40 protein-coding genes and 1 pseudogene (1 of these 41 running past the window's edge) are annotated in these 57,671 nt (G+C 72.2%); 15 read left to right on the forward strand and 26 right to left on the reverse strand.

What is annotated here, in order from left to right:
• The coding region (hemE, locus tag IE245_RS21900; protein ID WP_373305370.1) for a uroporphyrinogen decarboxylase at positions 1-995 on the reverse strand (995 nt) is incomplete at its 3' end.
• A 90-nt stretch (positions 996-1,085) separates the two neighbouring features.
• On the opposite strand from hemE, the gene IE245_RS21905 reads away from it, so the two are divergent.
• The 6 genes from IE245_RS21905 to IE245_RS21930 all read left to right on the forward strand — a co-directional run bounded on the left by IE245_RS21905 (position 1,086) and on the right by IE245_RS21930 (position 9,531).
• Positions 1,086-1,811 carry a DUF3000 domain-containing protein gene (locus tag IE245_RS21905; protein WP_189950165.1) on the forward strand — a complete coding sequence of 242 codons (726 nt, stop codon included), beginning with the start codon at positions 1,086-1,088 and terminating at the stop codon, positions 1,809-1,811.
• Between the two features lie 307 nt (positions 1,812-2,118).
• A complete protein-coding gene (locus IE245_RS21910) occupies positions 2,119-2,784 on the forward strand; it encodes a response regulator transcription factor (protein WP_015037008.1) in 666 nt (221 codons plus the stop codon).
• A gap of 81 nt (positions 2,785-2,865) precedes the next feature.
• Positions 2,866-4,149, forward strand: coding sequence for an HRDC domain-containing protein (locus IE245_RS21915; protein ID WP_189950167.1), 1,284 nt, complete (start codon positions 2,866-2,868; stop codon positions 4,147-4,149).
• A 200-nt stretch (positions 4,150-4,349) separates the two neighbouring features.
• Entirely contained in the window at positions 4,350-5,564 is a 1,215-nt protein-coding gene (locus IE245_RS21920; RefSeq protein WP_189950169.1) for a thiolase family protein, read from the forward strand.
• Positions 5,561-7,699, forward strand: a complete 2,139-nt coding sequence (locus tag IE245_RS21925; RefSeq protein ID WP_189950171.1) for a 3-hydroxyacyl-CoA dehydrogenase NAD-binding domain-containing protein — start codon at positions 5,561-5,563, stop codon at positions 7,697-7,699. The genes IE245_RS21920 and IE245_RS21925 overlap by 4 nt, the downstream gene beginning before the upstream one ends.
• A 146-nt stretch (positions 7,700-7,845) precedes the next feature.
• Complete coding sequence (locus IE245_RS21930; protein ID WP_189950173.1) at positions 7,846-9,531, forward strand: accessory Sec system protein Asp2; 1,686 nt, start codon at positions 7,846-7,848, stop codon at positions 9,529-9,531.
• Between the two features lie 45 nt (positions 9,532-9,576).
• Here IE245_RS21930 and IE245_RS21935 read toward each other — a convergent pair whose 3' ends face one another.
• From IE245_RS21935 to IE245_RS21955, 5 genes are all read right to left on the reverse strand, one after another.
• Complete coding sequence (locus IE245_RS21935; RefSeq protein ID WP_189950175.1) at positions 9,577-10,839, reverse strand: phosphodiester glycosidase family protein; 1,263 nt, start codon at positions 10,837-10,839, stop codon at positions 9,577-9,579.
• Positions 10,832-11,545 (reverse strand): Ig-like domain-containing protein, encoded by a 714-nt coding sequence (locus tag IE245_RS21940; RefSeq protein WP_189950177.1) that lies wholly within the window; start codon positions 11,543-11,545, stop codon positions 10,832-10,834. Before IE245_RS21940 ends, IE245_RS21935 begins: the two co-directional genes overlap by 8 nt.
• On the reverse strand, positions 11,542-12,309 hold the full coding sequence (locus IE245_RS21945; protein ID WP_189950179.1) for a rhamnogalacturonan acetylesterase: 768 nt from the start codon (positions 12,307-12,309) through the stop codon (positions 11,542-11,544). Before IE245_RS21945 ends, IE245_RS21940 begins: the two co-directional genes overlap by 4 nt.
• On the reverse strand, positions 12,306-16,772 hold the full coding sequence (locus IE245_RS21950; RefSeq protein ID WP_189950181.1) for a bifunctional glycosyltransferase/CDP-glycerol:glycerophosphate glycerophosphotransferase: 4,467 nt from the start codon (positions 16,770-16,772) through the stop codon (positions 12,306-12,308). Before IE245_RS21950 ends, IE245_RS21945 begins: the two co-directional genes overlap by 4 nt.
• Positions 16,773-17,196: 424 nt before the next feature.
• Positions 17,197-18,774: a hypothetical protein gene (locus IE245_RS21955; protein ID WP_189950183.1), complete on the reverse strand. Its 1,578-nt coding sequence runs from the start codon at positions 18,772-18,774 to the stop codon at positions 17,197-17,199.
• Between the two features lie 237 nt (positions 18,775-19,011).
• Here IE245_RS21955 and IE245_RS21960 point away from each other — a divergent pair, with 237 nt between their 5' ends.
• Entirely contained in the window at positions 19,012-20,088 is a 1,077-nt protein-coding gene (locus IE245_RS21960) for an LCP family protein (protein ID WP_189950185.1), read from the forward strand.
• Positions 20,089-20,160: 72 nt separating this feature from the next.
• Here the strand turns inward: IE245_RS21960 and IE245_RS21965 are convergent, their stop codons facing one another.
• The 10 genes from IE245_RS21965 to ngcE form a co-directional block, all read right to left on the reverse strand.
• The gene (locus tag IE245_RS21965) at positions 20,161-21,246 is read right to left on the reverse strand and encodes a PLL family lectin (protein WP_189950186.1); all 1,086 of its coding nucleotides are present in this window, start codon (positions 21,244-21,246) and stop codon (positions 20,161-20,163) included.
• Between the two features lie 93 nt (positions 21,247-21,339).
• A complete protein-coding gene (locus IE245_RS21970; RefSeq protein ID WP_189950188.1) occupies positions 21,340-22,818 on the reverse strand; it encodes an amino acid permease in 1,479 nt (492 codons plus the stop codon).
• A 213-nt stretch (positions 22,819-23,031) separates the two neighbouring features.
• The gene (dxs, locus tag IE245_RS21975; protein WP_189950189.1) at positions 23,032-24,951 is read right to left on the reverse strand and encodes a 1-deoxy-D-xylulose-5-phosphate synthase; all 1,920 of its coding nucleotides are present in this window, start codon (positions 24,949-24,951) and stop codon (positions 23,032-23,034) included.
• A 214-nt stretch (positions 24,952-25,165) separates the two neighbouring features.
• Positions 25,166-26,476 carry a sugar ABC transporter permease gene (locus IE245_RS21980; protein ID WP_189950190.1) on the reverse strand — a complete coding sequence of 437 codons (1,311 nt, stop codon included), beginning with the start codon at positions 26,474-26,476 and terminating at the stop codon, positions 25,166-25,168.
• A complete protein-coding gene (locus IE245_RS21985) occupies positions 26,473-27,252 on the reverse strand; it encodes an ATP-binding cassette domain-containing protein (RefSeq protein WP_189950191.1) in 780 nt (259 codons plus the stop codon). The genes IE245_RS21980 and IE245_RS21985 overlap by 4 nt, the downstream gene beginning before the upstream one ends.
• A gap of 254 nt (positions 27,253-27,506) precedes the next feature.
• Positions 27,507-28,571: a sugar ABC transporter substrate-binding protein gene (locus tag IE245_RS21990; protein WP_189950193.1), complete on the reverse strand. Its 1,065-nt coding sequence runs from the start codon at positions 28,569-28,571 to the stop codon at positions 27,507-27,509.
• Positions 28,572-28,693: 122 nt separating this feature from the next.
• A complete protein-coding gene (locus IE245_RS21995; RefSeq protein WP_189950195.1) occupies positions 28,694-29,914 on the reverse strand; it encodes an ROK family transcriptional regulator in 1,221 nt (406 codons plus the stop codon).
• Between the two features lie 155 nt (positions 29,915-30,069).
• Entirely contained in the window at positions 30,070-31,002 is a 933-nt protein-coding gene (locus tag IE245_RS22000; RefSeq protein ID WP_189950198.1) for a carbohydrate ABC transporter permease, read from the reverse strand.
• A complete protein-coding gene (locus IE245_RS22005; RefSeq protein WP_189950199.1) occupies positions 31,002-31,931 on the reverse strand; it encodes a carbohydrate ABC transporter permease in 930 nt (309 codons plus the stop codon). Before IE245_RS22005 ends, IE245_RS22000 begins: the two co-directional genes overlap by 1 nt.
• Positions 31,932-32,033: 102 nt before the next feature.
• The gene (ngcE, locus tag IE245_RS22010; protein WP_189950201.1) at positions 32,034-33,482 is read right to left on the reverse strand and encodes an N-acetylglucosamine/diacetylchitobiose ABC transporter substrate-binding protein; all 1,449 of its coding nucleotides are present in this window, start codon (positions 33,480-33,482) and stop codon (positions 32,034-32,036) included.
• A gap of 518 nt (positions 33,483-34,000) precedes the next feature.
• Between ngcE and IE245_RS22015 the strand changes: the two genes are divergently transcribed.
• Positions 34,001-34,945, forward strand: coding sequence for an FG-GAP repeat domain-containing protein (locus IE245_RS22015; RefSeq protein ID WP_189950203.1), 945 nt, complete (start codon positions 34,001-34,003; stop codon positions 34,943-34,945).
• A 72-nt stretch (positions 34,946-35,017) separates the two neighbouring features.
• Here IE245_RS22015 and acnA read toward each other — a convergent pair whose 3' ends face one another.
• Positions 35,018-37,732, reverse strand: coding sequence for an aconitate hydratase AcnA (gene acnA, locus IE245_RS22020; protein WP_308436624.1), 2,715 nt, complete (start codon positions 37,730-37,732; stop codon positions 35,018-35,020).
• 515 nt (positions 37,733-38,247) lie between these two features.
• On the opposite strand from acnA, the gene IE245_RS22025 reads away from it, so the two are divergent.
• The 3 genes from IE245_RS22025 to IE245_RS22035 all read left to right on the forward strand — a co-directional run bounded on the left by IE245_RS22025 (position 38,248) and on the right by IE245_RS22035 (position 41,598).
• Complete coding sequence (locus IE245_RS22025; RefSeq protein ID WP_189950207.1) at positions 38,248-39,429, forward strand: hypothetical protein; 1,182 nt, start codon at positions 38,248-38,250, stop codon at positions 39,427-39,429.
• 183 nt (positions 39,430-39,612) lie between these two features.
• Positions 39,613-39,972 carry a VOC family protein gene (locus IE245_RS22030; protein ID WP_189950209.1) on the forward strand — a complete coding sequence of 120 codons (360 nt, stop codon included), beginning with the start codon at positions 39,613-39,615 and terminating at the stop codon, positions 39,970-39,972.
• A gap of 96 nt (positions 39,973-40,068) precedes the next feature.
• Positions 40,069-41,598 (forward strand): helix-turn-helix domain-containing protein, encoded by a 1,530-nt coding sequence (locus IE245_RS22035; protein ID WP_189950211.1) that lies wholly within the window; start codon positions 40,069-40,071, stop codon positions 41,596-41,598.
• Between the two features lie 161 nt (positions 41,599-41,759).
• On the opposite strand, the gene IE245_RS22040 is transcribed toward IE245_RS22035, so the two are convergent.
• Positions 41,760-43,313, reverse strand: coding sequence for an MFS transporter (locus IE245_RS22040; protein WP_189950213.1), 1,554 nt, complete (start codon positions 43,311-43,313; stop codon positions 41,760-41,762).
• A gap of 278 nt (positions 43,314-43,591) precedes the next feature.
• Here IE245_RS22040 and IE245_RS22045 point away from each other — a divergent pair, with 278 nt between their 5' ends.
• From IE245_RS22045 to IE245_RS22055, 3 genes are all read left to right on the forward strand, one after another.
• Positions 43,592-45,268, forward strand: coding sequence for an AMP-binding protein (locus tag IE245_RS22045; protein ID WP_189950215.1), 1,677 nt, complete (start codon positions 43,592-43,594; stop codon positions 45,266-45,268).
• 9 nt (positions 45,269-45,277) lie between these two features.
• A complete protein-coding gene (locus tag IE245_RS22050) occupies positions 45,278-46,099 on the forward strand; it encodes a PaaX family transcriptional regulator (RefSeq protein ID WP_189950218.1) in 822 nt (273 codons plus the stop codon).
• 288 nt (positions 46,100-46,387) lie between these two features.
• Entirely contained in the window at positions 46,388-46,855 is a 468-nt protein-coding gene (locus IE245_RS22055) for an ATP-binding protein (RefSeq protein ID WP_189950219.1), read from the forward strand.
• Here IE245_RS22055 and IE245_RS22060 read toward each other — a convergent pair.
• The 7 genes from IE245_RS22060 to IE245_RS22090 form a co-directional block, all read right to left on the reverse strand.
• Positions 46,809-48,242 carry an amino acid permease gene (locus IE245_RS22060; protein WP_189950221.1) on the reverse strand — a complete coding sequence of 478 codons (1,434 nt, stop codon included), beginning with the start codon at positions 48,240-48,242 and terminating at the stop codon, positions 46,809-46,811. The two genes, IE245_RS22055 and IE245_RS22060, sit on opposite strands and share 47 nt — an antisense overlap.
• Positions 48,243-48,387: 145 nt before the next feature.
• Positions 48,388-49,401 carry an ornithine carbamoyltransferase gene (argF, locus tag IE245_RS22065; RefSeq protein WP_189950223.1) on the reverse strand — a complete coding sequence of 338 codons (1,014 nt, stop codon included), beginning with the start codon at positions 49,399-49,401 and terminating at the stop codon, positions 48,388-48,390.
• 142 nt (positions 49,402-49,543) lie between these two features.
• Entirely contained in the window at positions 49,544-50,776 is a 1,233-nt protein-coding gene (locus IE245_RS22070) for an arginine deiminase (protein ID WP_189950225.1), read from the reverse strand.
• 99 nt (positions 50,777-50,875) lie between these two features.
• Entirely contained in the window at positions 50,876-53,425 is a 2,550-nt protein-coding gene (locus IE245_RS22075) for a polynucleotide kinase-phosphatase (RefSeq protein WP_189950228.1), read from the reverse strand.
• Positions 53,422-54,912: a 3' terminal RNA ribose 2'-O-methyltransferase Hen1 gene (locus tag IE245_RS22080; protein WP_189950229.1), complete on the reverse strand. Its 1,491-nt coding sequence runs from the start codon at positions 54,910-54,912 to the stop codon at positions 53,422-53,424. The genes IE245_RS22075 and IE245_RS22080 overlap by 4 nt, the downstream gene beginning before the upstream one ends.
• 24 nt (positions 54,913-54,936) lie before the next feature.
• Positions 54,937-55,884, reverse strand: a complete 948-nt coding sequence (mmuM, locus tag IE245_RS22085; RefSeq protein ID WP_189950232.1) for a homocysteine S-methyltransferase — start codon at positions 55,882-55,884, stop codon at positions 54,937-54,939.
• Between the two features lie 5 nt (positions 55,885-55,889).
• A complete protein-coding gene (locus IE245_RS22090; RefSeq protein ID WP_189950234.1) occupies positions 55,890-56,813 on the reverse strand; it encodes an LLM class F420-dependent oxidoreductase in 924 nt (307 codons plus the stop codon).
• 250 nt (positions 56,814-57,063) lie between these two features.
• On the opposite strand from IE245_RS22090, the gene IE245_RS22095 reads away from it, so the two are divergent.
• Complete coding sequence (locus IE245_RS22095; protein WP_189950273.1) at positions 57,064-57,372, forward strand: hypothetical protein; 309 nt, start codon at positions 57,064-57,066, stop codon at positions 57,370-57,372.
• A 283-nt stretch (positions 57,373-57,655) separates the two neighbouring features.
• On the opposite strand, the pseudogene IE245_RS22100 reads toward IE245_RS22095, so the two are convergent.
• Positions 57,656-57,671, reverse strand: a pseudogene (locus IE245_RS22100) (DUF6099 family protein) (its annotated part continues 452 nt past the right edge of the window); the annotation flags it as partial.

The following is a 57,671-nucleotide window of genomic DNA, read 5'->3' on the forward strand; positions in this document are numbered from 1 at the left end:
AGGTTGAAGACGTGCCCCTCCAGGTCCTTCGCGGCGGCCAGGACCTCGTCGGTCTTCGCCTCGACGACCTCGGTGGGGGCGAAGAGGACGGCCGGGTCGAGGTTGCCCTGGAGGGCCTTGCCGGGGCCGACGCGGCGGGCGGCCTCGTCGAGCGGGACGCGCCAGTCGACGCCGACGACGTCCGCGCCGGCCTCGCCCATGAGTCCGAGGAGCTCGCCGGTGCCGACGCCGAAGTGGATGCGGGGGACGCCGTGGCCGGCGACCGCGTCGAAGACCTTCGAGGAGGCCGGGAGGATCGAGCGGCGGTAGTCGGCGGGGGCCAGGGCGCCGACCCAGGAGTCGAAGAGCTGGATCGCGGAGGCTCCGGCCTCGATCTGCACCGTGAGGAAGGCGGAGGTGATCTCGGCGAGGCGGTCGAGCAGGTCGGCCCAGAGCTGCGGGTCGCCGTACATGAGCGCCTTGGTGTGCTCGTGGTTGCGGGACGGGCCGCCCTCGACGAGGTAGCTCGCGAGGGTGAAGGGCGCGCCGGCGAAGCCGATCAGCGGGGTGTCGCCGAGCTCCTCGGTGAGCATGCCGATGGCCTCGGTGACGTAGCGCACGTCGTCGGGAGTGAGGTCGCGCAGCCGGTCGAGGTCGGCGCGGGTGCGGATCGGCTCGGCGACGACGGGGCCGACGCCGGGCTTGATGTCGAGGTCGACGCCGATGGCCTTGAGCGGGACGACGATGTCGCTGAAGAAGATCGCCGCGTCGACCTTGTGGCGGCGGACGGGCTGGAGGGTGATCTCCTTGACCAGCTCGGGCCGCATGCAGGACTCCAGCATGGGGATGCCCTCGCGGACCTTCAGGTACTCGGGGAGGGAGCGCCCGGCCTGCCGCATGAACCAGACGGGGGTGTGCGGCACGGGCTCGCGCCGGCACGCCTTGAGGAACGCGGAGTCGTACGTCCGCGACTGCTGCTTCGTCTGCTGGCCCGTCGGGCTGTTCATGGCGCTCACGCCCAAATCTTCGCATGTGGCCGGAAGCCGCTCGTGCCGGGCGGGTGTCCCTCCCCGCATGGCGGCCCCGTTCCGCCTACTCTTCCCCGCATGGCTGCGGCTCAGGGACATTTTTCCGATCATTCCGACGGCGTGCGAGGGACGGGCGACACAGCGGAGAGTACGGCGGGGACCCCGGTGCCGCCGGCGTTCCGGAGGGCGGTCGAGGCCCTGCGGACGGCGCGGCTGCGGTCCGAGATGGAGGTCGAGCCGACCCGGCCGCCGCAGCGGCTCGCGCCGTACGCGTACGCGGTGGAGGCGGCGGTCGTCGACGGCGAGGAGGACCTCGCGGACGGGCGGCTCGTGCTGTTGCACGACCCGGCGGGCCACGAGGCCTGGAAGGGCACCTTCCGGCTGGTGACGCTGGTGCGGGCGGAGCTGGAGCCGGAGATGGCGGCGGACCCGCTGCTGCCGGAGGTGTGCTGGTCGTGGCTGACCGGGGCGCTCGACGCGCGCGGGCTCGCGTACGGGGAGGCGAGCGGGACCGTGACGATGGCCGGCTCGCACTACTTCGGGGGGCTCGCGGAGCGGCGGCCGGCCACCCAGATCGAGATCCGGGCGTCCTGGACGCCCCGGGAGGGTCTGGGCGGGGTGCCGGACACGGCGGCGCACCTGGCGGCCTGGTCCGACCTCCTCTGCCAGATCGCGGGCCTGCCGCCGGCCCCGGCCGATCCGCCGGGCGCCCCGGGCCCCTCGGGGGCGCCGGGCCCGGCGGGGACGGTGTCGGGGGCGGGGGTCGTCTCGCTGCCCCAGCGGCGGGGACCGCAGGGAGCCTGAGCGGTTCGGACGGATGTGCGGCGGGACGGATGTCCAGGGGGCCCTTCGGGGCCCCTTCGGCGTTCGTACGGGGGGTCCCTCGCGGCTTCCCCGCGCGTCCCTCGTGGGGGTGAGGGAGCGGGGGCCGCTCGTAGGATGATCGATCGCGCGTCCGAATTGCCCTAATTGTTACTCACTAAATCGTGATCTTTCCCTAAAGGCGGGCGGCCCTGCTGCCGAAGGAGTCAATGACCCCTTCAGAGCACGGGTTCGCCCCCGGCTTCTTCCCCGAGCCGGCTCCGTCCCGCCCCTTCCCCCAGGAGGCCGAGTGTCCGTTCTGCTCGAGCAGCCCGCTAGCCTGGTCGCCTACCGCCCGAACAAGCCGACGGCCATGGTCGTCGTGGCCGACCCGCGCGTCCGCTCCACCGTCACCCGCCACCTGTGGGCGCTCGGCGTGCGGGACGTGATCGAGGCGTCGTCCATCGCGGAGGCCCGTCCCCGCGTCGGCAACCCGCGCGACATCTGCGTGGCCGACGTCCACCTTCCCGACGGCAGCGGCCTCACGCTGCTGTCCGAGACCCGCGCCGCCGGCTGGCCCAACGGCCTCGCCCTCTCGGCCGCCGACGACATCGGCGCGGTGCGCAACGCCCTCGCCGGCGGCGTCAAGGGCTACGTCGTCACCGGCACGAGGACCAATATCGGCCACCCGACGCGCCCCGGCGCCGCGCCCATCGGCGCCGCGGCCGCCCGGCTCGGCCACCGCCGCCCCCCGGGTGCCCCGAGCCACCCGGGCGGCTACCGCGAGCTCTCCGGCCGCGAGGTCGAGGTGCTCCGGCTCGTCGCGGAGGGCCAGTCCAACAAGGCCATCGGCGTCTCCATGGGGCTCTCGGCGCTCACCGTGAAGAGCCACCTCGCCCGGATCGCCCGCAAGCTGGGCACCGGCGACCGGGCCGGCATGGTCGCCGTCGCGCTGCGGACCGGGATCATCCACTGACCCGGTCCTGACGAAAACGCCGCGCCTGTCGACGGAACGTTCCGTCGACAGGCGCTTGCCGTCGGCGGATACCCTTGACAGGTGACCGACGCCCAAGAGACCGCGGCAGACACCGCACCGCGCACCACCGGGGGCGACCCCCCGGACGAAAACGTCCCTGCGAATGGGCTTCCGATCCCGTTGCTGGAACCCCGCGAGGGCATCCCGCCGGTCGTCGCGACCGACGACGCCCTCGCCGAGGTGATCGCCGCCTTCGCCGCCGGGCGCGGGCCGGTCGCCGTCGACGCCGAGCGGGCCTCCGGCTACCGCTACGGCCAGCGCGCCTATCTCGTCCAGCTCCGCCGCGAGGGCGCGGGCACCGCGCTGATCGACCCGGTCGGCTGCCCGGACCTCTCCGGACTCGGCGAGGCACTCGACGGCACCGAGTGGATCCTGCACGCCGCCACCCAGGACCTCCCCTGCCTGCGGGACATAGGCATGCGCCCCTCCTCGCTCTTCGACACCGAGCTGGCCGGCCGGCTCGCGGGCTTCCCGCGCGTCGGCCTCGGCGCCATGGTCGAGTCCGTCCTCGGCTACGCCCTGGAGAAGGGCCACTCGGCGGTCGACTGGTCCACCCGCCCGCTGCCCGAGCCCTGGCTGCGCTACGCGGCCCTCGACGTCGAGCTCCTGGTCGACCTGCGCGACGCGCTGGAGAAGGAGCTGGACCGGCAGGGGAAGCTGGAGTGGGCCCAGGAGGAGTTCGAGGCCATCGCCACCGCCCCGCCGGCCCCGCCGCGCAAGGACCCCTGGCGCCGCACGTCCGGCATGCACAAGGTCCGCCGGCGCCGCCAGATGGCGGTCGTACGGGAGCTGTGGACGGCCCGCGACCGGGTGGCCCAGCGGCGTGACGTCTCCCCCGGCAAGGTGCTGAGCGACGCGGCGATCGTCGAGGCGGCCCTCGCCGTCCCGGTGAACGTGGCCGCGCTGACCGCCCTGCCCGGCTTCGGGCACCGCATGGGCCGGCGCCAGCTGGAGCAGTGGCAGGCGGCGATCGACCGGGCCCGGGCCCTCCCCGAGAGCGAGCTCCCGCAGCCGGGCAAGGAGTCGGCCGGTCCTCCCCCGCCGCGCGCCTGGGCGGACAAGGACCCGGTGGCCGCCGCCCGGCTCGCCGCCGCCCGCGCCGGGGTCACGGCCCTCGCCGAGGAGCTGCACCTGCCGCAGGAGAACCTGATCACCCCGGACACCGTCCGCCGCGTCTGCTGGGAGCCCCCGGCGCGCGCGGACCGGGACGCCGTCGCGGCCGCCCTCACCGCCCTCGGCGCCCGCCGCTGGCAGGTCGGCCTGGTGACGCCCCTCCTGGTGGAGGCGCTCTCCGCGAAGGCGTGACCCGGTGTCCCGCCCGGCACGTCGAAGCCCTCGGCACCCGCCCGGTGCCGAGGGCTTCCCCGTACCCCGTGGTGTGACCTTCACCGCTTGGCCCCCAGGGGGTGGGCAGCCTGGTTACCCGCAAGTAGCATGGGGGGAAGCAAGCGCACGCTTAGTGGTGCGCCGCAGCAGTGCCGTCCCGCACCTGGAGGAGAGCCATCGTGCCTCGTACCGTCAGGGACGTCGTCTTCGTCGACGGCGTCCGCACCCCGTTCGGCAAGGCGGGCCCGAAGGGCATCTACCACGAGACCCGCGCCGACGACCTCGTCGTGAAGGCCATCCGGGAGCTGCTGCGCCGCAACCCGGCCCTCGACCCGGCGAAGATCGACGAGGTCGCGATCGCCGCGACGACCCAGATCGGCGACCAGGGCCTCACCCTCGGCCGCACCGCCGGCATCCTCGCGGGCCTCCCGCAGTCCGTGCCCGGCTACTCGATCGACCGCATGTGCGCCGGTGCCCTCACCGCCGTCACCTCGGTCGCCGGCTCCATCGCCTTCGGCGCCTACGACGCCGTCATCGCCGGCGGTGTCGAGCACATGGGCCGTCACCCCATGGGCGAGGGCGTGGACCCGAACCCGCGCTTCGTCAGCGAGAAGCTGGTCGACGAGTCCGCCCTCTTCATGGGCATGACCGCCGAGAACCTGCACGACCGCTACCCGAGCATCACCAAGCAGCGCGCCGACGAGTACGCCGTGCGTTCGCAGGAGAAGGCCGCCAAGGCCTACGCGGACAACAAGATCCAGCCCGACCTGGTGCCGATCTCCGTCCGTCGCACCAACGCCGAGGCCGGCGAGACCGGCTGGGGCCTGGTGACCGCCGACGAGCCGATGCGCCCGGGCACCACCCTGGAGTCGCTCGCCAACCTGAAGACGCCCTTCCGCGTCCACGGCAACGTCACCGCGGGCAACGCGGCCGGCCTGAACGACGGCGCCACCGCCTCGATCATCGCCTCCGAGGACTTCGCGCGGGAGAACGGCCTCCCCGTCAAGATGCGCCTCGTCTCGTACGCCTTCGCCGGCGTGGAGCCCGAGGTCATGGGCTACGGCCCGATCCCGGCGACCGAGAAGGCCCTCGCCCAGGCCGGCCTCTCGATCGACGACATCGGCCTCTTCGAGATCAACGAGGCCTTCGCCGTCCAGGTCCTCGCCTTCCTCGAGCACTACGGCATCGCCGACGACGACGCGCGCGTCAACCAGTACGGCGGCGCCATCGCCTACGGTCACCCGCTGGCCTCCTCCGGCGTCCGTCTGATGACGCAGCTGGCCCGCCAGTTCGAGGAGAACCCGCAGGTCCGTTACGGCCTCAACACCATGTGCGTCGGCTTCGGCATGGGCGCGACGGTCATCTGGGAAAACCCCCACTGGGAGGGCAAGTGAGCACCACCGCCGAGCTTCTGAAGGGCGCCGCCGCGCTCTTCCCGGACGAGGTCGTGACCTCGGCCCACGTGCGTCACTTCGAGCTGCCCTTCGGGGCCGGCCGGTTCGCGCTGATCACGCTGGACAACGGCTTCGACCACACCAAGCCGACCACCTTCGGCCCGCAGTCGCTGGCCAACCTGAACACGGCCCTCGACCAGGTCGAGGCCGAGGCCGCGAACGGCGAGATCGTCGCCGCCGGCATCACCGGCAAGCCGTTCATCTTCGCCGTCGGCGCCGACCTCAAGGGCGTCGAGCTGCTGAAGAACCACGACGAGGCGCTCGCCATCGGCAAGGGCGGCCACGACGTCTTCAAGCGGCTCTCCGCGCTCGCCGTGCCGACCTTCGCGTACTACAACGGCGCGGCCATGGGCGGCGGCGTCGAGGTCGGTCTGCACTGCACCTACCGCACCGTGTCGAAGGCCCTCCCGGCCTTCTCGCTCCCCGAGGTCTTCCTCGGCCTGGTGCCCGGCTGGGGCGGCTGCGCGATCCTCCCGAACCTGATCGGCGCCGAGAAGGCCGTCCAGGTCATCATCGAGAACTCGCTGAACCAGAACCGCCAGCTCAAGGGCGCGCAGGTCTTCGAGCTCGGCATCGCCGACGCGATCTTCGAGGGCGCCGACTTCCTGGAGCGGTCGCTCGTCTGGACCGCCGGCGTGCTGAACGGCACCGTCACCGTCGAGCGTCCGGAGATCGACCGGGGCGAGGGCTGGGACGCCGCCGTCGCCAAGGGCCGCGCGGTCGCCGACTCCAAGGTGCACGGCGCCGCCCCGGCCGCCTACCGCGCCCTCGACATCATCGAGGCCGCCAAGGACGGCGACCTGCAGAAGGGCTTCGACGCCGAGGACCAGGCCCTCGCGGACCTGATCATGGGCGGCGAGCTCCGCTCCGGCATCTACGCCTTCAACCTGGTGCAGAAGCGCGGCAAGCGCCCCGCCGGCGCCCCGGACAAGTCCCTGGCGCGCCCGGTCACCAAGGTCGGCGTCGTCGGCGCCGGTCTGATGGCCTCGCAGCTCGCCCTGCTCTTCCTGCGCCGCCTGGAGGTGCCGGTCGTCCTGACCGACATCGACCAGGAGCGCGTCGACAAGGGCGTGGGCTACGTCCACGGCGAGATCGACAAGCTGCTCGGCAAGGGCCGCATCAACCAGGACAAGGCCAACCGACTCAAGGGCCTGGTCTCCGGCGTCCTCGACAAGGCCGAGGGCTTCGCGGACGCGGACTTCATCATCGAGGCCGTGTTCGAGGAGATGTCCGTCAAGCAGAAGGTGTTCGCGGAGGTCGAGGCGGTCGCCCCGGCGCACGCGATCCTCGCCACCAACACCTCCTCGCTGTCGGTCTCCGAGATGGCGTCCAAGCTCCGCCACCCGGAGCGCGTGGTCGGCTTCCACTTCTTCAACCCGGTCGCCGTCCTGCCGCTCCTGGAGATCGTCAAGGGCGAGCGGACCGACGACGCCTCCCTCGCCACCGCCTTCGGCGTGGCGAAGAAGCTGAAGAAGACCGCGGTCCTCACCAAGGACGCCCCGGCGTTCGTCGTGAACCGCATCCTGACCCGCTTCATGGGCGAGATCCAGAACGTCATCGACGAGGGCACCCCGGTGGAGACGGCGGAGAAGGCGGTCGAGCCGCTGGGCCTGCCGATGTCCCCGCTGGTCCTCCTGGAGCTCGTGGGCCCGGCCATCGGCCTGCACGTCTCCGAGACCCTGAACCGCGCCTTCCCGGAGCGCTTCACCGTCTCCCCCAACCTGAAGGCGGTCGTCGAGGCCGGCAAGCGCGGCTTCTACGTCTACAAGCCGGAGAACGGCTTCAAGCCGGAGCTCGACCCCGAGGTCGCCGCGCTGCTCAAGCAGGGCGACACCGTCCTCACCGAGCAGCAGGTCCGCGACCGCGTCCTCGACGCGGTGGCGCAGGAGATCGGCCTCATGCTGGAGGAGGGTGTCGTCGCCGAGGCGCAGGACATCGACCTCTGCCTGATCACCGGCGCCGGCTGGCCCTTCCACCTGGGCGGCATCACGCCGTACCTGGACCGCGAGGGCGTCTCCGAGCGCGTCAACGGCAAGCGTTTCCTCGCGCAGGGCGTGGCGAGCGTCCCGGCGTAAGCACCGGCGCGCGCAGTACCGGCCGCCCCCGCGCCACGTGCGGGGGCGGCCCCCTTCCCCGGCCCCCGGACGGGCGACTGGATAGACTCCCTGGACGCCTGGGGGCCGCCCGGGCGGCAGGCTGGGGGGGCAGGGAAAGCACCACGATGAACGAATCCATACCGGTGACCGCGGAGAACTGGGCCGCGGTCGACCGCCGCGCCCTCCAGACCGGCACGGACACCTCCGGACCCGTACCGGTGGAGTACCGGTTCCGCCCCGGGGACGCCGACAACCGCCATCTGATCGTCGTCTTCTCCGGTTTCGCCGCTCCCGGCGGCTACCACTTCGCCGGCCGTTCCCTGAACGACCTGCGGGCGAACGTGCTCTGGATCCGGGACCACTTCGACGAGCACTACAGCTACTACATGTGCCGGGACATGACCTTCGACATCGAGGCGTCCGTCTCGGCCCTGATCGAGCGCACGGTCGCCGGCCTCGGCCTCACCCGCGACCAGGTCAGCCTGCTCGGCGTCTCCAAGGGCGGCAGCGCGGCCCTGTACTACGGCCTGAAGTACGGCTACCGGAACATCGTCAGCGTCGTGCCGCAGTTCCTCATCGGCGACTACGTGCGCGACCGGGCCAACACCGGCCGCTACATGCTGGGCCAGGACATGCACCAGGTCCACGTGGACACGCTGAACGCGGCGATCCCGGACATGCTCAAGGCCCGCGGCGGCGAGGGACACCACATCTACCTCTTCACCTCCGAGGCGGACGAGCAGTACCCGGTCGAGATCGAGCCCCATCTCCAGCTCTTCTGGAACTGCCCCGGCTTCAACCTGATCCGGACCCGGTCCGAGCTGGTCCGTGAGCACGGCGAGGTCTCCGGCTACAACCTCCCGCTGATCAGTTCCGTGCTCCACGCGCTGGGCGAGGGGGCGTCCCCGCACCTGGGCTTCGTCGAGAACGGCGCTCCCCCGGTCGACGAACTCACCCGCCGCGGCCACCACACGGCGCTGCGGCAGGCGGACACCATGGTGGCCGTCCTCAACCAGCAGGACCTGCGGGCCAACTACCTCCAGGTCAGCGGGCACGCGTTCCTGATGGGCGACGCCCCGTACGGCGAGCACGGCATCACCAAGAGCCTGATCGTGGAGGGCGGCGGCAGGAGCTGGGAGTACCCGCTGGCCACCGCGCAGGCCAAGCACACCCACAGCCTGTACTTCGACCGGTACGGCGCCGTCTACCCGCAGGGCGGCTTCGAGCCCACCGAGCCGAACGGGATCGCCCTGACGGGGGTCCCCGGCGGCGTCTACGACCTGTCGGTCCGGATCACCAGCCCCGCCGAGGGCATCGACCGGCGCACCCCGCTGGTGGCCCGCCGGCCGTTCGACCTGCGCCGGCCGTTCGGGAACCTGGAGATCTGCCTGATCGGCGACGCGAAGGGCGTCCGGCTCATCCGCAGGCCGGTCATCGGCCACGTTCCCGCCGACGCCGCCTTCTCCCTGGAGAAGCACTGGCAGAAGGACCGCGTCCTCCACGTGGAGGGCGTCTTCTTCGTCCACGGCCTGGAGGCGGCGGCACACGGTCACGCCACGTACTACCTGGTGCTGCGCGGGGCCCGGAGCACCCACTCGTACCGGCTCGGCATGTCGGGCAAGGCCGCCCAGGTGCGCCGGCACGTGCGGCGCGGCGACTTCAACGTGTACGACTTCGCCTACTTCGCCACCTCGGGCTACAAGGGCGTGGAGCTGAGGAACGTGCCCCCCGGCGACTACGAGGTGCACATCTCGATGAGCCGCGGCGGCTCGCTCTTCTCGATGCAGGCCGGCGAGATCAACCTCGTCTGACCACGGCCGGCGGGACGGCCCACGGGAGGGGCGTCCTGCCGCAGGTCACCGCGGGTACACGGCCAGGACGTCGGCGACCGGGCGCTCCACGCCCTCCGAGCCGTCCACCCCGCGGGGGGTGTTGCGCACGACGCCGCCGACGACCATCGTCGTCGACCCTCCCCCGTCGAGGTTGACGGCCGCCGTGGCGCCCAGGGAGGCCATCAGCCGGGCGGCCTCCTGGACCGTGGCCCCGGAGTCGACGCCCGGCTTGCGGCCGTCGACGGTGACGAGCAGCAGGGTGCCGTCCGCGGTGACCCCGGCGAGGGTGCGCGGGGCGCGGATGCCCCGGGCGGCCGTCGGGCCGACGGTCACCCGGCCGTCCCTCAGCAGCCGGTGGCTGCCGCCGACGGCCGTGTCCACCCGGCCCTCGACCGGCCGGCCTGCCTCGTCCCAGAGCCGGACCGACCGCAGCACGCCGGAGCCGCGCGGGGCGTGCTCGCGCAGCCAGCCGGCGGCCGAGCCGATGCCGTACAGGGTGGTGCCGTCCTCGGGGACGGGCCCGCCGGCGGGCCTGCGGACCTCGATGACCCGGCCGTCGCGGTCGAGCACGGCCTCGGCGCTGCCGGGCGGGCCCGCCGGGGTGCGCTCCCCCCACTCCGGGGTGAAGGAGACGATCTCCGAGGCGTCCGTGCACAGTCCGCCGTACGGTGCCTCCATGAACTCCTCGGTGTCCGCGACGCGGTCGCCGCCGACTCCTCCGCACCCGAGCACGCGGCCCGGCAGCCGGTTGACCCCGTCGAGCTCGCGGGTGGCGTTGTCGTCCGTACGCAACCGCCCGCGGACCGAGACCTCCTCGATCCGCGCCGACATGCGGCCGGCCTCGTGGCCCAGGAGCAGCGCGGCCCTTCCGTTGGTGGCCTCGCTGAGCAGCCGGCCGCCCTCGACGTACAGGCCGATCGCGTCGCCCTCGTAGCCGCCGTGGTGGCGGCCGGTGTGGACGTCGAAGAAGCCGCCGTTGACGGCGGCGACGGCTCCGCCGGCGACGGCGGTCTCCCGGACCGTCCGGGTCCGGGCGAGGGCGGGTCCGTGCGCGCCGGCCACCCGGGCACGGGCGTCGGGGCGGACGCTCACGACGCGGACGTGCGAGGTCTCCCCCGGCCCGAATCCGTGCTCGAACTCCCGGTAGCCGACGCCCTCGGGCAACGGCGTGCCGGCCGTCGCGGAGGGGTGGGGCGCGGGGGCCTTGCGGTCCGTGGGCGCCGCCGAGCAGCCCGGCAGCGCCAGGAGGAGGCAGAGGGCGAGAGAGGCGGGGGTGCGGCTACGCATGGGGGACGGACAGCGCTCCCGGGGAGATTCCGAGGTCTCCCGTGTGGACGGTGACGTCGGAGCGGACCGTGTTGCCGTCCGCGTCCTCGAAGCGCCGGGTGAAGCGGTCGTACCCGACGTGCGAGGGGTGGGCACGGTAGACGACCGTGCCGTCGGGGGCGCAGCTGAGCGAGCCGTGGCGGGCGGTGGAGACGCCCGTCACCCTCAGTTCTCCGTGGACGGGGGGCAGGGTGACCTCCTGCCCGGGGCGGAGGCGCAGGACCACGCCGGGCACCGTGTGGCGGCGCACGTGGTAGGTCCGGTCCTCGATGCCCGAGGAGTACACCAGCTTGGCACCCTGCTCGGCCATGATGCCGATGATCACGCGCGGGACGACGGGCGTGCCGTCGGGCACGTCCGCCCGCACCTTGACCAGCGCGGTGCCGGTGGTGGCCGCCGTCCCGGGGGCGAGGAGCGCGTAGCGGCCGTTGTCCAGGCGGCGGACGCCGTCGAGCTGATCGAGGACGACGGCGTCGCCGAGCCCCTCGTCCATGAGGTAGCCGTACGTGCGGAAGGCGCCGCCGCCGGGCGTCACGGTCAGGGCGATCCCGAACTCCTGCCCCGGGACCAGGGGGCGTGACGGGTCGGCGGTGGACAGCAGGTCCAGTACGCCGTCGTACTGCTCGTGCACGACCCAGGCGCGGGTCAGCGGGTACCAGTCGGTCATCGGCGCACCTCGGCCACGCGCTCCTTGGTCAGGCGGTCGAACTCCGCGTCGTCGAGGAACTCCACGGCGCGCTCGGGGTCGAAACGGCGGTCGAGGTCGCGGAAGAAGGCGGGTGGCAGCAGGCCGCGGCTCCGCAGTTCCTCCGCGATGAAGCGCGAGCACTCCACGGCGCCGTGGGCCCGCAGATGGGTGTTGTCTGCGATGCCCTTGGGGTAGTTGGGGTGCTCGCCTGGGTTCAGGTAGAGGAAGATCTCCTTGGTGCCCTCCGGTCCCGCCTGCCGCCACCAGGCGACGCTCCACTCGTTGAGGTCGATCAGCGGGACGCTCAGGTCGGCGGCGACCTCCCGCATCGCGGCGGGGTACAGGCCCAGCGGGCGGCGCATGTTGCCGAACTTGTCGAAGACCCGGCGCTCGTGGCTGGTGACCAGGACGGGGTGCGCCCCGTGGTCGCGGGCCTCGTGGACGTACCGGCGCAGGAAGCGCTGGTAGTCCACGAAGGGTTCGGTGAACCGGCCGTCGCCGGGCTTCATGTCGATCAGTCCGAAGGAGATCAGCAGCAGGTCGCCGGGGACGATGTTCTCCAGGATCCAGGCCAGCCGGCCGCGTTCCAGGAAGCTGCGGGTGCTGGAGCCGGCGCGGGCGCAGTTGACCACCTCCGCGCCGTGGACGAACAGCGGGAGGGTCTGGCCCCAGCCGACCATGGGGGCCATGCTCCGCTGCCTGCTGGTGACGCTGGAGTCCCCTGCCAGGTACACCGTGGTCATCGCGTGCGCTCCTCTCCTCGGAACTCGCCCGTGCCGCCGTCGAGGTGGAGCACCGCGCGCTGGTCGCCCACCACGGCGGCGTCCATGGTCTCGATGACCTGGTAGGCGCGCTCGCAGTTGGCCTCGTCGCGCAGCACGAAGAACTCGGCCGCACGTCGCTGGTACTGGGGTTCGACCTGGAAGCCGCGGGCGATGGAGGCGATGATCTCGTCCACCGCCTGCGCGACCGTGCGGCAGGCCGGGCCGAAGCCGTCGCGCGCGAGGTCGAAGTACCCGCGCTTGTAGTGCTTGCTGTAGAACTCCTCGTCGTCGAAGTTCGTGTAGACGATCGGCTTGCCCATGTAGGCCACGTCGAAGAACACGGACGAGTAGTCGGTCACCAGCATCGAGCATTCGCGCATCGCGAGCTGGACGTCCCGGCCGGTGGTGGACACGATGATCGACGGGTGGTCGATCGTGAAGTGCTTCAGGTAGGGCCGGATCTCGTAGTGCGGCATGAACTCCAGCTCCACGCCGTACGCCTCCAGGGCGCCCAGCAGCCGCTCGTCGCGCAGGAGCGAGGCGAAGAAGCGGTAGTACTGCGAGGCCGCGAAGGGGATCTCGGGCTTCGCCGCCCTGTTGTAGGAGGGGGCGACGATGTCGCGCCGCCAGGTCGGCATGACCAGGACCCGCCGGCGCGCTCCCTCCACCGGCTTGAGAGCGTCATAGCGGGGCAGGCCGGTGGCGGCGACGCGGTCGTAGCCGTAGCCGCAGTGCTCGGCGAAGTAGGCGCGCTCGCTGCGGCCGGTGGTGAGCACCATGTCGACGTTGGTGGCCTGGGCGTGGATGGACGCCACCACGTCGTTGTAGACGACGCCGTGCTGGAGGAAGACCCGCTTGTAGCGCAGGAGGTCCCCGTAACCCCGCAGGAAGGCGCGCTTCTGGAGCCCGGGGAAGCCGAGGTACGCCTCCAGGTCGTAGGCGTTGATGAGCCGCTCGGCGTGCAGCAGATAGGCGCGGTGCTTCCAGGAGAGCCGGTCGATGACCTGGCCGTGGGCGGCCAGCTTGTCCCAGTCGGCCGAGGTGCGGTTGATGGAGTAGTAGACCTTGCGCCGGGGGTGGTTCTGCCGGATCCACTTGAACAGGTGGTAGCTGTTGTCCTGCGCGGTGTCCTCGCGCTCGCCGATGACCCAGATGCCCCGCCCGTGCAGCGCGGGGTAGGTCAGCCAGTACATCAGGCGGGTGCGCCAGCCGGGACGGCCGGGCAGCGCGGCGCGCAGCTCCCACAGGAAGCGGCGGGCCTTGTGCCGCAGCCGGGCACGGAAGCCCCGGGTCCAGCGGACCGTCGGCTTCTCCTCGCTGTCGATGCTGAGCGTGAAGCGGTCCTTGCCCCGGGTGTGCACGCCCTTGAAGCGGTGCAGCATCTGGCGGGCGGCCACCGGCGTGTCATGGTGCCGACCGGACCCGTGGATCCGGATCGTCAGGGTCAGCTCGGCGTTGGCGAGGTAGGCGTTGAAGGCGCTCCGGCGGATGCGGGCGCGCCAGCCGGAGTACTTGTCCTGGTTCTTGCGCGTGCGCCAGCGGTCACGCCGGTAGAGCTGCTCGACCGGGACCGCGTACTCCCGACTGCCGTCGGAGAGGACCAGTTCGATGGTGTTGGTGTACGGCTGGTCGATGTCCGTGGCGGAGAGGACCAGCAGGCCCTGGAACTCGATCTGGTCGCCGGACCAGTCGAAGGTCTCCAGGACGGCGGTGGTCCGCGGGACGCGCAGCAGCCTGGTGTCCACCGTGTCGGTGGCGATCCTGCGGTAGAGGCCCTCGTCGTCGACGAAGAGGGTCGGCAGGTAGTCCGGCTGGACCCGGGGATCGGCGAAGAGCTCCAGGTCGTCGGTGACGATGGCGTGGTGCTGGCGCTGGGCCTGGGGCTGCTTGGTGTACTGGAGGATCAGCTCGCTGGGGATCTGCCGGTAGATGTTGTGCAGCCAGGGCAGCACGGCGGCGATCTCGGGCTTGCTCATGACCCGGTGGGTGTTCCGCACGTAGGACTGGAGCGAGCGCACGACGAAGCGGTGTGCGAGGCGCACCGTGCGTTCCGGCTTGCCCTGGACCACCGCCAGCACGTGGGCGCAGAGCCGGATCAGCTCCTGGATCTTCACCGCGTCGTTCCACGGCCGGTCGAACAGGGAGCCGCGCAGCTCCTCGTCGCGGGCGTAGAAGCGGGCTCCGCGGGCGATCGTGAGGCGGCGGGAGCGCAGCATGGCGGGGACGGCGAACCAGTCGTCCTCGAAGCCGGGGCCCGGGCCGCAGCGGAAGCCCCGCTCGCGCACGTAGGAGGTCTTGAAGAGCTTGGCGCCGAGGGAAGGGGAGAAGACCAGGTAGGGCGCGTCGTCGAGGCGCGCGACCCGCGGCTGCTCCTTCTTGAAGTACCGCTGCCAGGGCTCCGCGTCGTTCTGCGCCGGGCCGGGGAAGTTGTCGGCCTGGCCGACGACGACGTCGACACCGGTGTCGAAGCGCCGGGCGGCGGCCAGCAGGCGGGCGACGACCGCCTCGCCGAGGATGTCGCGGGCCCGGGCGAACATGACGTAGGGGGCGGTGACGGACTGGAGGCCGTGGTCGAAGGAGGACCGCAGCCCCAGGTCGTACTGGGTGATCACGCGGGCGTTGGGGTGGCGGGCGGCGAACTCGGCGAGCTGCCAGGGCGTCGAGTCGGTGGAACCGTCGTCGACGAAGACCACCTGGAGGTCGTGGAAGCGCTTCTGCGCGACGAGGGAGCCGAGGAACTCGTCGATGTTGTACTCGTCGTTGCGGCAGTGGACGACGAGCGCCGCGGCGTACCGGGTCGGCGGGATCTCGGGGGCGGGCTCCTCGATGCCCTGCCACCACAGCCACGGGGTGCCGCGCGGGCGGAGCTTGGAGCGGGACTCGATGGTCTGCGGGCGCAGGCCGAGGTTGCCACCGCCCGAGGAGTAGACCTCGTAGGTCCCCGACGCGCAGACGTACCGCAGTTCCTGGGTGTCGACGTTGCTGATGTTCAGGGCGGTCGAGGCCCGCTCGCCCTTGTGACGGAGCTGGACGAAGAAGTTCCAGCTGCCCGCGCGGTCGGCCTTGCCCAGGGTGGCGGCCAGGTCGATGGTGGCGTGGTAGCGGATCCACTGGTCGTCGACCTCCACGCCGGAGGTGGTGAAGTGGTGGTCCTTGTTGGAGCTGCGGCGGCGGAGCACCGCGATGAGTTCGATCTTGTCCTCGGGGTCGACGCGGCCCAGTTGGTTCCTGATCGCGCCGGCGATGTGCAACCGGTCGCCGTCGATCTCGACCCGGGACGCCTCGTTGTAGAGCCGCGCCTCGGACAGCTTGGTGCCGGTCAGTTCGAGGTCGGTGACGTCGAGGAACTTCTCCGCACCGGGCCGACCGAGCAGCGAGCCGGACCAGTAGACGCGCCCGTCGCGCTCGACGAGGTCGGAGCTGATGACACTGCGGCGCCGGGTGAAGTCCCGCGCCGAGACGGCGATGTCGGTCCGGCCGTGCAGGAGGCCGAAGGCGCGGACGCGCTCCATGGGCCCGCACAGTTCGTACGTCTGCGGATCCAGGCCCGCCAGGTAGGGCGCGACGGTCTTGACGAAACCGCGTCGGTAGGCCTCGTCGCCGGTGCGCAGCTCGGAGGTGTAGAGGCGCAGGTCGTGGGTGACGAACTTGGCGCCCTTGTGGGCGAGCAGGTCGGGGCGGCCGACGTCGATGAGGAACCGGTCGGTGTACTGGTGGACGAGCACCCGGTCGCGGATGCTGCGGAGCTCGTGGAGGCGGTGGGTGATCGCCGGCCGGTCGCTGTCGCGCTCCCACATCCACCGGTAGGCGGGGGTGGCGAGGAGCGTGAGGGACCGGGCGTGGAAGTTGGCGACGGTGGAGAAATACGTGTCCTCGAAGTAGACGCCTTCGGGGAAGCGGATGCCGAAGTCGTCCAGGAAGTCGTGGCGGTAGAGCTTGCCGGCCACGATCGGGTCGTTGAAGAGTTCCGGCAGCTCGCCGAGGCCCGCGACGGTCTGGTCGCCGGCGTAGAGCTGCGGCTGCCAGACGGCGATCTCGTCGTCGTTGAGGCTGACCCGCAGGGCGCGCCCGGCCGTCACGTCGGAGCCGGTGGTCAGGGCCGAGGCCAGCAGTTCCTCGACGGCCTTGAGCGGCAGCTCGTCGTCGGCGTCGAGGAACAGGACGTACTCGCCGGTGGCGGCCTCGATGCCGAGGTTGCGGGGCGCGCCGCAGCCTCCGCTGTTCGTCGGCCGCTCGATGATCCGCACCCGGTCGTCCTCGGTGAACTGGCGGGCGGCCATCAGGGTGCCGTCGGTCGAGCCGTCGTCGACGACCAGGACCTCGACGTTGCGGTGGGTCTGGAAGAGGGCCGACCGCAGGGCCCTGCCGAGGGTGGCACTCGCGTTGTGCGTGGGCACGACGATGCTGACGCAGTACTGCGATATGTCCGGCGGGAAACTCATGCCTGCTCAGTTCCGGGTCTGCGTGGTGGTGGCGAAGGACGTGCTGTACCGGGATCGCCGCGAGTCCCGGCGCGTCCTGTCGGCCGGGTACGGGTCGCCGGGGGAGACCGCGGCTCGGGACCGTGTGCCCGGGCACGGGCAGGCGGTGGCCTCCGCACGCGTCGTACGCCGGCCGGGCCGCCCGTTCGGTATCCGGGCAGCCCGGAGTGACGTCGTGTGCATGAGCCCCTCAGTCATCGACGCACGGACATGTGTGCATGGCAGGACGGCCATCGGCCTGCGCATGGAAATGCCCGCGAGTAGGGGCTGCCCAAAGAGTCGGCACGGGAAGTTCACCCATGCTTCACATAAAGACGGCGTGAGCTTAGCAAAACCGATCGTCGCTCAATAGTTCCCATCGAACCTTGATCAGGTGTCATCTGCGTCACAAGGTCTGCCACGGCCCGAACTCCAGGCCCGCCGGATCCGGGCGCCGCCGCGTCACCTTCGGGTGCCCTTCCGCGTCCAGCACGGCGACCACCACGCGGCCCGCCGCGTCCAGCGCCACCGCGGGCGCCACCAGCGAGCGGACCCCGCTCGGCACCCACCAGGTCCCGTCCTCCGGTCGGCCGTCCGCGTGCGCCCCGACTTCGACCGCCCCTCCCCGGCCCGACTGCACCAGGACGGTGCAGGGCCACCCCTGGAGCACCGCACCGGCGGCGCCGGTGGCGGCACCGCTCCCGGCGGTGCCGCCCAGCCCCACCGGCGCCGGCGCACCCGGGCGCCAGAAGCAGGGCTCGCCGGTCTCCGCGTACCGGAACCGCACGCCGCCGGCCTCGGGCGCGGCGGCGAGGCTCCCCGGGGCCACCCGCACGGGGACGGTCCGGTCCTCCGCCCAGGCTCCGGCCGCCCGGTCGTAGTACCAGTGCACGGCCTGGGCGTCGTCACGGCTCCTGGCCACGAGTCCGACACCGCCGTCCCAGCCCGGGAAGGCGGCCATCTCGTCGGCGACGCGCTGGCCGCGCAGGTGCTGCCAGGCGCTCCAGCGTCCGGCCCGGTCCTGGCGCCGGGTGCTGACGCTGTGCCCGACGTTGCGGACGAAGACGTGCAAGGACCCCTCGGCGTCGAGCGCGGCGGCGGGGAAGCCGACCTGCCGGGCCAGGTGCCACACCCGCGTGTGCGGGTTGTCGATCGACTGCCACAGACCCAGGGGGCGGCCGCTCTGGTACTGGGTCGCGGTGACGACCTCCAAGGCCTCCTCGCCCCTGTCGGTGGCCCGGCGCAGGCCGATGAGCCGGACGTAGCCGTCGGCACCCTGGAGCACGACGAGGCCCGGCATCAGCTCGGACGGCGTCTCCAGGAGTTCCGGGCCCTCCCAGCGGGGCCCTCCGGGCGCGGTCTCCGTCCAGCGCAGGACGCCGGCGGCCGACAGCAGGTGCAGGGACAGCCGCCCGTCGGTGCCCCGGGTGAGCCAACGGCTCTGCCGGGGGTACCGGGAAGCGGCCTCCATCGGGGCGCGGGGGTCGACGGCGGCACGTCGGCAGTCCACGTAGACGGGCCGGCCGGTCTGCTCCTGGTACGCCCGCGCCGCGCGCACCGCGGCCAGGGCGGCCCGGCCGCGCTCGGGGGGCTCGACCACCTCGAACCTCAGCTCCGGGCCCTCCACGGCCGTGCTCATCGGGTCGGGATCGAGGGTGCCGACGCGGGTCGGACCGAGGTCGAGGAAGACGTCGAGCAGCAGCTCCTCGGGGTCGCCCCCGGAGTCCGCCACGTACGGCTCGCCGGTGATCCGGTGGCCCAGGTCCCGCGCGGCGGACAGGGCGGCGTCGAGTGCCTCCCGTTCGCCCGCGCCACCACGGCCGAGACAGACCACGCCGACCGGAACGCCGGGCGGCTCGGCGCCGAGCAGGGCGATCGCGTCCGCGGGGGTGGCCACCACGAGGAGCAGCAGTCCCGCCGGCCCCGGCCGCGCTTCGCCGGTGCGGCGGCGTGGCCGCGCCCGACGGTCGAGTCCTCGCGTCATCCCGCCCCTGCCGTTCGCCTGTCGTTCCCCGTAACATCGGCCACTGTTTCGCATGTGGTCCGTCCGAACGATAAGCACCGACGGGCGAGCCGTGGAAATCCCGGCCCGACTCGTACATCTGTCTGAACGCTTGTCTATACTGCACGGCCACAGGAGCCTGCTGCTCCTCCGGCCCGGGGGGACACCGGGTCACCGGACGCCCGCCCCGGCCACCAGACACGAGGACTCGCCGCACACATGAGCCAGGACACCCGCACGCCCGAGGCCGTCGGCCGACGCCGTGGCGCCGCCACTCCCCGAAAGCGCCGCAGGACCGGCCGGATCGTCCTCCTGACGCTCCTGGTCCTGCTCCTCGGCGCGGGCGGCACGCTGTACTGGCTGTACAGCAGCATCGACGGCAACATCAAGGCCGTCGACATCAACAAGGCGCTCGGCGACGACCGGCCGGAGAAGCTCCCCACCAGCGGACAGAACCTGCTGGTCCTGGGCTCGGACTCGCGCGCCGGCGACAACGGCGACCTGGCCGGCGGCGCCGTCGGCGGCGGCCGCTCCGACACCACGCTCGTGGTGCACATACCCGAGGGCCGCACCGAGGCCGTCGCCGTCAGCATCCCGCGCGACACCCTGGTCACCCGCCCCGAGTGCGTCCGCCGCGACGGCACCACCGCCCCCTCCGCGAAGCGCGTGATGTTCAACTCCGTGTACGCGCAGTACGGCTCCGCCTGCGTCGCCAAGACCGTGGAGGCGATGTCCGGCGTCCGCCTCGACCACTTCATGGAGATCGACTTCGCCGGCTTCAAGGACCTCGTCGACACCCTCGGCGGCGTCACGGTCGACGTGAAGCAGCCCATCGACGACAAGCAGAGCGGCCTCCACCTCGAAGCCGGCCGGCAGAAGCTCGACGGCACCCAGTCGCTCGCCTTCGTCCGCACCCGCCACGGCGTCGGCGACGGCTCCGACCTGGGCCGCATCTCCCTCCAGCAGCAGTTCCTCACGGCGCTGCTCACCGAGGTGAAGAACCAGGACCTGCTGAGCAGCCCCGCCAAGTCCTACAAGATCGCCGACTCGGCGACCAAGGCGCTCACCACCGACTCCGAGCTCGCCTCGCTCACCGCGCTCGGCGACTTCGGCCGCAGCCTCAACGGCGTCGACCCGCAGAACATGGAGACCATCATGCTGCCGGTCGCCTACGACAAGATCGACCCCAACCGCGTGGTCGCCCACGAGCCCAACGCCTCCCAGCTGTGGAAGGCGATCCGCGAGGACGCCGAGATCCCGGCCTCCGCGAAGAAGTCCCCCGCGACCGGCGGCTGACCCGCGCGGCTCCGTCCCGGACGCACCGGTGCCCCGGTCCCCTCCCGAGAGGGGGCCGGGGCACCGTGCCGTCTACAGGCGCGTCCAGGGCGCCAGGGCGAGGCCCTGCTCCGGCTTCTGACGGGTGACCACCACGGCCCCGTCGGAGGTCAGCGCCGCGAGGGCCGCCGCGCCGTCGAGGTCCGCCGTCAGCGCCGGCGGGCCGAGGACCGGCGGGCCCGAGGGGGTCCAGTACAGGCCCGCGTCCTCGCGCTCGGCCACGAAGGCTCCGAGCGAGGTGGTGCCCGCGGGGTCGCACTGGGCGACGAGGACGCAGTCGTACCCGTCGATCACGCAGCGGGTGGACGTCAGCGGGCCCCCGCCGACGCCCTGCGCGAAGGGGGTCGGGGCCAGCCCGCGGCCCGGGGACCAGACGCAGACCCGGCCCTCGCCGTCCAGGTAGTAGAGCGTGACGTGCCCGGACGGACCGGTCACCGCGGTGAGCGTGCCCTGCACCACCGAGGCCGGCACCGGGTCCTCCGCGACCGGCTTCGCCCCCGGGTCGTGCTGGACGTAGCGCCGCAGCCCGCGGTCCGTGGAGGTGTAGAGCTCGACGAGCCCCTTCCCGGTGACCGCGGCCACCGGGTTCCGGTCGGTGTGGCCGCCCCGCAGGTCCCACCAGGGGTGCCAGCCGCCGGCGTCCTTCTGGACGCGGGCGCTGACGCCGCCGCCGCGGTTGCGGACGAAGACGTGCACCCGGCCCTGGGCGTCCACGGCCACGGCCGGGTTGCCGAACCACTCGGCGTGGTTGTTGGAGTGGCCGATGGACTTCCACTCCACGTTGGGCCGGCCGGTCTGGTACTGGATGCTGTGCACCAGCTCCACGTGCTGCTCCCCCGCCTCCTCGCCGGTGGCGGTGGGGCGGAGGGAGATCAGGTGGACGTACCGGTCCGGGCCCTGCGCAACCGCCAGGAAGGGCAGCAGCCCGCCGCCGCCGATGCCGACCGGACCGGTGAAGCGGTGTCCGGCGCCCTCGGTCCAGCGGACCACCTCGCCGTCCCGGGGGACGTACAGGCTGAAACGTCCCTCCGCGCCCCTGGCCAGCCAGTCGCCGTGCATTCTCGGGGCCTGCGGGGAGCCGTGGGCGGGGGCGGCGGGGGCCTGGGGTCGGTTCACCATGGAAGGAATCCAGCACTCCGGGTCGTGGGGACGGGTACGGACCCGACTGTATCCGTCCCGCCCCGGCGGCCACTCCCCGCCGTCCGGCTCCGCTCAGGCGCGCGGCCGCTCGCCCTCCCGGCCGAGCCTGCTGTGCCCGCGCCCGTAGGCGAAGTACACGACGATGCCGAGCGCCATCCAGACCGCGAAGCGGAACCAGGTCTCGCCCGGCAGGTTGAGCATCAGCCAGAGCGAGGCGGCGATGGAGACGATCGGCAGGACCGGCACCCACGGGGTGCGGAAGGCGCGGTGCAGGTCGGGGCGGGTGCGGCGGAGGATGATGACGCCGACGGCGACCATCACGAAGGCGAAGAGGGTGCCGATGTTCACCAGCGTCGCCAGCTCGTTGATGCTGGTGAAGCCGGCCACGACCGCGATGACCACGCCGAGCAGGATGGTCGGCCGGTACGGGGTCTTGAAGCGCGGGTGCGTGACCGAGAAGAACCGGGGCAGCAGGCCGTCGCGGCTCATGGCGAAGAAGACGCGGGTCTGGCCGAGCAGCAGGATCAGACAGACCGTGGTGAGGCCGACGGCGGCGCCGAAGCTGATCACGCCGGCGTAGAAGGGGTGGCCGGCGGCTTTGAACGCGTCGGCGAGCGGGGCGCTCACGGACAGTTCGGTGTAGTGCTGCATGCCGGTGACGACCAGGGCGACCGCCACGTACAGCACGGTGCAGATGAGCAGCGAGCCGAGGATGCCGCGGGGCATGTCGCGCTGCGGCAGCTTGGTCTCCTCGGCGGCGGTGGCGACCACGTCGAAGCCGATGAAGGCGAAGAAGACGATGGAGGCGGCCGTGAAGATGCCCATGACGCCGAAGTTGGTGGGCTCGTAGCCGAAGAGGAGCTGGACGAGCGGGGAGTCCCAGTTGGAGCCGCCGCCCTCCGGGGTCACGGCCGGCGGGATGAACGGCTTGTAGTTGTCGCCGACGATGAAGAAGAGGCCCGCGACGATCACGATCATGACGACCGTGACCTTGATGGCCACCACGACGGCGGTGATCCGGGCGGACAGCTTCATGCCGACGACCAGGATCGCGGTGAGGACCAGGACGAGCAGGAAGGCGAGGATGTCGAAGGTGCCGCCGGGCGCGTCCGGGCCTTCCAGCGAGGCCGGTAGGTGCCAGCCGATGTTGTCCATCAGCGAGCGGACGTAGCCGGACCAGCCGACCGCCACCACCGCCGTGCCGAGCGCGAACTCCAGGACCAGGTCCCAGCCGATGATCCAGGCCGGCAGCTCGCCGATGGAGGCGTACGCGAAGGTGTACGCCGATCCCGCCACGGGCACCGTGGAGGCGAACTCGGCGTAGCAGAGGGCCGCCAGGGCGCAGACGATGCCGGCGGCGACGAAGGCGAGGGCGGTGGCCGGGCCGGCGTTCTCCTTGGCGACCTTGCCGGTCAGCACGAAGATGCCGGTGCCGATGATGACGCCGACGCCGAAGACCGTGAGGTCCCAGGCGGAGAGGGACTTCCGGAGGCCGTGCTCCGGTTCCTCCGTGTCCCTGATGGACTGTTCGACCGATTTCGTCCGGAACATTCCGGCATTGGCCCGTGGGGGTCTCTGATCCGTGCTCACCGTCGTACCTCCGCGTCGTCCTTGACGTCGGGACCCGGGCCCCCGCGGGACGGGGGTCGAGGGGACGCTGCCCGCGCTCAGGCCAGGATGCACGCGAAAGAGCCGGTCGGCACCCGGGAGGGTGAGCCGACCGGCCCAATGGTGACGCGGAGTGACGCCCTCCGGAAGGAGGGGTCAGTCGCGGGCGGGCTCCACGGCCTCCCGGGGCGTCTCGTACCGGCCGTCCAGGCGCGAGACCAGGCCGGTGACCTGGCGCGCGATGTCCGGGGCGGTCAGGCCGATCTCGGCCAGGACCTCACCGCGGGAGGCGTGGTCGAGGAAGACCGGCGGGATGCCGAAGTCACGCAGCGGTACGTCGACGCCGGCGTCGCGCAGCGCCTGGGCGACGGCCGAGCCGACGCCGCCGACCCGGCTGTTGTCCTCGACGGTGACGACGACCCGGTGCTCGGCGGCGAGCGGCGCGAGGGCCTCGTCGACCGGCTTGACCCAGCGGGGGTCGACCACGGTGGTGGAGATGCCCTGCCGGTCGAGGAGGTCGGCGATCTCCAGGCACATGGGCGCCAGGGCGCCCACGGAGACCAGGAGGACGTCCGGCTTCTCGCTGCCGGGCTCGCGGAGCACGTCCATGCCACCGACGCGCCGGAGGGCGGGGACGGCGGGGCCGACCGCGCCCTTGGAGAAGCGGACCACGGTGGGCGCGTCGGTGACCTCGACGGCCTCCCGGAGCTGGGCGCGGACCTGGTCGGCGTCGCGCGGGGCGGCGAGCCTGAGGCCGGGCACGACCTGCAGGATCGACATGTCCCACATGCCGTTGTGGGAGGCGCCGTCGGTGCCGGTGACGCCGGCCCGGTCCAGGACGAAGGTGACGCCGCACTTGTGCAGGGCCACGTCCATGAGGACCTGGTCGAAGGCGCGGTTGAGGAAGGTCGCGTAGACCGCGAAGACCGGGTGGAGGCCGCCGGTGGCGAGGCCGGCCGCGGAGACCGCGGCGTGCTGCTCGGCGATGCCGACGTCGAAGACCCGCTCGGGGAAGGCCTTGGCGAACTTGTCGAGCCCGACGGGCTGGAGCATGGCCGCGGTGATCGCGACGATGTCCTCGCGCTCCTTGCCGAGCGCGACCATCTCGTCGGCGAAGACGCCCGTCCAGTCGGCGCCGGAGGTGGCGATCGGGAGGCCGGTGTCGGGGTGGATCTTGCCGACGGCGTGGAAGCGGTCGGCCTCGTCCTGGAGGGCCGGCTGGTAGCCGCGGCCCTTCTCGGTGAGGCAGTGGACGATGACCGGGCCGCCGAAGCGCTTGGCGCGGGTGAGCGCGGACTCCAGGGCCTCGATGTCGTGGCCGTCGATGGGGCCGACGTACTTCAGGCCCAGGTCCTCGAACATGCCCTGGGGGGCGATGAAGTCCTTGAGGCCCTTCTTGGCGCCGTGCAGCGTCTCGTAGAGCGGCTTTCCGACGACCGGGGTGCGCTCCAGGATGTCCTTGCCGCGGGCGAGGAAGCGCTCGTAGCCGTCGGTGGTGCGCAGGGTGGCCAGGTGGTTGGCGAGGCCGCCGATGGTGGGCGCGTAGGAGCGCTCGTTGTCGTTGACGACGATGACGAGCGGGCGGTCCTTGGCGGCGGCGATGTTGTTGAGCGCCTCCCAGGCCATGCCGCCGGTGAGCGCCCCGTCGCCGATGACGGCGACGACGTGGTCGTCCTTCTTCAGGATCTGGTTGGCCTTGGCGAGGCCGTCGGCCCAGCCGAGGACGGTCGAGGCGTGCGAGTTCTCGATGACGTCGTGCTCGGACTCGGCCTGCGAGGGGTAGCCGGAGAGGCCGCCCTTCATCTTCAGCTTCGAGAAGTCCTGGCGGCCGGTGAGCAGCTTGTGCACGTAGCTCTGGTGGCCGGTGTCCCAGAGGACCTTGTCCTTCGGGGAGTCGAAGACGCGGTGCAGGGCGATGGTCAGTTCGACCACGCCGAGGTTGGGGCCGAGGTGTCCACCGGTCTTGGAGACGGCGTCGACGAGGAAGGTCCGGACCTCCGCGGCCAGCTGGTCCAGCTGTTCCGGGGAGAGCCGGTCCAGGTCGCGCGGTGTCCTGATACGGGTCAGCAGGGCCACCCGTGCCTCCTTGCGTTCTGAGCTGGTCGAGCTTGCCGATTTTGCCGAGTCTAATGTTCCGTCTTGGATCGTGGGCATCGGGCCAGCCGGAGCGGCATCACCCTCATGGGGGATGTACTGCTCCGGACGCGACGGTGCCCGGCACCGGTTTCCCGGTGCCGGGCGATGTGGCCCGTGCCTCAGGCGCGCCGCTCGGGGCGGCGCGCCGGGCGCGTCAGGCCCGTCCCGCGGACTTCTGGGTCTTGCGGGAGACGGAGTCGATGATCACCGCGATGAGGAGCACCGCGCCGGTGATCATGTACTGGATCGCGTTGGACTCCAGGTTGAGCTGGTTGAGGCCCTGGACGATCGACTGGAGCACCAGGATGCCCAGGAGCGCCGACCAGACCTTGCCGCGGCCGCCGAAGAGCGAGGTGCCGCCGATGACCGCCGCGGCGATGCACATCATGAGCTGGTTGCCGCCGCCGAGGGAGCGGTCCGCGCCGCCGGTGGCGGAGGCGAGGAAGAGGCCGCCGATGGCGCCGAGGGTGCCGGAGATCATGAAGACGGAGATCCGGATCCAGGCGACGTTGATGCCGGCCCGGCGGGCCGCCTCGATGCCGCCGCCGACCGCGAAGACCTGCCGGCCGTAGGTGGTGCGGCGCAGCACGAAGTCGGTGACGAGCAGGATCGCCAGGAAGATCACCAGGGAGAGCGGGAGGCCCTTCTCCTGGTTGAAGCCGTACGCGGCGACCAGCACGAGGACCGCGAGGACGCCGGTGCGCAGCAGGATCTCGCTGTGCGGGCGGTGCGGGAGCTCGGCGGCCCTGCGGCGGCCCGAGTCGCGCAGCTGGGCGAGGTAGAAGGCGGCGATCACCACGACGGCGAGGCCGTAGGCGGCGGCGACGTCGGAGAAGTAGTACTTGGTGAGGTCGCCGACGAAGCTGCCGATGGGGGTCGGGATGGTGGACCGCTCGCCCATCACCCAGGTCTGGAGGCCGGCCCAGCCGAGGAAGCCGGCGAGGGTGACGACGAAGGCGGGGACGCCGATCTTGGCGAAGACCAGGCCGTGGAAGGCGCCGAGCAGGGTGCCGGAGAGGATGCCGAGGAGGATCGCGAGGGAGTCCGGCATGTCGGTGGCGAAGACGCCCCAGACGGAGCCCGCGAGGCCGGCGACGGAGCCGACCGCGAGGTCGATCTCGCCGAGCAGCAGCACGAAGACGATGCCGACGGCCATGATGCCGGGGCCGGCCGCGTACAGGGTGATCTGGTCGAGGTTGTACGAGGTGATGAAGTTGCCGGTCAGCGCCTGGAAGACGATGCCGATGACGAGGAGGCCGACGACGACCGGGAGGGAGCCGATCTCGCCGGAGCGGATCTTGCGCTTGAACTCGTCGACGTAGCCCTTGAAGCCCTGCTCGCGGACGAGGAGGCGGGGGTCGACGGCGGGGACCGCGGCGGGCGCCGGGGCCTCGGTGACGGCGTCCTCGGAGGGGCGGGGCTCGGGCACCGGCGTCTGGTCGGTCGCCTTGGGGGTCGTGCTCACTGGGCTGCCTCCGCGGTGCGGGCCTGCCGCCGGGTCACGGCGTTGTCCGTGGCGCCGGTGATCGCGGCGATGATCTCTTCGTGCGTGGTGGTGGCGACCGGGAAGGTGCCGTTGTTGCGGCCGAGACGCAGCACGGCGACGGTGTCGGCGACGGCCTTGACGTCGGCCATGTTGTGGCTGATGAGGATGACGCCGAGGCCCTGCTCGCGCAGCCGCTCGACGAGGTCGAGGACCTGGGCGGTCTGCTCGACGCCGAGGGCGGCGGTGGGCTCGTCCAGGATCACGATCTTGGGGTCGCCGACCAGGGCGCGGGCGATGGCGACCACCTGCCGCTGGCCGCCGGAGAGGGCGGCGACGGGGATGCGGACGCTGGGGATGCGGATGGAGAGGGTGGAGAGGAGGTCCTTGGCGCGCTTCTCCATGGCGACCTCGTCGAGGACGCCGCCCTTCTTGAGCTCGCGGCCGAGGAAGAGGTTGGCGACGACGTCGAGGTTGTCGCAGAGGGCGAGGTCCTGGTAGACGGTGGCCACGCCGAGGGCCTGGGAGTCCTGCGGGCGGGAGATCTCGACGGGGCGGCCCTCCCACTCGATGACGCCCTCGTCGATGGGGTGGACGCCGGCGATCGTCTTGACCAGCGTGGACTTTCCGGCGCCGTTGTCGCCGACCAGGGCGACGACTTCGCCGGCGTGGACTTCGAGGTCGACACCGGAGAGGACCTGGACCGCTCCGAATCGCTTGAAGATCCCGCGCAACGCCAGGACAGGCGTCTGGGACACGTGAACCAACTCCTTCGCCGCCCGTGCGGAGGGCGGCGGCATGTCGCGCCGTGCGGCGGCGCCGAGTTCGAGGGGGGCTGTGCTCGTCCGGCCCCGGCCGACAGCGGGGTTGGGGTCGGCCGGGGCCGGACGGGTCTGGGGGCGGAGGCCGCCGCGTCACGGGGACGGGCGGGTTCCGCGCCCTGCCGGGGCTGACGGTCCGGCAGGGAGGGCGCGGGGTCCGGGAGACGGAGCGTCCAGGACCCCGGCGGGGCCTACTTGATGCCCAGCTCGGCGCACTTGGCGGCGAGGTCCGCGGTGCAGACGTCGGCGGCGGCGTAGATGCCGTCCTTGATGACCGTGGACTGGATGTTGGTCTTGTCGACGACCACCGGCGGGAAGAGGGTGGACTTCACGCCGTCCGTCTCGCCCTGGGCGCCGAGGTCCTTGCCCTGGAGCAGGTTGACCGCGAACTTGGCGGCCTCGGGGGCCAGCTGGAGCGGGCTCTTGTAGATGGTGAAGGTCTGGGTGCCGGCGACGATGCGCTGGATGCCCGCGACCTCGGCGTCCTGGCCGCCGACCGGGATGCCCTTGATGCCGGCGTTCTCCAGGGAGGTGATGATGCCGCCCGCCATGCCGTCGTTGGCGGAGTAGACGGCGCCGATCTTGTCCTTGCCGAGGGAGGAGATGGCGGCGGCCATCTTCTCGCCCGCGACCTTCGGGTCCCACTCGCCGGAGGCCTCGTAGGCGATCTTGCCGACCTTGCCGTCGAGGGCGGCGTGGGCGCCCTTCTTGAAGAGGGCGGCGTTCGGGTCCTTCTCGTCGCCGTTGATCATGACGACCTGGGCGGAGGCGGCCTTGGCGCCGAGGGCGGAGAGCAGGGCCTGGCCCTGGAGCTCGCCGACCTTGTTGTTGTCGTGGCTGACGTAGGCGTCGGCGCCCTCGATCGCGCGGTCGTACGCGACGACCTTGACGCCCTTGCCCTGCGCCTCCTTGACCCAGGCGGCCGACTTGGCGGCGTCGACCGAGCCGAGCGCGATGACCTTCACGCCGTCGGCGATGAGCTGGTCGAACTGCTGCTTCTGCTTCACGACGTCGGAGACGGCGTTGTTGTAGACGACCTCGCAGTCACCGCAGGCGGCCTTGACGGCCTTCTCGAACTGCGGCTTGTCCAGCGACTCGTACCGCGCGGTCTTGTTCTCCGGGAGGAGCAGACCGATCTTGGTCGAGCTGCCCTTCTCCTCGCTGTCACCGCCGCCGGCCTGGCCACAGGCGGAGAGCGCGAGGGCCATCGAGACCGCGGCCGAGCCTATGACGACGCGACGAGTCATTGCGTTCATGTGGGGTTGCCTCCCTGACGAGGCCGCGACGGTGCGGCCGAGGTGTCACGAAGTCAACTCGGCCGCAACACCGTCGTCAAGAAGTGAAAACTTAACGAGATGACAACGGTGGTTATCGTTCTCTAAGTGAACGCGGGCACGGAGGCCGGAGCCGCCGCCTGATATGCCCCTTCCGCCCCGTTGAGCAGCGTCGAGTCGCCCATCTCACTCAGCACCAGGGCCAGCGCCCCCAGCACCTCGGCCCGGCCGCCCAGCGCGCCCTGGACCACGGAGAGCCGGCGGGCGGCGCTGGGGATGGCGTACCGGCCCACCGAGTCCCGGATGGGGGCGAGCACCAGCTCGCCGGCCTCGGCGAGGTCGCCGCCGAGCACGACCCGGCTCGGGTTCAGGAGATTGCAGAGGTTGGCGACGCCGCTGCCGATGTGCCGGCCCACGTCGGCGATGACCCGCCGGCAGCCCGGGTCGCCCTCGCGGGCCAGCTGCACCACCCGCTCCATGGTGAGGTCGGGGCCGTGGCTCGGCTGGAGCAGCGGCAGCACGTACCGGGCGGCGGTGAAGGTCTCCAGGCAGCCGCGGTTGCCGCAGCGGCAGACCGGGCCCGACTCGTCGAGGGTGATGTGGCCGATCTCGCCGGCCGTGCCGCCCGGGCCGCGGTAGACCCGCCCGTCGATCACCAGGCCGGCGCCGACGCCGCTCGCCACCTTGATGTACGCCAGGTCCTTCACGCCCCGGCCGCTCCCCCACACCAGCTCGCCGAGCGCGCCCAGGTTGGCGTCGTTGTCGACGTGGACGGGGACCCCGAGCCGGGCGGACAGCTCCTCGGCGGGGTTGATGCCGCTCCACCCCGGCAGGATCGAGGTCGAGCCGAGCGTCCCGGAGGCGACGTCGATGGGGCCGGGCACGCCGAGACCGACGCCGATCACCTTGTCCCGGCCGATGCCGGTGGCCTCGATCAGCCGGTTGACCAGCTGTTCCGCCCGGTCGAAGCCCTCCGCCGCGGAGGCGTCCACGTCGAGCGGCTCGGCCTCCTCGGCGAGCACCTGGTGGGCGAGGTTGCCCACCGCGACCCTGAGGTGGGTGTGCCCGAAGTCGACGCCGATGACGATGCCGGCGTCGCCGGAGAGCGAGACGCTGCGGGCCCGCCGGCCGCCCGCCGAGGTGGGGGTCACCTCGACCGTGCCGCCGTCCTTCAGCTCCCGGACGATGTTGGAGACCGTCGCTGCCGACAGCCCCGTGGCCCGGGCGATCTCCGCCTGGGTCAGCGAACCGGCCATCCGGACCGCCCGCACGACCCGCTCGAGATTGGCCCTGTGCAGCGACGTCTGCGACCCCGGAGTCTCCATCGACTCTTTCACTCCCACCGTTATCTCCAACATGTGAACTCTAAGGGGACGCTTTCGCCTTCGCTTCCGTCAAGACCCGGAACAGCCGCAGGCCCCCGCACGCGGGCGCGTGCGGGGGCCTGTGGGAGCGTGGGAGCGCTGCTCCTTCCCGGTCGCTACTTCACGGCGCCGGCGGTGAGACCGGCCACCACCTGCCGCTGGAAGACGACGTACGCGGCGAGCACCGGCAGCATCGCCATCACCAGGCCGGCGAAGAGTCCCGACCAGTCGCCCTTGTAGCCCTGGCTGACCGCGAGCTGCACCAGGCCCTGCGAGAGCACCTTCTGGTCGGGGTCGGTGTTGAGCACCGTCGGCAGCAGGTACTGGTTCCACTGGCCGAGGAAGTTGAAGATGCCGACGCTGATCAGACCCGGCTTGGCCATCGGCAGCATCACCTGGAAGAAGGTGCGGGTGTGCGAGGCCCCGTCGATGAAGGCCGCCTCCGCCACCGAGGTCGGCAGCGTCCGGAAGAAGGCGGTCAGGAAGAAGACGGTGAAGGGCAGCGAGTACGCGATGTAGACCAGGATCAGCCCGTGGATCGTGTTCAGCAGGGCCATGTTCTGCATCACGTAGAAGAGCGGCACGAGCGCCAGGATGATCGGGAAGCTCATCCCGCCGATGAAGAGGAAGTAGAGGAAGCGGTTCCCGGGGAACTCGAAGCGGGCCAGGACGTACGCCGCCATCGAGCCGAACAGCAGGGTGCCGACGAGCGAGCCGCCGACCACCAGGACCGTGTTCAGGAAGTAGTCGCTCATGTGCGCCTGCGTCCAGGCGCGGGACCAGTTCTCGAAGTGCAGCGCGTCCGGCAGCGACCACGGGGAGGTGAAGATCGCCCGGTCGGTCTTGAAGGAGGTCATGACCGCCCAGAGCAGCGGCAGCACCACCATGATCGCCCAGATGATCAGCACGCCGTGCGAGAAGACGTTGAGGACGGTGCCCTCGCGCTTCGTGTCGGCCGGGGCCGCGGTCTTGCGGACGACGGGGACCCGGTCGGTGCGGAGGGCGGGGATCCGCTCGTCGTCGGCGGGCGGGATGTCGGTGGTCTTCATCAGAACTCCAGCCGCTCGCGCCGGCCCAGCTTCATCACGACGGCCGCGAAGGCGAGCGTGACGAGGAGGAGCGCGACGCCGATGGTCGTGGCGTAGGCGGCCTGACCGTCCCGGAACGCCTTCTGGTACACGTACAGCGGCATGACGATGGTCGAGTAGTCGGGGCCGCCGCCGCTCGGCCCGACGGTCATGATCTGCACCACCGCGAAGGACTCCGCGCCCAGCGCGAGGATGCCCATGTAGATCCACCCCGACTGCACGGTGTCCCAGAGCAGCGGCAGGGTGATCCGGAAGAAGGTGGTGAAGCGGTTGGCGCCGTCGAGCAGCGCGGCCTCGTAGAAGTCGCGCGGAATGGACGCCATGCCCGCCGAGAAGAGCACCACGAAGAAGCCGACCGTCGACCAGACGAGGACGATCATCACGCAGATCAGGGCGAGGTCCGGGTCGCCGAGCCAGTCCGGCTGGACGCTGCCGAGGCCCACCGCCCTGAGGAACGAGTTGATGGCCCCGCTGTTCGGGTTGTACGCGAACTGGAAGAGCAGCGCCACGATCACGATCGACAGCACCTGCGGGAAGAAATAGACGATCTTGTAGAAGGACGAACCGCGGACGCCCGTGACCGCCGCGCCCTTACGCCGCCGGCCCCCGACATTCAGCATGAACGCCAGGAAGAGCGCGAATCCGACCGTCACCAGGGGAAGGACGACCGCGAAGGTCAGGCTGTGCTGGAGCGATTTCCAGAAGATCTCGTCGTCGAGCAGTCTCGTGTAGTTGTCGAGACCGACGAACCCGAATTCGGGACTCAGACCGGACCAGTCCGTGAGCGAGTAGTAGATGGACTGGATGAACGGCCAGATGACGAAGAGCGCGTAGAGCGCCAGGGGGACCACCAGGAACCCCACGATGAAACGGTACTTGCCGTGCTGCATTCCGAACCGACCCCGATCTCCGGCGAAGGGCGCGCGCCGCGGCGCCGCGCGCCGAGGGGCCGGGGCCCGCTCCCGGTCGGCGGGAAGGGGCCCCGGCACTGCTCACTGGTGCTTGTAGTGCTTGATGTTCGGGTCCTTGGCCGCCTCGTCGGCGAACTTCTGGATCTTCTTGATCGTCTCGGCGGGGGTGGCGCGACCGGCCATCATCTCGCCGATGCCGGCGACGCCGATCTTCTCCTTCTGGAGCGCCACGTACCAGTCCTGGAGGCGGGGGTTGACCACGTTCGTGCCGGCCTTCTCCAGGGCCGCCACACCGGACTTGAGGCCCGGGGACAGCTCGATGCCGGTGGTGCCGCCGTTGAGCGCGCTGAGCGACTTCACGGACTGGGTGAAGCTCTTGGAGGAGGCCTCGCTGAGCATGATCCGCAGCTGCTCCATGGCGGCCTCGGGGTTCTTCGCCTTCGCCGGGACGATGAAGGGCTCGCCGCCGGCCGCCCAGATGGTGCCGAACGGCAGCTTGTCGGAGGAGTCCAGGCCGGTCGGGGCGGAGACGGCGAGGCCGAAGTCGGCCGGCATGGTCTTCGCGGCCTCGTTCTCGACCCAGGAGCCGTTCGGGAGGAAGAGGGCCTTGCCCTCGGTCCAGGCGGTCTGCGACTGGATGTGGTCGAGGCCGGGGGTGCCCTGGAGGATGTAGCCCTTCTTGAAGAGCTCGTAGTACGCCTCGAAGCAGGCCTTGACGGCCGGGTGCTCCCAGGCCTTCGGCTCCAGGTTGTCGATGGCGTCCAGGACCTCGCGGCCGCCGACCTTGCCGATCATCGGGTAGAGCGAGAAGGGGAGGTAGTACGGGTGCTTGCCCGCGTACGTCCAGGGCGCGATGTCCTTCTTCTTGGCCTTCTCGCAGACGGCCAGCATCTCGTCCCAGGTCTCGGGGTACTTCGCGTCGAGCGAGTCGAGCGCCTTCTGCGAGTACCACACGCCGTAGACGGTGTAGGCGTAGTTGAGCATCCAGCAGGGCTCGCCGTCGAACTGGCCCATCTCGACGATGCCGGGGCGCAGGGTGTCGCGGACCTTCTTGCTCGGGTCGTCGATCGAGGGCGCGTCGAGGAGCGGGGTCAGGTCGGTCAGCTGCTTCTGTCCGACGAGGACGCCCATGTCCATCTGCTCGGCGCCCGAGTTGTCGATCAGGTCCGGCGGGGTGCCGCCGTTGAACCGCGGCTGCAGCTCGGTGGTGATCTTCTGCGTCGGCGTGAACTTGACCTTGGCCTTCGGGTAGTTGGCCTCGAAGAGCTTGATCGCGTCCTTGGCGTACTGCTGGCCGAAGCCGCCGTCGAAGAGGACGAAGTCGAGCTCGGCGGACTCGTTGACCCCGAGCGGGTTCTTCTCGGACTTGACGCCCTTCTCGACCTGGTCGTTGCTCGTGCCGCCACCGCTGGCGCAGGCGGAGAGGAAGCCCATGGCCGGGACGGAGATCAGACCGACAGCGGCGGAACGCTTGATCAGATCGCGACGGCCGAGGCCGCCCTCGTTCGACTGGGCGGAGGTGGATCCCATGCTCAAGTCCTCGCCTTCATTCAGGACTCAGGCGGTGTACCGGTCACCCGTGCTTCGTCTCGCCCATGGGCGAAGGGCCCCGCCACCGCGGTCATTTGCAGCTGGGTCATGCAGGCGTCGGGCCGTCGCCGGAGGATTCCGACGGGCTGGACGCCGACAGGTATAGTCCACTTCCCTCGGCGGGAGCAAGATCGAAAGCAGCATTCGTCAGGCATCTTTCCCGAGTTGAGACCTCGGAGTTTTCCCACGGTCCTCCCCCGAAACACTGCCCCGGCCGAGCGGACCGCACCCCTCCGCCGCACGTTCACAACCTGAATGGTCCACTCGAATTCCCCCGAGGGCGGCAGGGCGCGAAAGAAAGTCGCGGGATGGCCGGAACCGGATGGGCGCCACGGCCGTCTTCCTGTCATGTACGGAGTCGCTGCCGGGCAGGCGGAAACGGGGGAAAACCCGCCGAACCGGGCCGAGTTCGGTAGTGCTTCGTGCCCTTCTGTTCCCGAATCCGATCTGGAGATCACGTGGCCAAGACTTCTGGCCTGAACCGCACGGGTGTGCTCGCCCGTGTCACGGTCGCCGCGGTGACCGCCGCCCTGGTGGGCACCACGACGGCCGCGGTGGCGGCGGAGCCCGCGCCGACCTTCAAGTCCGCGCCCGCCCAGCAGTCGGACCGCGTCTCCGCCTACGCGGCGAGCGCGGCGGCCGCGACCACCGGGGCCCCGCTCAACAACCTGTACGGCGTGAACAGCGCCGGCACCGTCTGGGGCTACACCCCCGTCAGCGGCGGCGGCATCCAGCGGCTCGCCGACCCCTCCGGCACCCACTGGACCTCGTACAAGCACTTCAACCAGTCCGACGTGGACGCGCGCGTCGACCAGTACGGCTTCAAGCACGCCGACGGCTGGTACGCCGTCCGCAGCGACGGCCGGCTGAACTACACCGACGGCGGTCCGCTCCGTGACCTCGGTGGCGGCTGGAACATCTACAACAAGATCGTCTCTGCGGGCAACACGGGCGGCGGCGCGGCCGAGGACCTCTTGGCGCGCGACAGCGCGGGCGTCCTGTGGCACTACCTGGCCTACAGCAACGCGTCGCTGACCCAGCGCATCCGCATCGGCGGCGGCTGGAACACGTACACCCAGATCGCCGGCAAGGGCGACGTCACCGGCGACGGCCGGGCCGACCTCGTCGCCCGCGACCGCAGCGGCGTGCTGTGGCTCTACAAGGGCACCGGCAACAACAGCTCCCCCTTCACCGCCCGCACCCGGATCGGCGGTGGCTGGAACACGTACAACGCGATCGTCTCCTCCGGCGACCTGACCGGTGACGGGCGCGCGGACCTGGTGGCCCGGGACGGCGCCGGCGCGCTGTGGCTGTACAAGGGCCGGGGCAGCTCCACCACCCCGTACACGGGCCGCGTGAAGATCGGCACCTCGGGCTGGAACGGCTTCCGCGCGATGTTCTGACCGACCCGGTGAACGCGGAAGGCCCCGCTCCTCGTGACGAGGAGCGGGGCCTTCCCCTTGCTGCCGGATCCTTCAGCCGCGGATCAGGTTGCGCAGCACGTACTGCATGATGCCGCCGTTGCGGTAGTAGTCCGCCTCGCCGGGGGTGTCGATGCGGACGACCGCGTCGAACTCGACACCGGTGTCGGTGGTGACCTTCACCGTGCTGGGGGTGGTGCCCTCGTTCAGCTCGGTGATGCCCGCGATGGAGAAGGTCTCCTCGCCGGTCAGGCCCAGCGAGTCGGCCGACTGGCCGGCCGGGAACTGGAGCGGGAGGACGCCCATGCCGATGAGGTTCGAGCGGTGGATGCGCTCGTACGACTCGGTGATGACGGCCTTGACGCCGAGGAGCGCGGTGCCCTTGGCGGCCCAGTCGCGGGACGAGCCGGAGCCGTACTCCTTGCCGCCCAGGATGACCAGCGGGGTGCCGGCGGCCTGGTAGTTCTGCGAGGCGTCGTAGATGAAGGAGACCGGGCCGCCCTCCTGCGTGAAGTCACGCGTGAAGCCGCCCTCGGTGCCCGGCGCGATCTGGTTGCGCAGGCGGATGTTGGCGAAGGTGCCGCGGATCATGACCTCGTGGTTGCCTCGGCGCGAGCCGTAGGAGTTGAAGTCACGACGCTCCACACCGTGCTCGGTGAGGTACTTGCCGGCCGGGGTGTCGGCCTTGATGGCACCGGCCGGGGAGATGTGGTCGGTGGTGACCGAGTCGCCCAGCTTGGCGAGGACGCGGGCGCCGGTGATGTCGGTGACCGGGGCCGGGTCCATCGTCATGCCCTCGAAGTACGGGGGCTTGCGGACGTAGGTGGACTCGGCGTCCCACTCGAAGGTGTTGCCGGTCGGGATCGACAGCGCCTGCCACTGGGCGTCGCCGGCGAAGACGTCCTGGTAGGACTTGGCGAACATGTCCTCGCCGATCGCGTTGGCGACGACGTCGTTGACCTCGGCCTCCGACGGCCAGATGTCCTTGAGGAAGACCGGGTTGCCCTCGGTGTCGGTGCCGAGCGCGTCCTTGGTGATGTCCACCTTCATGGAGCCCGCGAGGGCGTACGCGACGACCAGCGGCGGGGAGGCCAGGTAGTTCATCTTGACGTCGGGGTTGATGCGGCCCTCGAAGTTCCGGTTGCCGGAGAGGACCGAGGTGACCGCGAGGTCGTGCTCGTTGACGGCCTTGGAGACCTCCTCCGGCAGCGGGCCGGAGTTGCCGATGCAGGTGGTGCAGCCGTAGCCGACGAGGTTGAAGCCGACCTTGTCGAGGTACGGGGTGAGGCCGGCCTTGTCGAAGTAGTCGGTGACGACCTTCGAGCCCGGGGCGAGGGTGGTCTTGACCCACGGCTTGCGGGTCAGGCCCTTCTCCACGGCCTTCTTCGCGACGAGCGCGGCGGCGACCATGACGTACGGGTTCGACGTGTTGGTGCAGGAGGTGATGGCCGCGACCGTCACCGCACCGTGGTCGAGCGTGTAGGTGGTGCCGTCGGGGGCGGTCACCTCGACCGGGTTCGACGGGACGGTGCTGGAGACCGCCGGGGAGTCGGAGGCCGGGAAGGACTCCTGGCCCGCCTCGTCGACCGAGTCGACGTAGTTGCGCACGTCCTGGGCGAACTGCTCGGCGGCGTTCGCGAGGACGATGCGGTCCTGCGGGCGCTTCGGGCCGGCGATCGACGGGACGACCGTGGAGAGGTCGAGCTCCAGCTTCTCGGAGAAGTCGGGCTCGGCGGCCGGGTCGAGCCAGAGGCCCTGCTCCTTGGCGTACGCCTCGACCAGCGCGACCTGCTGCGCGGAACGGCCCGTGAGCTTCAGGTAGTTGAGGGTCTCGCCGTCGATCGGGAACATGGCGGCGGTGGAGCCGAACTCCGGCGACATGTTGCCGATGGTGGCGCGGTTGGCCAGCGAGGTGGCGGCGACGCCCTCGCCGTAGAACTCGACGATCTTGCCGACGACGCCGTGCTTGCGCAGCATCTCGGTGATCGTGAGGACCAGGTCGGTGGCGGTGGTGCCGGTGGGCAGCTCGCCGGTCAGCTTGAAGCCGACGACGCGCGGGATGAGCATGGAGACCGGCTGGCCGAGCATGGCGGCCTCGGCCTCGATGCCGCCGACGCCCCAGCCGAGCACACCGAGGCCGTTGACCATGGTGGTGTGGGAGTCGGTGCCGACGAGGGTGTCGGGGTACGCCTGGCCGTTGCGGACCATGACCGTGCGGGCCAGGTGCTCGATGTTCACCTGGTGGACGATGCCGGTGCCCGGGGGGACGACCTTGAAGTCGTCGAAGGCGGTCTGGCCCCAGCGCAGGAACTGGTAGCGCTCCTTGTTGCGGCCGTACTCCAGCTCGACGTTCTGCGCGAAGGCGTCGTTGGTGCCGAACTTGTCGGCGATGACGGAGTGGTCGATGACCATCTCGGCCGGGGAGAGCGGGTTGATCTTCGCCGGGTCGCCGCCGAGCGCGGCGACGGCCTCGCGCATGGTGGCGAGGTCGACGACACAGGGGACACCGGTGAAGTCCTGCATGATCACGCGCGCCGGCGTGAACTGGATCTCCTGGCTCGGCTGGGCCTGCGAGTCCCAGCCGCCGAGGGCCCGGATGTGGTCGGCGGTGATGTTCGCGCCGTCCTCGGTGCGGAGCAGGTTCTCCAGGAGGACCTTCAGGCTGTAAGGGAGGCGCGCGGAGCCCTCGACCTTGTCCAGCTTGAAGATCTCGTACGACTCGTCGCCCACGCGCAGCGTGCTGCGGGCGTCGAAGCTGTTCGCCGACACGACAGTCTCCTTCATCAATGTGCGCGTACTACCGTCATGCTGCCGCCACGGCATCTCGCCGATCCGCTAAGGTAAGGCTAAGTTAGGTAACCCTTACCGAGGGGCGGCCGCAGTGCGCCGTCAGCAGTTATCTCGATGTCGAGATAACTCTAGTGCATCCTCGGCCGTCGGTCATGCCCGGGCGGGCCGCGATCTCGCGTGGCGGCCCCTCCGCGCCCGGCCGTGCCCGGCCGCGGTCGGTGGCGGCCGCCCACGCCCGGGACCGGGCGGGATCCCTCGCGTCCGGGGCGTCGGGCGGCTTCACGCCGGGGCGGCAGGGCCTCTCCGGGTCCGGACGAACGGGGCCCCTCCGGGCCCGGCCGGTCGGCCCCTCCGGGCCGGGACGGCAGGGCCTCTCCGGGCCGGGACGGCAGGGCCTCTTCGGGCCGGGACGGCAGGGCTTCCTCAGGGCCGGGACGGCAGGGCTTCTTCAGGCCGGGGGCGCCGGTCCCGGGCCCGCCCTTACGATCACCCGCATGACCGACGGTGTGGTGGGGGCGATCCGGGGCCTGTTCCGAGGGCGCGGACGCGCGGAGGAGGCGGACCGGGCGGAGGGCGACCTGGCCCGGGTCGACGCGGAGATCACCGCCTTCGGGGAGGCGCTCACCGCGCACCCCTTCGTACCGGACCGCGACGCGCACGATCCCGCCCTGCTCGACGACTACCAGCGGGCGTTGGACGCGTACGAGCGGGCCAAGCGGGACTTCGTCGGCGACCGGAACCTGCGGGACGCCGCCGACGCGCTGCGCGCCCTCGACGCGGGCCGGCACGCCCTGGCCTGCGTGGACGCGGCCCTCGACGGCCGCCCCCGACCGCACCGCCTCCCCCTCTGCTTCTTCGATCCCCGCCACGGACGCGCCGCCGAGGAGGTGCGCTGGGCGCCCGCCGGCGGCGCGGCCCGGACCGTCGCCGTGTGCGCGGCCGACGCCGTACGGCTCGCGGAGGGCCGGTCGCCGATCGAGAGCGGGCTGCGGGAGCCGGAGCGTCCGGCCGCGCCGGCCCCCCGGAGCCGCACGAGCGCCCCTCCCGCCCCCCGTACGCCGCCGGCCCCCGAGGCGTACGAGGCGTGGCCGGCGCACACCGGAGAGCGGCAACGGCGGGAGGGCCGGGGCGGGGCGGAGGTCCTGCTCCACCGCACCGGCGCGAACGAGCCGGCGGTGCTCGTCGTCCACCTGGAGCGGCCCGAGGGCTCCTGGGTGGAACTGGACGGCCCGCCCGGCGGGGGGCGGCCCCGGCAGCCCCTCACCCACGCCTCCGTGCTGACCCGGGCCGTCGTCCCGGTCCCGGCCGACGGACAGCCCGGGATCCGCCTCCGGATGCACACCGGGAAGGGGTGGCGGACCTGGCTGCACCCGGTCGACGCACTCCCCTCCCTGGACCCCCTGTTCCTGGACGACGGGCTCTCGTCAGCCGGTTCGTACGTCCTGCGGCACCCCGGCGGCCGGGAGCGGCTCCGGGTCACCCAGCATTCCGGCTCCGCCTTCGCGCTCCACCTCCTGCGCCCGGACCTCCGCCCCGGGGAGGCGCTGTGCGAGGGGGACGGCGCCTTCACCCGCACGGTGGTCACGCCGAGGAAGCCGGGCCTGCTGTACGTGCGCTCGCGCGGCACGTGGACGCTGACGCCGACCGGCGGACCGAGGAGGGGGGCGGGGGGCTGAGAGCAGGCGGCGTCCTCGGGCCCCCGTACGCCGAGACCGACTCCGACGCCCACGCCGACTCGAACTCGGACTCCGACGCCGACTCGGACTCCGGCTCGGCCTCCGCCCCCGACTCCGCGGGAGGGGACTCCGTTCGGGTGCGCCCGCGTTGCCCGGGGCTCCGGACCGGCGGAGGCTCGGAGCATGTTCAGCGGCGCGCACATCACCCTCTACAGCCGGGACGCGGAGGCCGACCGGGCCTTCCTCAGGGATGTCCTCGGCTTCCCGCACGTGGACGCGGGGCGGGGGTGGCTGGTCTTCCGGCTGCCGCCCGCCGAGATCGCGGTCCACCCCGCCGGGGAGGGCGGGACCCGGCCCGAGGTCTATCTGATGTGCGAGGACCTCACCCGCACCCTCGCCGACCTGGACGACAAGGGCGTGGAGATCTCACGGGCCGTCACCGACGAGCAGTGGGGGCGGCTCGCGGCGGTACGGCTCCCCAGCGGCACCGAGCTGCCGCTCTACGAGCCCCGACACCCCACGGCTCTCGACCATCCCGGCTGACCCAAATCGGTCATATGACCTCATACGTAACGACACGTCACCCGGATGCCACGCCTCAATGATCGCCTCATCTCATATCTGAGATAACGTGACGCCATGGCAGACGACTACCTCGTACGCATCGGCAAGCTCATCCGTGACGCACGGCAGCACCGCGGCTGGACCCAGACCCAGCTCGCCGAAGCCCTGGCCACCAGCCAGAGCGCCGTCAACCGGATCGAACGCGGCAATCAGAACATCAGCCTTGAGATGATCGCCCGCATCGGCGAGGCGCTCGACAGCGAGATCGTGTCCCTGGGCTACGCCGGCCCCATGCACCTCCGCGTCGTCGGCCGCCGCCGGCTCTCCGGCTCCATCGACGTCAAGACCAGCAAGAACGCCTGCGTCGCGCTGCTCTGCGCCACCCTCCTCAACAAGGGCCGCACGGTGCTGCGCCGGGTGGCGCGGATCGAGGAGGTCTTCCGCCTCCTCGAAGTCCTCAACTCCATCGGCGTCCGCACCCGCTGGATCAACGACGGCGTGGACCTGGAGATCGTGCCGCCGGCCGAGCTGGACATGGAGTCCATCGACGCCGAGGCCGCCATCCGCACCCGCTCCATCATCATGTTCCTCGGCCCGCTGCTGCACCGCCTGGACCGCTTCAGGCTGCCGTACGCCGGCGGCTGCGACCTCGGCACGCGCACGATCGAGCCGCACATGATCGCGCTGCGCCGCTTCGGCCTGGACATCACCGCCACCGAGGGGCTCTACCACGCGCAGGTCGAGCAGGCCGTCTCCCCCGACCGCCCGATCGTCCTGACCGAGCGCGGCGACACCGTCACCGAGAACGCGCTCCTCGCCGCCGCCCGCCACGACGGCGTCACCGTCATCCGCAACGCCTCCTCCAACTACATGGTCCAGGACCTGTGCTTCTTCCTGGAGGCACTGGGCGTGCGGGTCGACGGCGTCGGCACCACCACTCTGACCGTGCACGGCGTCCCGGAGATCGACGTCGACGTCGACTACTCCCCTTCCGAGGACCCGGTCGAGGCGATGAGCCTCCTCGCCGCCGCCGTCGTCACCGAGTCCGAGCTCACGATCCGCCGGGTCCCCATCGAGTTCCTGGAGATCGAGCTCGCGGTCCTGGAGGAGATGGGCCTCGACCACGACCGCTCCGCCGAGTACCCCGCCGACAACGGCCGCACCCGCCTGGTCGACCTCACGGTCCGCCCCTCCAAGCTGGAGGCGCCGATCGACAAGATCCACCCGATGCCCTTCCCGGGCCTCAACATCGACAACGTCCCCTTCTTCGCGGCCATCGCGGCCACGGCCCAGGGCCAGACCCTCATCCACGACTGGGTCTACGACAACCGCGCCATCTACCTCACCGACCTCAACCGCCTCGGCGGCCGCCTCCAGCTCCTCGACCCCCACCGCGTCCTGGTCGAGGGCCCCACCCGCTGGCGCGCCGCCGAGATGATGTGCCCGCCCGCCCTCCGCCCCGCCGTCGTCGTCCTCCTCGCGATGATGGCCGCCGAGGGCACCTCGGTGCTGCGGAACGTGTACGTCATCAACCGCGGCTACGAGGACCTGGCGGAGCGCCTGAACTCGATCGGCGCCCAGATCGAGATCTTCAGGGACATCTGAGGACCCGCGCGGAAGGCGCCCGGGCCGGCCTTGCGGAGCGCCCCCGGCGAGGCCCCGACACCCTGCGTGCAGGGTGTCGGGGCCTCGGCCCTTTCGATCCCCAGCCATCGTCGGAGACCTGGACGGGGCGCCGCCGACGATCGACGGGATCGACGCGGGTCTCAGGCGCCCGGCATCATCCCGCCGCCCTTGAGGCGTTCGATGTCGGAGGGGCGGACCTGGATCACGACGAGGGCGATGAGGAAGGCGACCACGGCGAAGACGGCGGCGACGATGAAGCCCGCGGTGACGCCGGAGGTGAGGACCTGGTCGGCCCAGGGGGGCGGGAGCTGGCCGGTCTCGGCGAAGCGGGCCTTCTCCAGGGGGCCCGCCTGGGCCAGGAAGGCGGGGACCTGTTCGTCGGCCTCGTCGCGGCTGGCGGTGCCGAAGACGGTGACCAGGATGGACAGGCCGAGGGAACCGCCGACCTGCTGGGTGGCGTTGAGGAGGCCGGAGGCGGCGCCGGTCTCGGCGGGCTGGACGTTGGAGAGCGCCATCAGGGTCAGCGAGACGAACATGAAGCCCATGCCGGCGCTGAAGACGAGCATCGGTCCGAGGATCGAGCCCGCGTAGGTGGAGTGGACGTCCGTCAGGGTCAGCCAGGAGAGGCCCGCCGCGAGGCAGAGGGCGCCGATGACCATGAAGGGCTTCGGGCCGTACTTCGGGAGGAACTGGGAGGTGACGCCGGCGATCACCGCGATCACGGCGCTGACCGGCAGGAAGGCGAGGCCCGCCTCCAGCGGGCTGAAGTCGAGGACCTGCTGCACGAAGAGGGTGAGGAAGAAGAACATCCCGAAGATCGCCGCCGCGAGGCAGAGCATCATGCCGTAGGTGCCCGCGCGGTTGCGGTCGGCGAACATGTGCAGCGGGGTGATCGGCTGCCGGCTGCGGCGCTCCACCAGGATGAACACGGCGAGCAGCACGACGGCGGCGCAGAACGAGGCGATCGTCCAGGGATCGCTCCAGCCCTCCTGCGCGGCGCGGATGAAGCCGTACACCAACGCCACCATGCCGAGCGTCGACGTCAGCGCGCCGGCCAGGTCGAAGTGGCCGGGCAGGCGTTCGGACTCCCGTACGTGACGGGGCGTCAGGAAGGCGATCAGCAGGGCGATCGGCACGTTCACGAAGAAGATCCAGCGCCAGTCGAGCCATTCGACGAGGACCCCGCCCGCCAGCAGGCCGATCGCTCCGCCGGCCGCCGACACACCAGCGAACACGCCGAAGGCCCTGTTCCGTTCGGGGCCTTCCTCGAAGGTGGTGGTGATGAGGGAGAGCGAGGTCGGGGAGGCGATCGCGCCGCCGATGCCCTGGAGGGCGCGGGCCGCGAGGAGTTGCCAGCCCTCCTGCGCGAATCCGGCGAGCAGGGAGGCGAATCCGAAGAGCAGCACGCCGAAGATGAAGACGCGGCGCCTGCCGAGGATGTCGCCGACCCGGCCGCCGAGCAGCAGCAGGCCTCCGAAGGTCAGCGTGTAGGCGTTGACCACCCAGGACAGGCTGGTGGTCGAGAAGGCCAGATCGCTCTGGATGTGCGGAAGCGCGATGTTGACGATGGTGATGTCGAGAACGACCATCAGCTGGCAGGAGGCGATGACGAACAGGGCGATGCCCTTGCCGTCGCCCGCGCTGGTGGGGGTGGGGTCCACCGCCGGTGTCGTCGGCTTCGGTGTGCTAGTCATTGTCGTTCATGGCGCGTCGCGCCCTCACCGCAGGAGCCGTGGGCCGGTCGGTCCACCTTTCGACCCTAAGCCCGCCCCCCTGACCCGACCAGTCGATCAAGCACCGGTGGGCGCGGCCCAGTTCGGGCCGGTGGCGCGAGGCGCGCGGTATCGGGCGAGAATGCGGGCATGTGGGCCTTCTCCGGCGCCTCCGGGCGTCCCGGTCGCCGCCGTCCCTGCTGTCGTGGGCCGGTGACCGCCGCCACCGTCACGACACATCGCCGCGCGGGGTCGGGGCCGTGGAGCTGACGCCCTCCGGGCACGTCGACGGTTTCGCCCGCGACCGGCTGCCGCCCGCCGCCCAGTGGCCGCGGCTGCTCTTCGAGCTGCCCGGGCTCGACTACCCCGAACGGCTCAACTGCGCCGCCGAACTCCTCGACCGGACCGCGGAGCGGTTCGGCGCCGGGCGTCCCGCCTTCCACGACGGGGAGGGCGGGACGTGGAGTTACGGCGCGCTGCGCGGGCGCGTCGACAGGATCGTCCGGGTGCTCACCGGCGAACTGGGCCTGAAGCCCGGCAACCGGGTGCTGCTGCGCGGGCCCACCACCCCCTGGCTCGCCGCCTGCTGGCTCGCCGTCGTGAAGGCCGGCGGCATCGCCGTCACCGTCCCGGCGCAGCAGCGGGCCGCCGAGCTGGCCTTCGCCGCCGGGACGGCCGCCTGCTCGCTCGCCCTGTGCGACGCGGGAGCGCTCGACGAGTTGCTGGCCGCCCGCGTCCCGGGCCTGCTGGTCGTCCCGTACGGCGGCGACGGGCCCGACGACCTCCTCGCCCGCGCCGGACGCCAGGCACCCGGCCCCGCGCCGGCCGCCGGCACCGCCGCCGACGACGTGGCCCTGATCGCCTTCACCTCCGGCACCACCGGCCGCCCCAAGGGCTGCGTCCACTTCCACCGGGACGTCCTCGCGGCCGCCGACACCTTCTCCGCGCGGGTCCTGCGGCCCCGCCCCGACGACGTCTTCGCCGGCTCCCCGCAGCTCGCCTTCACCTTCGGCCTCGGCGGACTGCTGGTGTTCCCGCTGCGGGCCGGCGCCAGCACCGTGCTCCTGGACCGGGCCGGTCCCCAGCAGCTGCTCGCCGCGATCGGCCGGCACCGGGTCTCCGTGCTCTTCACCGCGCCCACCGCCTACCGGGCGATGCTCGGCCTCCTCGACGCCGGCTCGGCCGCCGACCTGTCCTCGCTGCGCCGCTGCGTCTCGGCCGGCGAGCACCTGCCCGACGCCGTCTGGACCGCCTGGTACGCCAGGACCGGGCTGCGGCTGGTCAACGGCCTCGGCACCACCGAGCTGCTCCACATCGTCCTGGCCGCCGCCGACGCCGACAGCGGCCCCGGCACCACCGGCCGCCCGGTGCCCGGCTGGCGGGCGGCCGTCCTCGGCCCGGACGGCCGGCCCGTCCCCGACGGCCGCGAGGGACTGCTCGCGGTGCGCGGCCCGATCGGCTGCCGGTACCTCGCCGACCCCCGCCAGACGGAGTACGTGCGCGACGGCTGGAACGTCACCGGCGACCGGTGCGTCCGGGAGCCCGACGGCCGCTTCCGGTACGTCTCGCGCGCCGACGACATGATCATCTCGGCTGGGTACACCATCGCCGGCCCCCAGGTGGAGGAGGTGCTCCTCGGCCATCCGGACGTCGTCGAAGCGGCGGTCGTGGGCCGCCCCGACCCGCTGCGCGGGCAGGCCGTCGTCGCCTACGCGGTGGTACGGGACGGGGTGCCGCGCGACGCGGCCACCGCCGCCGCGCTGCGCGCCTTCGTGCGCGCCCGGCTCGCCCCGTACACGTCGCCCCGCGCGGTCGTCTTCGTGGACGCCCTCCCCCGCACCGCCACCGGCAAGCTCCAGCGGCACCGGCTGCGCGACCGCCCGGAGCCGGGACGGCGGGGTGGGCCTGAGCCGCCGCGTCCGGGCTCCACGGCCTAAAGTGATCACGTGGCCGAGCAGCACACCCCCCGTTCCCTGATCGTCTCCCTCTACGGCGCCTACGGCAGGCCGGCGGAGGAGACGCCGATGCCGGTGGCCGCGCTGATCCGGTTGCTCGCGGCGGTCGGCGTGGACGCCCCCTCGGTGCGCTCCTCGGTGTCCCGGCTCAAGCGGCGCGGGCTGCTGCTGTCCCGCCGGACCCCGGACGGCGCGGCCGGATACGCGCTCTCCGACGACGCCCGCAGGCTCCTGGAGGACGGCGACCGGCGGATCTACGCCCGGACGGAGCCCTCCCTCGCCGACGGCTGGGTCCTCGCCGTCTTCTCCGTCCCCGAGCAGGAGCGGCACAAGCGCCACCTGCTGCGCTCCCGGCTCGGCCGGCTGGGCTTCGGCACGGCGGCCCCCGGCGTGTGGATCGCGCCGGGCCGGCTGTACGAGGAGACCCGCAACGCCCTGGAGCGGCTCGGCCTCTCCTCGTACGTGGACTTCTTCCGCGGCGACCACCTCGGCTACACGGCGACGGCCGAGGCGGTGGCCCGCTGGTGGGACCTGCCGGCGATCGCGCGGCTGCACGAGGAGTTCCTCGCCGGGCACGAGCCGGTCCTCGCCGCCTGGCGCGAGCAGCCGGGCACGGAGGAGGACGCCTACCGGGACTACCTCCTCACCCTCGACTCCTGGCGCCGGCTGCCGTACGCGGACCCGGTCCTGCCGCCCGAGCTGCTGCCCGCCGGCTGGCCGGGGCGCCGGTCGGCGGAGGTCTTCGCCGCGCTGCACGCGCTGCTGTGGGAGCGCGGCGCGGAGTACGTACGGGCCGTGGAGAAGGACCTGTAGGACGCGGCCGGCGACGGTCCCGCGCGGGCGGGCCGTCCGAGGGCCGGGTGACGCGCGGGGTCCCGCGCGGGCGGGCCCGTCCAAGGGCCGCAGGGCGGGCCGCCCAAAGTCCCGTGGGGGCCGCTCGCAAGGTCCTCCGCGGGCGGGCCCTGGGTCCCGCCGGGCCGGGAGGGGGGTCTCTACGGCCGGAAACCGCCCCCTTATAGGGTGGAAACCAGGATGTCCCGGGCCGTCCCGGCGCCTCCTCCACCGCCTTCCCGCCACCCCCGGCAAAGGGAGCCCGTCCCCATGCCCGCACCCCCCTGCCCGCCCGGGACCGCCTGGCGCGTCCGGCTGCCGCGCACCACCGCCGCCGTCCCCGTCGCCCGCGCCCTGGTCCGTACCGCCCTCGACGCGGCCGGTCCCGGCGCGGCCGGGCGGCCGGACCGCGACACCGCGGAGCTGCTCACCGCCGAGCTGGTCGCCAACGCCGTCGAGCACACCTCCGGCGAGGGCCCGATCGAGCTGTTCGTGGAACTGCTCGACGCGCCGGACGGCTGTCAGATCGAGGTGCACGACCCCGATCCGGCCCGTCCCGGCCGGCTGGACCGCCCGGATCCGGACGCCGAGATCGACCCCTGGCAGGAGCACGGCCGGGGGCTGCTGCTGCTCCGGGCGCTCAGCGGCGACTGCGGCCACCGTCCGACCCCGCACGGCAAGGCGGTCTGGTTCACGCTCCCCCGGGTGCCCGCCCAGCGGCCCCGTCCGCGGCCGTGAGCGCCAGCCGGGAGTGGCGGCGCCCGTAGGCCGCGTACAGCACGGCGCCGGCGACGAGGAAGCAGGCGAAGACCAGCCAGGTCCGCCAGCCGGTCCCCCAGATGAGGTAGAGGCAGAAGCCGATGCCGAGGAGCGGGCTCACCGGGTGGAGCGGCACCTTGAAGGAGCGGTCGAGGCCGGGCTCGCGGCGGCGCAGCACCATCACCGCGAGGTTGACCACGGCCATGACGGCGAGGGTGCCGATGGTGGTGAGGTCGACGACCACGTCGAGCGGGGCGAAGGCGGCCGGGACGGCGAAGACGGCGGCGACGATCCAGGTGTTGGCGACGGGCGTGGAGGTCTTCGGGGAGACCCGTTCGAGGATCCGGGGCATGAGGCCGTCGCGGGACATCGCCATGAGGACGCGGGTCTGGCCGTACATCACGGCGAGGACGACGGAGGCGATGGCGACGACCGCGCCGAAGGCGACGATCCCGCCGCCGACGGAGGAGCCGGTGACCCGGTCGACGACGAGGGAGAGCGCGGCGGGCTTGCCGGCGACCTCGTCGGCGCCGAGCGCGCCGATCGCGGCGAGGGCGACCGCGCAGTAGAGCACGGTGACGACGCCGATGCAGACGAGGATCGCGAGCGGGATGTTCCGCCGCGGGTTCTTCACCTCCTCGCCGGCGGTGGTGATGGCGTCGAAGCCGATGTACGAGAAGAAGGCGACCGAGGCGCCGGCGGTGATGCCGCCCATGCCCTCGGTGGCGAAGGGCGAGAGGTTCCCGGCCTCGAAGGCGGAGAAGCCGATCGCGCAGAAGACGACCAGGATGCCGATCTTGAGGATCGACATGGCGGCGGTGGCGCGGGCGCTCTCGCGGACGCCGCGGACCAGGAGCGTCGCGGCCATCAGGATGACGGCCACGGCGGGGAGGTTGACCACGCCGCCCTCGGCGGGACCGGCCGCGAGCGCGTCGGGGAGCCGCAGTCCGGTGAGGCCGTGGAGGAGTTCGTCGAGGTACTGGCTCCAGCCGACGGCCACCGCGGAGACGGAGACGCCGTACTCCAGGAGCAGGCACCAGCCGACGAGGAACGCGGCCCGCTCGCCGAGGCTCGCGTAGGCGAAGGAGTAGGAGGAGCCGGAGACCGGGATCGCGCCGCCGAGCTCCGCGAAGGAGAAGGCGGTGAGGACGCAGGTGATCGCGGCGAGGACGAAGGAGACGACGACCGCGGGGCCCGCCTCGGCGACGCTGTCGGCGAGGCCGACGAAGATGCCGGTGCCGACGATCGCCCCGACGCCGAAGCACACGAGCTGGAAGAGCCCCATGGTGCGCTTGAGGCCGTGGCCTTCGAGGTCGCCGCCGGATTCGGCGATCAGCTGCTGGGGGGATTTGATCCGCGAGAGCATGCGGGCGTTCTCATCTCTGGTCCTGCGCGAGCCGGTCGTGCACGAGCTGGTCCTGCGTGGGGGGAGTGGGGGTGCACAGGGGGTGCACACGCGTCAGGGGGGTCCGGGCGTTTCTGCCCGGACCCCCCTGACGTCTCGTGCGATCCTATGCCCCCGCGGGACCCGCTAGGGTCGCGACGAGGACGGCCTTGATCGTGTGGAGCCGGTTCTCGGCCTCGTCGAAGACGACCGAGTGCGCCGACTCGAAGACCTCGTCGGTGACCTCCAGCTCGGTCAGGCCGTGCCGGTCGTGGATCTCGCGGGCGACCTTCGTGCCGAGGTCGTGGTAGGCGGGCAGGCAGTGCATGAACTTGACGTCCGGGTTCCCGGTGGCGCGCAGCACGTCCATGGTGACGGCGTACGGGGCGAGGGCGGCGATCCGCTCGTCCCACACCTCCCGGGGCTCGCCCATCGAGACCCACACGTCGGTGACGACGAAGTCGGCGCCCCGGACGCCGTCGGCGACGGAGTCGGTGAGGGTGAGGGTGGCGCCGCTCGCCTCGGCCAGCTTCCGGGCGGCGGTGACGACCTCCTCGGCCGGCCAGTACGCCTCGGGGGCGACGATCCGCACGTCCATGCCGAGCAGGGCGCCGGTGACGAGGTAGGAGTTGCCCATGTTGAAGCGGGCGTCGCCGAGGTAGGCGAAGGAGATGCCGTCGAGCGGCTTGTCGCTGTGCTCGGTCATGGTGAGCACGTCGGCGAGCATCTGGGTGGGGTGCCAGTCGTCGGTGAGGCCGTTGAAGACGGGGACGCCGGCGAAGGCGGCCAGCTCCTCCACGGTGGCCTGGCTGTCGCCCCGGTACTCGATGCCGTCGAACATCCGGCCGAGGACCCGGGCGGTGTCCTTCACCGACTCCTTGTGCCCCATCTGGGAACCGGAGGGGTCGAGGTAGGTGGTGGAGGCGCCCTGGTCGGCGGCGGCGACCTCGAAGGCGCAGCGGGTGCGGGTGGAGGTCTTCTCGAAGATCAGGGCGATGTTCCGGCCGCGCAGCCGCTGCGCCTCGGTGCCCGCCTTCTTGGCCGCCTTCAGCTCGGCGGCGAGGGCCACCAGGCCGCGGAACTCCTCGGCGGTGAAGTCCAGCTCCTTGAGGAAGTGGCGGCCGGAGAGGTCAAGGGCCATGACGGGCGCTCCTGGGGTGGGAGGGTGGATGCGGTCGGGACGGATCCTGCGGGACGATGGAAGTCTATACATACATAGGCATGTCTATACAGTCCCTGGGGGCCTGACCTCCGTGAGGCACCGCGCTACGCCGTGCGGCCCCTCACACCGCGTCCCGCACCACCGGGCAGCTCATGCAGCGCGGACCGCCCCTCCCCCGGCCCAGCTCGCTCCCCGGGATCTCGATGACCTCGATGCCCTGCTTCCGCAGATGCGTGTTGGTCGTCACGTTCCGCTCGTACGCCACCACCACCCCGGGCTCCACCGCCAGCACGTTGCAGCCGTCGTCCCACTGCTCCCGCTCCGCCGCGTGCACGTCCTGCGTCGCCGTCAGCACCCGCACGTCCTGGAGGCCGAGGGCCGCCGCGATCGCGCTGTGCATGTGCTCCGGCGGATGGTCCGTCACGCGCAGCGCCTGGCCCTCGTCGCCGGGCTCGATCGTGTACGAGCGCAGCATCCCCAGCCCCGCGTACTGGGTGAAGGTGTCCCCGTCCACCATCGTCATCACCGTGTCCAGGTGCATGAACGCCCGCCGCTTCGGCATGTCGAGCGCCACGATCGTCCGCGCCGAACCCGCCGCGAACAGCCCCCGGGCCAGCATCTCCACCGCCTGCGGGGTGGTCCGCTCGCTCATCCCGATCAGCACCGCGCCGTTGCCGATCACGAGCACATCGCCGCCCTCGATCGTCGACGGATAGTCGGCCTGCCCCTCCGACCAGTGGTGGAACGGCCCCGCCTCCGGGCCGGTGAAGAGCGGATGGTGCTTGTAGATCGCCTCGAAGTGCACCGTCTCGCGCTGCCGCGCCGGCCACTTCATCGCGTTGATCGACACCCCGTCGTAGATCCACGCCGAGGTGTCCCGGGTGAAGAGGTGGTTCGGCAGCGGACGGAGCACGAAGTCGTCGAGATCGAGGGCGTGGAAGCGGATCGACGTCGGCTCCCGGTGCGCCGCCAGGAACTCGCGCTTCGTCATCCCCCCCACCAGTGCCTCCGCCAGCGCGCCCGTCTCCAGCGAGTCGAAGGCGGCCCGCAGGTGGTCGGCGGCGAGCGGCCCGTACTCCTTCTCGTCGAAGACCCGGTCGAGGACGAGCTTCCGGGCCGCCGGCACGTCGAGCGCCTCCGCCAGCAGGTCGCCGAAGAGGTGCACCTCGACGCCCCGGTCGCGCAGCACGTCCGCGAAGCCGTCGTGCTCCTGCCGGGCCCTGCGCACCCACAGCACGTCGTCGAAGAGGAGGGCGTCCTTGTTGGACGGGGTCAGCCGCTTCAGCTCCAGATCGGGGCGGTGGAGGATCACGCGGCGGAGCCGGCCGGTCTCTGAGTCGACATGGAATCCCATGCGCCCATCCTGGCGGAGCGGACGGCCGTGCGCGTGGGAAGCGCACGGCCGAATTCCGCGCCGGGGAGACCTTTTCGCACGGCCCCCGGGCGGGCCGGGCTACAGCCTCGGGTCGACCGGCTCCGATTCCAGGGCGAGGACCGCGAAGACCGCCTCGTGCACCCGCCACAACGGCTCCCCGGCCGCGAGGCGGTCCAGCGCCTCCAGGCCCAGCGCGTACTCGCGCAGCGCGAGCGAACGCTTGTGGCCGAGGTGGCGCTGCCGGAGCCGCTCCAGGTTCTCCGGGCGGGTGTACTCGGGGCCGTACACGATCCGCAGGTACTCGCGGCCGCGCACCTTCACGCCCGGCTGCACCGGGCGGCCCGAGCCGTCGCGGACCAGCGCCGCGAGCGGCTTGACGACCATGCCCTCGCCGCCGGCGCCGGTCAGCTCCAGCCACCAGTCGGTGCCCGCGCGGACGGACGCCTCGTCGCCGGTGTCGACGACGATCCGCCGCGTCACCTGGAGCAGCCCCGTCGGATCGTGCTCGACGAGCCGGTCCAGCCACCCGAGCTGGACGTCGTGCGGCACGTCCGCGAGCGACCGCCCCCGGACCGCGAGCAGCTGGAACGGTGCGAACCGCACCCCGTCCAGTCCCTCCGTCGGCCAGCAGTACCGCCGGTACGCCTCGGTGAACGCGCCCGCGTCCACGGTCCGTCCGCGCTGCGCGGCGAGCAGCCCGTCCAGGCCCTCGACGCCCCGCGCGACCGCCGTCTCCAGCGCCCGTACGGCCTCCGGGAGGACGGCTCCCGAGGCGGCGCCGACCGCCGCGTACTGGTGGCGCAGCAACCCGCCGGACTTCAGCGACCACGGCATCAGCTCGCCGTCGAGCAGCAGCCAGTCCGTGTCGAGCTCCTCCCAGAGCCCGGCCGCGCCGATCGCCGTCCGCAGTCGGGCGAGGACCTCCTCGGTGGCGGCCCCGTCGTCGAAGAACGGCCGGCCGGTACGGGTGTGCAGGGCACCCGTCGGCCCGTCCACGCCGAACCGCTCGCGGGCCGCGTCCGCGTCCCGGCAGACCAGCGCCACCGCCCGCGAACCCATGTGCTTCTCCTCGCACACGACCCGCTCGACCCCGTCCGCCCGGTACTGGGCGAAGGCCTCCGCCGGGTGCTCCAGGAAGCCCTCCGCCTTCGCGGTCGGCGTCGGCGCCATCGTCGGCGGCAGGTACGCGAGGAGCCGCGGGTCGACCGCGAAACGGCTCATGACCTCCAGGGCCGCCGCCGCGTTCTCCTCCCGCACCGCCACGTTGCCCAGGTGCCGGGTCTCCACCGTCCGCCGTCCGTGGACGTCGGCGAGGTCGAGCGGCCGGCCCTCGTGCCCGCCGGGCGCCTCCGACGCCAGCGGCCGGGCCGGCTCGTACCAGACCCGTTCGGCCGGTACGTCGACGAGCTCGCGCTCCGGCCAGCGCAGCGCGGTCATCCGCCCGCCGAACACGGCGCCGGTGTCCAGGCAGATCGTGTTGTTGACCCAGGACGTCGTCGGCACCGGCGTGTGGCCGTACACGACCGTCGCCCGGCCCCGGTAGTCCTCCGCCCACGGGTAGCGCACCGGAAGCCCGAACTCGTCGGTCTCGCCGGTGGTGTCGCCGTACAGCGCGTGCGAGCGGACCCGGCCCGAGGTGCGGCCGTGGTACTTCTCCGGCAGACCGGCGTGGCAGACCACGAGGTTCCCGCCGTCGAGGACGTAGTGGGAGACGAGCCCGTCGATGAACTCCCGCACCCGCTCCCGGAACTCCTCGGGCTCGCGCTCCAGCTGCTCCACCGTCTCGGCGAGGCCGTGGGTCCGCTGGACCTTCCTGCCCTTGAGCCAGCGGCCCAGCTTGTTCTCGTGGTTTCCGGACACGCACAGCGCGTTCCCGGCCGCCACCATGTCCATCACCCGGCGCAGCACGCCCGGCGAGTCCGGACCCCGGTCGACGAGGTCGCCGACGAAGACCGCCGTGCGGCCCTCCGGGTGCGCGCCGTCGACGTAGCCGAGCCGCGCGAGCAGCGTCTCCAGCTCGCTCCGGCAGCCGTGGACGTCGCCGATGACGTCGAACGGCCCGGTGAGGTGCCGCAGGTCGTTGAACCGGCGCTCCAGCCGGATCTCCGCGGCCTCCACCTCGGCGACCGAGCGGAGCACGTGGACCTTGCGGAAGCCCTCCCGCTCCAGGCCCTTCAGGCCCCGGTGCAGCTCGCGCCGGTGGCGGGGGATCACGTGGTCGGGCATGCCGGCCCGGTCGGCCCGCAGCGCGTTGCGCTCCCGGCAGACGGACTCCGGCAGGTCGAGCACGATCGCGATCGGCAGCACGTCGTGCTCCCGGGCGAGGCTCACCAGCTGTCGGCGGGCCTCGCGCTGCACGTTGGTGGCGTCGACGACGGTCAGCCGGCCGGCCGCGAGCCGCTTGCCGACGACGTAGTGGAGGACGTCGAAGGCGTCCTTCGACGCCGACTGGTCGTTCTCGTCGTCCGCGACGAGCCCCCGGCAGAAGTCCGAGGAGATCACCTCGGTGGGCTTGAAGTGGCGTCGCGCGAAGGACGACTTGCCGGAGCCGGTGGCGCCGACGAGCACGACGAGGGAGAGGTCGGTGACGGGCAGCACCCGGCGCTCCCCGGTGGTGGTGACGGTCATGCCCGGTCCTCCTCCTGCTTCTTCGTCCTCGGTCCGTCCTCTTCCCCGGAGCGGGTGAAGACGGCCATCTGCGTGGGCGCGCCGACCTCGGGGTCGTCCGCGCCGACGGGCGCGAACTCCACGGCGTAGCCGTGCCGTCCGGCCACCGCGCCGGCCCACTCCCGGAACTCGGCCCGGGTCCACTCGAACCGGTGGTCACCGTGCCGGACGTGCCCGGCGGGCAGCGTCTCCCAGCGCACGTTGTACTCGACGTTCGGCGTCGTCACGACGACCGTGCGGGGCCGGGCCGCACCGAACACCGCGTACTCCAGGGCCGGGAGCCGGGGCGGGTCCAGGTGCTCGACGACCTCGCTGAGCACGGCCGCGTCATAGCCGCCGAGCCGCTTGTCGGTGTACGCGAGCGAGCCCTGGAGCAGCTTCACGCGGGCGGCCTGCCGCTCGCCCATCCGGTCCAGGCGGAGCCGGCGCGCGGCGACGGTCAGCGCCCGCACCGACACGTCCACGCCCACGATCTCCGTGAACCGCGCGTCCTTGAGCAGCGCCTGCACCAACTGGCCCTGGCCGCATCCCAGATCGAGGACCCGGGCCGCGCCGGCGGCCCGCAGGGCGGCCAGGATCGCCGCCCGCCGGTGCTCGGCGAGCGGCACCGGCCGCTCCTCCGTGTCGCTCGTCTCGTCCACGGCGTTGTCGACGTCCTCGACGTCGAGCCCGTCGGCCTCGGCGAGCCGGACCAGTTCGAGCCGCTCCGCGGCCTCGCGGGCGAGGCCACGGCGGCGCGCCAGGTAGCGGGTGGTGATCAGCTCGCGCCGGGGGTGCGCCGCCAGCCAGCCCTCGCCGGCCCGCAGCAGCTTGTCGACCTCGTCGGGCGCCACCCAGTAGTGCTTGGCGTCGTCGAGCACCGGCAGCAGCACGTACAGCTGGTTCAGCGCGTCCGCGAGCCGCAGCCCTTCACCCTCCAGGACGAGCCGCACGTACCGCGAGTCCCCCCACTCGGGGAACTCCGGATCCAGCGCGACCGGTTCGACGTCCACCGTCGTCCAGCCGAGCGGCCCGAACAGCGCGCGTACGAGCTCCGCGCCGCCGCGCGCCGGCAGCGCCGGCACCTCGATCCGCAGCGGCAGCGGCTCGGCCGCCCGCTCGGGCAGGGCCCGGCACTGGCCGTGCAGCGCCGTCTTGAAGACCTGCGCCAGGGCGACCGCGAGCAGCGAGGACGCGGCGTACGGCCGGTCGTTCACGTACTGCGCGAGCGCCGCGTCCGGGGCGCCGCCCCGGCCCTTCCCCTTGCCCCGGCGCACCAGCGCCACGGGGTCCACCTCCAGGAGCAGGGCCGCGGTGCACCGCTCCGCGGTGGCCTCGGGGTAGAGCACGTGCGCGGTGCCGTGCGAGGTCGAGAACGCCTGCGCCCGCTCGGGATGCTTGTGCAGCAGGAATCCGAGATCGGTCGCGGGTCGCTCCGGGGTGCCGGTCGTACTGATCGTCAGGAACACACGTCCGAGTATGGGCGCCCCTCCTCACCCCCGACCAGGCATTTTTCCTCTTCCCCCCGCCTTCGGTGCCAGCCCGGCCGCGGCGGCGAGGGCTGCGACGGTCTCCGGCCCGACCCGGCAGCAGCCGCCGATCAGCCGGGCCCCGGCGGCGGCCCACCCCGCGGCCAGCGCCGGGGCGGCCGCCGGCCCGTACCCGGGCGCCCCGCGCCAGCCCCGGGCCTCCGCGTCCCAGCGCTCCCCGCTGTTCGGGTAGACGACGGCGGGACGGCCGGTGACGGCGACGGCGGTGGCGACGGCCCCGGCCGCCTCCGCCGGCGCGCAGCAGTTCACCCCGACGGCCGCCACCTGGGCGTTCCCGGCCGCGACCGCGAACGCCTCCGCCAGCCCCTGCCCGGCCCGGGTCCGCCCGCCGGTCACCGTGTACGACAGCCAGACCGGCACCCCGCACCCCTCGGCCGCCCGCAGCAGCGCCTCGGCCTCCACGGCGTCCGGCACGGTCTCCAGCGCCAGCACGTCCGGCCCCGCCGCCGCCAGCGCCTCCACCCGGGGCCGGTGGAAGGCCACCAGCTCCCGCACCGAGAGCCCGTACCGCCCCCGGTACTCGCTCCCGTCGGCGAGCATCGCCCCGTACGGCCCGACGGAGGCCGCCACCCAGGCCTTCCCCTCCCCGGCGGCACGGGCCAGCGCCACGCTCCGGCGCAGCAGCTCCGCCGTCTCCCGCCGGCCGAGCCCCCGGCGCGCGAAGCCCTCGAAGGTCGCCTGGTAACTGGCGGTGATCAGCACCTGGGCACCGGCCCGGACGTAGGCGGTGTGGGCCGCCGCGATCTGCTCGGGCGCGTCGGCGAGCAGCCGCGCCGACCAGAGCGCGTCCGACAGCGCACATCCCTGCGCCTCCAGCTGGTGGGAGAGCCCCCCGTCGAGCACGAGCACCCCGTCGGAGAGCGCCTCGCCGAGCGTCCGGTCCGGTGCCATCGCCGTCAGCCCAGCTGGGGCGCGACCTGGGCGGAGATCAGCTCCAGGTGGTCCAGGTCGTCCAGGTCGAGGACCTGGAGGTAGACCCGGGAGGAGCCGACCGCCGCGTAGCGGCCGAGCTTGTCGACGACCTCGGCGGGCGAGCCCGCGAGACCGTTGGCCTTCAGTTCCTCCACCTCCCTGCCGATCGCGGCGGCGCGGCGCGCCACCTCGGCGTCGTCCTTGCCGACGCAGACGACCAGCGCGTTGGAGTACACGAGGTCCCCGGCCGGCCGGCCCGCCTCCTCGGCCGCGGCCCGCACCCGGCCGAACTGCCGCGCGGTGTCCTCGACGGAGGCGAACGGGATGTTGAACTCGTCGGCGTACCGCGCCGCCAGCCTCGGCGTACGGGTCGCGCCGTGGCCACCGATCAGGACCGGGATCCTCCGCTGCGCCGGCTTCGGCAGCGCGGGCGAGTCGGCGAGACGGTAGTACCTCCCCTCGTAGTCGAAGGTCTTGCCGGCCTCGGTCCCCCACAGACCCGTGACGATCGCCAGCTGCTCCTCCAGCCGGCCGAACCTCTCCTTCGGGAACGGAATGCCGTACGCGGTGTGCTCCTCCTCGAACCAGCCGGCGCCCAGGCCCAGCTCGATCCGGCCGCCGGACATCCGGTCGACCTGGGCCACTTGGAGGGCGAGGACGCCCGGCAGCCGGAAGGTGGCGGCGGTCATCAGGGTGCCGAGCCGGATCCGCTTCGTCTCGCGGGCGAGACCGGCCAGGGTGATCCAGGCGTCGGTCGGTCCGGGCAGCCCGTCCCCGGCGCCCATGCGGACGTAGTGGTCGGAGCGGAAGAAGGCGGAGAAGCCGAGCTCCTCGGTGGCCCGGGCCACCCTGAGGAGGGTGTCGTAGTCGGCGCCCTGCTGCGGTTCGGTGAAAACGCGAAGATCCATGCCTCCATCCTGCACCTCGCGGTGCGTGTCAAGCCGCGCGTCAGCGCGGGGGGCCTCCCGGCCCGGTCGGGTGAATATCCATCCCCCTGGCGGGACGCGTCACCGCTGGCCAGTGACCGTGACCGGGCGTCGTCGTTTGCTCGGGCGGAGCCGGACCGCCCGGCCCGCGTGCCGGCGGCCGCAGCCGGTGCGTCGTTCTTCTCCCGTGGTCCCGTCCGTGCCGGCCGGGGTGCGGGTCGAGGAGGCCGCGATGTCCCAGGAAGCCGCGCCGGAGCAGGCGCTGCCCGAGCAGCAGGTGCCGCAGTCCGTGCCCGAGCAGCAGGCTCCGGGAGCCCCGAAGGGGCTGCTCCAGCAGATGGAGGAGCTGATGGCCGCGCTCTCCGCCGACCTCTCCCAGCTGGACGCCGACCTCCAGTCCTCGGCGGAGCGCCTGGACGCGGGGCCCGTGACGGCGGAGCGCCTGGACGCGGGGCCCGCGGCGGCGGAGCTCACGGCGGACGGATCCGCCGCCGAGGGTCCCGCCGCCGGCCGTCACGACAGCGGCCCCGGGACGCGCTGACCGCGCCGCCGCCCCCTCGCCCCTTCCTTCCCTCCGTTCCTCCCCCTTCCTTCCCTCCGTTCCCTCCGCTTCTCTTCGCTCCCCCGCCCCGCCGCCCCCTGCCCCCCTTCTCTCCCTCGTCTCCCTCGCTGCCGGGCCCGGGACCTCAGCGGTCCCGGGCCCGGTCGCGCTCCCGCTCCCGCCCCCTCTCCCCGTCGGGTGCCCGGTCCGTCTCCCGGCCGGGCTCGGGGGCCGGGCGGGAGGGGTCGGCGGAGGACCCGGGGTGCGGGGCGGTGGCGGGCGGAGGACCGGCCCGGTGC

Source organism: Streptomyces roseolus, assembly GCF_014649855.1.
GTDB classification, from domain to species: domain Bacteria; phylum Actinomycetota; class Actinomycetes; order Streptomycetales; family Streptomycetaceae; genus Streptomyces; species Streptomyces roseolus.

What these genes read in the sequence shown, in the direction of transcription:
- IE245_RS21905 (WP_189950165.1), top strand. Translation starts at nt 1,086, where the DNA reads ATGGCTGCGGCTCAGGGACATTTTTCCGATCATTCCGACGGCGTGCGA.
- IE245_RS21930 (WP_189950173.1), top strand. Translation starts at nt 7,846, where the DNA reads ATGAACGAATCCATACCGGTGACCGCGGAGAACTGGGCCGCGGTCGAC.
- IE245_RS21935 (WP_189950175.1), bottom strand. Translation starts at nt 10,839, where the DNA reads ATGCGTAGCCGCACCCCCGCCTCTCTCGCCCTCTGCCTCCTCCTGGCG.
- IE245_RS21940 (WP_189950177.1), bottom strand. Translation starts at nt 11,545, where the DNA reads ATGACCGACTGGTACCCGCTGACCCGCGCCTGGGTCGTGCACGAGCAG.
- IE245_RS21945 (WP_189950179.1), bottom strand. Translation starts at nt 12,309, where the DNA reads ATGACCACGGTGTACCTGGCAGGGGACTCCAGCGTCACCAGCAGGCAG.
- IE245_RS21950 (WP_189950181.1), bottom strand. Translation starts at nt 16,772, where the DNA reads ATGAGTTTCCCGCCGGACATATCGCAGTACTGCGTCAGCATCGTCGTG.
- IE245_RS21955 (WP_189950183.1), bottom strand. Translation starts at nt 18,774, where the DNA reads ATGACGCGAGGACTCGACCGTCGGGCGCGGCCACGCCGCCGCACCGGC.
- IE245_RS21960 (WP_189950185.1), top strand. Translation starts at nt 19,012, where the DNA reads ATGAGCCAGGACACCCGCACGCCCGAGGCCGTCGGCCGACGCCGTGGC.
- IE245_RS21965 (WP_189950186.1), bottom strand. Translation starts at nt 21,246, where the DNA reads ATGGTGAACCGACCCCAGGCCCCCGCCGCCCCCGCCCACGGCTCCCCG.
- IE245_RS21970 (WP_189950188.1), bottom strand. Translation starts at nt 22,818, where the DNA reads ATGTTCCGGACGAAATCGGTCGAACAGTCCATCAGGGACACGGAGGAA.
- IE245_RS21990 (WP_189950193.1), bottom strand. Translation starts at nt 28,571, where the DNA reads ATGAACGCAATGACTCGTCGCGTCGTCATAGGCTCGGCCGCGGTCTCG.
- IE245_RS21995 (WP_189950195.1), bottom strand. Translation starts at nt 29,914, where the DNA reads ATGGAGACTCCGGGGTCGCAGACGTCGCTGCACAGGGCCAATCTCGAG.
- IE245_RS22000 (WP_189950198.1), bottom strand. Translation starts at nt 31,002, where the DNA reads ATGAAGACCACCGACATCCCGCCCGCCGACGACGAGCGGATCCCCGCC.
- IE245_RS22005 (WP_189950199.1), bottom strand. Translation starts at nt 31,931, where the DNA reads ATGCAGCACGGCAAGTACCGTTTCATCGTGGGGTTCCTGGTGGTCCCC.
- ngcE (WP_189950201.1), bottom strand. Translation starts at nt 33,482, where the DNA reads ATGGGATCCACCTCCGCCCAGTCGAACGAGGGCGGCCTCGGCCGTCGC.
- IE245_RS22025 (WP_189950207.1), top strand. Translation starts at nt 38,248, where the DNA reads ATGACCGACGGTGTGGTGGGGGCGATCCGGGGCCTGTTCCGAGGGCGC.
- IE245_RS22030 (WP_189950209.1), top strand. Translation starts at nt 39,613, where the DNA reads ATGTTCAGCGGCGCGCACATCACCCTCTACAGCCGGGACGCGGAGGCC.
- IE245_RS22035 (WP_189950211.1), top strand. Translation starts at nt 40,069, where the DNA reads ATGGCAGACGACTACCTCGTACGCATCGGCAAGCTCATCCGTGACGCA.
- IE245_RS22040 (WP_189950213.1), bottom strand. Translation starts at nt 43,313, where the DNA reads ATGACTAGCACACCGAAGCCGACGACACCGGCGGTGGACCCCACCCCC.
- IE245_RS22055 (WP_189950219.1), top strand. Translation starts at nt 46,388, where the DNA reads ATGCCCGCACCCCCCTGCCCGCCCGGGACCGCCTGGCGCGTCCGGCTG.
- IE245_RS22060 (WP_189950221.1), bottom strand. Translation starts at nt 48,242, where the DNA reads ATGCTCTCGCGGATCAAATCCCCCCAGCAGCTGATCGCCGAATCCGGC.
- argF (WP_189950223.1), bottom strand. Translation starts at nt 49,401, where the DNA reads ATGGCCCTTGACCTCTCCGGCCGCCACTTCCTCAAGGAGCTGGACTTC.
- IE245_RS22070 (WP_189950225.1), bottom strand. Translation starts at nt 50,776, where the DNA reads ATGGGATTCCATGTCGACTCAGAGACCGGCCGGCTCCGCCGCGTGATC.
- IE245_RS22075 (WP_189950228.1), bottom strand. Translation starts at nt 53,425, where the DNA reads ATGACCGTCACCACCACCGGGGAGCGCCGGGTGCTGCCCGTCACCGAC.
- mmuM (WP_189950232.1), bottom strand. Translation starts at nt 55,884, where the DNA reads ATGGCACCGGACCGGACGCTCGGCGAGGCGCTCTCCGACGGGGTGCTC.
- IE245_RS22090 (WP_189950234.1), bottom strand. Translation starts at nt 56,813, where the DNA reads ATGGATCTTCGCGTTTTCACCGAACCGCAGCAGGGCGCCGACTACGAC.
- IE245_RS22095 (WP_189950273.1), top strand. Translation starts at nt 57,064, where the DNA reads ATGTCCCAGGAAGCCGCGCCGGAGCAGGCGCTGCCCGAGCAGCAGGTG.